The organism is Streptomyces sp. A0958, assembly GCF_004795035.1.
Classification (GTDB): Bacteria; Actinomycetota; Actinomycetes; order Streptomycetales; family Streptomycetaceae; genus Streptomyces.
In genome coordinates, this window is the sequence record NZ_SSBK01000040.1 from 1 (window position 1) to 56,656 (window position 56,656).

Sequence of the window (56,656 nt, forward strand, 5' to 3'; positions counted from 1 at the left end):
CTGATCCACCTCGGCCTCACCCGAACCGACAACACCTGGCACCTCATCCCCGCCACCGCATAGCGAAAAGGGGCCGTCCGGCCTGCGGCCGGACAGCCCCCCAACAAGATTTTCAGCGGCCTTCTAGGTGCCCGTCAGGCCTCTCGGGAGCCTGCGTACATCTCCTCGATCAGGTGCTTGTAGGTGCGCTCGACCACGGGCCGCTTCAGCTTGAGGCTGGGCGTCACCTCGCCGTGCTCGATGTCGAGGTCGCGCGGGAGCAGCCGGAACTTCTTGATGGTCTGCCAGCGCTGAAGGCCCTCGTTGAGGCGCTTGACGTAGCCGTCGATGAGCTCGACGGTCTTCGGGGAGGCCACGACGTCCGCGTACGGCTTGCCCTCCATGCCGTTCTCGGCGGCCCAGCCGAGGATGGTGGGCTCGTCCAGGGCGATCAGCGCGGTGCAGAAGTTACGGTCCGCGCCGTGCACCAGGATGTTGGAGACGAACGGGCAGACCGCCTTGAACTGGCCCTCGACCTCGGCGGGCGCGATGTACTTGCCGCCCGACGTCTTGATCAGGTCCTTCTTGCGGTCGGTGATCCGCAGGTAGCCGTCCACGGACAGTTCGCCGATGTCGCCGGTGTGGAACCAGCCGTCGGCCTCCAGTACCTCGGCGGTCTTGTCCGGCAGCCCCTGGTAGCCCTGCATGATGCCGGGGCCGCGCAGCAGGATCTCGCCGTCGTCGGCGATCCGGACCTCGGTGCCGGGCAGCGGTTTGCCGACCGTGCCGGTGCGGTAGCTCTCGCCCGGGTTGACGAAGGAGGCGGCGCTCGACTCGGTGAGGCCGTAGCCCTCCAGGATGTGGATGCCGGCGCCGGAGAAGAAGAGGCCGATGTCGGGGGCGAGGGCGGCGGACCCGGAGACGCAGGCGCGGAGCCGGCCGCCGAAGGCCTCGCGGATCTTGGCGAACACGAGGGTGTCGGCGACCTTGTGCTTGGCGCCGAGCGCGAAGGGTACGGAGGCCTGGCCGGTGCGCCGGAAGTTGTCCTGCGAGACCTTGGCGTACTCGCGGGCGACGCCGGCCGCCCACTGGAAGATCTTGTACTTGGCCCCGCCGCCCGCGCGCGCCTTGGCCGCGACGCCGTTGTAGACCTTCTCGAAGATGCGCGGGACCGCGGCCATGTACGTCGGCTGGACGACCGGCAGGTTCTCGATGATCTTGTCTACGCGGCCGTCGACGGCGGTGACGTGGCCGACCTCGATCTGCCCGGAGGTGAGGACCTTGCCGAAGACGTGGGCGAGCGGCAGCCAGAGGTACTGGACGTCGTCCTTGGCGATCAGGCCGGTGGCGACGGTGGCCTTGGCCATGTACGACCAGTTGTCGTGCGGCAGCCGTACGCCCTTGGGGCGGCCGGTGGTGCCCGAGGTGTAGATGAGGGTCGCCAGCTGCTCGGAGGTGATGGCGTCGACGCGCTCGCGGACCGCTTCCGGGTTCTTCGCCAGGTGCTCGGCGCCCAGGGCCTCCAGGTCGGCCAGGGTGAGCACCCAGCCCTCGGGGTCGCCCTCGGCCTCTCCGGCGCCCTCCGCGTCGATGACGACGACATGGGCGAGGTCCGGCAGCTCGGCGCGGCGCTCGCGGGCCTTGGCCAGCTGGGCCGCGTCCTCGGCGATCAGGACCCGGCTCTCGGAGTCGGAGAGGATGAACGCCGACTCCTCGGCGTTGGTCGAGGGATAGATCGTGGTGGTCGCGGCGCCCGCGCACATCACACCGAGGTCGACGAGAATCCACTCGACCCGGGTGGAGGCGGCGAGCGCGACGCGCTCCTCGGGCCGCACGCCCAGCGCGATCAGCCCGGCGGCCACGGCGTACACCCGCTCGGAGGCCTGCGCCCAGCTGAGCGACTTCCACTCGTCGGGCCCCTGGCCGTCGGCCGCGGGGACGGGGTAGCGGTAGGCCTCCCCGTCCGGGGTGGCCGCCACCCGGTCGATGAAGAGGGTCGCCACGGAGGGCGGACGGTTCTCGATCATGGTCTGTGTGTCGCTCACGACATCCTCCGGGCCTGCGGCAGTACTTCACGACCGGCTGCTGGTTGCGGTGCGCTCTCCGCCTGGGTGCTTGCTGCTGCTTGCTCTGCGTACTGAAATCCTGCTTGCTTAACTGGCGAGTAACTAAGAAGCCGTGATCAGCGTAGAACGCCCGCGCGCCCCGCGTAAGAGGCAATCGGACCCCGCTTGATAACGAACGGGCCCCCGCTCCGCAGCGTTCCTGCGATGCGGGGGCCCGCGTGCCTACCTACCGGTAGGGCTCCTCGTACTACTCGTGCCCTACTTCTTGCCCTTGCTCTCCCCGGCGGACTCGTCGGTCGACAGCACGGAGATGAACGCGTCCTGCGGCACCTCCACGTTGCCGACCATCTTCATCCGCTTCTTGCCCTCCTTCTGCTTCTCCAGCAGCTTGCGCTTACGGGAGATGTCGCCGCCGTAGCACTTGGCGAGGACGTCCTTGCGGATGGCGCGGACGGTCTCACGGGCGATGACCCGGGAGCCGATGGCCGCCTGGATCGGCACCTCGAAGTTCTGCCGGGGGATGAGCTTCTGCAGCTTGGCGACGAGCCGCACCCCGTAGGCGTACGCCTTGTCCTTGTGCGTGACCGCCGAGAACGCGTCGACCTTGTCGCCGTGCAGCAGGATGTCGACCTTGACGAGCTGCGCGGACTGCTCGCCGGTGGGCTCGTAGTCGAGGGAGGCGTATCCCCGGGTCTTGGACTTCAGCTGGTCAAAGAAGTCGAAGACGATCTCGGCGAGCGGCAGGGTGTAGCGGATCTCGACCCGGTCCTCGGAGAGGTAGTCCATGCCGAGGAGCGTGCCGCGGCGCTGCTGGCACAGCTCCATGATCGCGCCGATGAACTCGCTGGGCGCCAGGACCGTGGCCCGGACGACCGGCTCGTGCACCTTGTCGATCTTGCCCTCGGGGAATTCACTGGGGTTGGTGACGGTGTGCTCGGTGCCGTCCTCCATCTCGACCCGGTAGACCACGTTGGGGGCGGTGGCGATGAGGTCGAGGCCGAACTCGCGCTCCAGCCGCTCGCGGACCACGTCGAGGTGGAGCAGGCCGAGGAAGCCGACGCGGAAACCGAAGCCGAGCGCCGCGGAGGTCTCCGGCTCGTACACCAGCGCGGCGTCGTTGAGCTGGAGCTTGTCCAGGGCCTCGCGCAGGTCCGGGTAGTCCGAGCCGTCCAGCGGGTAGAGCCCGGAGAACACCATCGGCTTGGGGTCCTTGTAACCGCCGAGCGGCTCGGTCGCCCCGCCGCTCAGCGAGGTGATCGTGTCACCGACCTTGGACTGCCGCACATCCTTCACGCCGGTGATGATGTAGCCCACCTCGCCGACGCCGATCCCGTCGGACGGGGTCATCTCCGGCGAGGAGACACCGATCTCCAGCAGCTCGTGGGTGGCGCCGGTCGACATCATCCGGATGCGCTCGCGCTTGTTCAGCGAGCCGTCGACGACACGGACGTACGTGACGACACCGCGGTACGAGTCGTAGACCGAGTCGAAGATCATCGCGCGGGCGGGCGCGTCGGCCACGCCGACGGGCGCCGGGACGTCCCGCACCACGCGGTCGAGCAGCGCGTCCACGCCGATGCCGGTCTTCGCGGAGACCTTGAGCACATCCTCCGGCTGGCAGCCGATGAGGTTGGCCAGTTCCTCGGAGAACTTCTCGGGCTGGGCGGCCGGCAGGTCGATCTTGTTGAGCACCGGGACGATGGTGAGGTCGTTCTCCATCGCCAGGTAGAGGTTGGCCAGGGTCTGGGCCTCGATGCCCTGTGCGGCGTCGACCAGCAGGATCGTGCCCTCGCAGGCGGCGAGCGACCGGGAGACCTCGTAGGTGAAGTCGACGTGTCCGGGCGTGTCGATCATGTTGAGGACGTGGGTGCTGCCCTGGCCCTCACCGGTGGTCGGCGCCCAGGGCAGCCGGACCGCCTGGGACTTGATGGTGATGCCGCGCTCGCGCTCGATGTCCATCCGGTCGAGGTACTGAGCGCGCATCTGCCGCTGGTCGACCACCCCGGTCAGCTGGAGCATCCGGTCGGCGAGGGTCGACTTGCCGTGGTCGATGTGCGCGATGATGCAGAAGTTGCGGATCAGCGCCGGGTCGGTACGGCTCGGCTCGGGCACGTGGAGAGGAGTCGCGGGCACGCAGGGTCCTGATTCTTGAGACGCCGAACGCCGTGTCTCGGGTCGATGTCGGGTCGGGGCGGATCGGGGGCGGATCTGTACGTAGCTTCCATCGTCCCACGCCTGCGGGACAGCGACCGGTTTGGGCCGGTCGGACCGCTCCTGCTACCGTGGACAGCTGTGCCTCGTGGCTTCCGGGCCCCGCGGACACACCCAGAAGATCCAACGAACCTGAAAAGGCTCTTTCGTGGCGAACATCAAGTCCCAGATCAAGCGGAACAAGACGAACGAGAAGGCGCGCCTGCGCAACAAGGCCGTCAAGTCGTCGCTCAAGACCGCGATCCGCAAGGCCCGTGAGGCCGTTGTCGCGGGCGACGTCGAGAAGGCCACCGTGGCCGTTCGCGACGCTTCGCGCGCCCTCGACAAGGCCGTCTCGAAGGGTGTCATCCACAAGAACTCCGCCGCCAACAAGAAGTCGGCGCTGGCCGCCAAGGCTGCCACCCTTCAGGGCTGAGCTTTCTGATGTAACCGCCGGAACGGACCAAGCGGGCCCTCTCTCCCGCTCCTGCCCGGCACCCGCGCCGCACACCGAACCTGCGTTCGCCACGCGGGTGCGACGCACCCATTCTCATCCCGAGGCCTCGCCCGGCCCCTTCCCCAGGGACCGGCCGGGGCCTTCGGCATACGCGGGCACGCGAGGCACGGGCACGCAGAGCGCGCACTTCACCGGCGTTGAGACTCCGCCGGTGCCCGCAACGCAAAGCCGAACCCGTCCACACCAAGCCCGGCCACACCCGGCCCGACCACCCCCAGCCCGTCCGGCGCTTGAGGACACCTGAACGGCCAGTTCAAGCCCGTCCGGCGCTTGAGGACACCTGAACGGCCAGTTCAAGCCCGTCCGGCGCTTGAGGACACCTGAACGGCCAGTTCAAGCCCGTCCGGCGCTTGAGGACACCGTGGCCGACCGGCTACCGCGCGCTCCGCGCGCCACGCGCGGCGGCCGCCACCGCGACCACCGCCTTCTCCAACGCGTACTCCGGGTCGTCCCCGCCCCCCTTGACCCCCGCATCCGCGTCCGCGACCGCCCGCAGCGCCACCGCGACCCCGTCGGGCGTCCAGCCCCGCATCTGCTGGCGCACCCGGTCGATCTTCCACGGAGGCATGCCCAGCTCACGTGCGAGATCCGCCGGCCGCCCCCCTCGCGCCGACGAGAGCTTGCCGATCGCCCGTACGCCCTGCGCGAGCGCGCTGGTGATCAGGACGGGGGCCACGCCCGTCGACAGCGACCAGCGCAGGGCCTCCAGGGCCTCCGCCGCCCGCCCCTCGACCGCCCGGTCGGCGACCGTGAAGCTCGACGCCTCCGCGCGCCCCGTGTAGTAGCGCCCGACGACCGCCTCGTCGATCGTGCCCTCGACATCCGCGACCAGCTGCGACACCGCGCTCGCCAGCTCCCGCAGATCGCTGCCGATGGAGTCGACCAGCGCCTGGCACGCCTCGGGCGTCGCGGAGCGCCCCAGCGCGCGGAACTCACCGCGTACGAAGGAAAGCCGCTCGGCCGGCTTGGTCGTCTTCGGGCACGCGACCTCCCGGGCCCCCGCCTTGCGGGCCGCGTCGAGCAGCCCCTTGCCCTTGGCACCGCCCGCGTGCAGCAGGACGAGGGTGATCTCCTCGACCGGGTCGTCGAGATACTTCTTGACGTCCTTGACCGTGTCGGCGGGGAGATCATGCGCGTTGCGCACGATCACGACCTTGCGCTCGGCGAAGAGCGACGGGCTCGTCAACTCGGCCAGGGTGCCCGGCTGGAGCTGGTCGGGGGTGAGGTCCCGGACGTCCGTATCGGCGTCGGAGGCGCGCGCGGCCGCCACCACCTGCCGCACGGCGCGGTCCAGGAGCAGGTCCTCCTGCCCCACGGCGAGCGTGAGCGGGGCGAGCGGGTCGTCGGTGGAATTCCTTCTGGTGGCCATCGCCGTCCAGCATCCCACGGGCCACTGACAGCCCGGTCGCGGCCGGGTCCGCCGCACTCTTCCCCGTAGCCGAGAATGGGCGGGTGAGCGATGAGAGACACGTGCTGGTGCTGCCCGACCGCGACGCCGCCCAGGAGGTGGCGGACGAGCTCGCCGACCGCTTCGGGGTCACCGAGGAACCGCAGCTCGTGCGCGACGCGCTGGCCGGCGAGGACGACGCCGAGGACGCCCAGTGGCTGGTGGTCGTGGAGGACCCGGACCGCCGGCTGGACTCCGCGGCGCTCGACGCGTTCGCCGCGGAGTACGAGGGGTGGCTGGAGACGCCTTAGCCCGGCCGTCCCGGGGTCAGCCCTTCGGGACGATCTGGATGTCCATGTCGATGGAGATGCTGGGGCCGACCACCGCGATGCCACGGGCCAGCATCGTCTGCCAGGTCAGCGTGAAGTCCTCGCGGTGCAGCTGAGTGGTGGCGCGGCAGGCCGCCCTGGTCTCACCCTCCAGCCCGTTGCCGAGGCCGAGGTACTGGGTGTCCAGCGTCACCGTACGGCTCACCCCGTGCAGGGTCAGCGCCCCGCTCACCCCCCAGCGGGTCCCGCCCCGGTGCACGAAGCGGTCGCTGTAGAACTCCAGCGTCGGATAGCGGCCGACGTCGAGGAAGTCGCTGGAACGCAGGTGGTCGTCGCGCATCTGGACGTTCGTGTCGATCGACGCGGCGTCGATGACCACGTGCATCGCCGAGTCCTCCATGCGGTCGGCGATCCGCACCGCGCCCGCGAAGTTGTTGAACCGGCCGTGGATGCGGGCCATCCCGATGTGCCGGGCCGTGAAACCGATCTGCGAGTGCGTCGGCTCGATCTCCCAGTCGCCCGGCTCGGGCAGCTGCGGCGGTGCGGAGACCTGGAGGGTCACATCTCCCAGGCTCGCGTGACCGCCCTCGGTGACCGTGGCCGAGCCGTGGAAGGGGGTGAACCCCTCCGCCGTGACGGCGAGCCGATACTCGCCTGCCGGAACCGTGGCGAGCACACTGCCGTACGGGTCCGTCTCGCCTCCGATCACCTTGCGTCCCGCCCGGTCCGTCAGCACGAACTCGGCCTGCGGCACCGCCTCGTTGACCGGGTCGAGCACTCGGCAGCTGAGAACACCCGCCGACTCCGGTACCACGAGTCCGGCGAGGGCATTGCCGCGCGCGGCACCCGCCGCAGTTTTGTTTCCGAACCAACGGCCGAACATCTCCACACTCCCGGGGGCGCTTTCACCTCGGGCCGGAGGGCAGACGTCGTTGTCGGAGCAGCGGCCCGCCGACGAATAGGCATTCGACCACCCTTGGAGCGTTCGAGGCAAACAGAGCATCTCGCAGAGGCTTGGGCGCAGGTGTTACCGAAGGTCCGCTTTGACGGGCAGCCGGTTCAGGTGCACCCCGAAGTGCTCGCGATAGGCGGCCAGCACCTCTTCGTCGCTCTCCAGCGGCGTCTCGTGCCGCTCGGTGCCCGCCGTGATGAGCAGCTTGCGGCCGGTGAGCGTGATCCGGCCGTCGTCCGTGCAGCGCGAGCAGACCGGGGCCCGGGTGAAGTGGGAGTCGGGTGAGGTGCGGTGGTACCAGGCCCCGGCCCGGAAGTCGGCCAGCCCCCGGGGCCGCGGTTCCAGGCGGAACCGGGGCCTGCCGTCGCACAGCACGTCGAGGTCCCCGAAGTCCTCGCCTTCCCCGGCCGCAACCGGCGCGATCCGGAAGACGCCGCCCGGGTCCTCCTGGTCCGTACGGTCGTCGAGCGCGAGGGGGTGCCGGGCGTGCTCGCCGAAGCCGACATCGGCGAGCCAAGGCCCGGTCCCGTCGTCCGTCTCCACGCGCAGCGCCATGTGGTCGTACGGGATGCCTAGCCGGCCGCCGTCCCCGTGGACCCGCGCCTGGAGCAGGGCGACGCGGAAACCGAGCGCCCGCAGCAGTACGGCGAAGGCCCCGTTGAGTTCGTAGCAGAAGCCGCCGCGCCGGCCGGCCACGATCTTGTCCAGGAGCGGTTCCTCCGCCAGCACGATGTCCTCACCGAGGTGGATCGAGAGGTTCTCGAAGGGCACGGTGAGCAGGTGGCGCAGTTGCAGTGCGCGCAGTGCCGGGGCGTCGGGGCGGGCGGGTCTGGCCGCGCCGATGCGTTCCAGGTAGGCGTCGACGGTCTGCGGCAGGTGCGGGTTCATGGGCCCGGTCTGTTCCGGCGCCGGGGCGTCACCATTCACCATGGCGTGTCCTGCGCCGCGCGCTGGATGGTCTCGCGTGCCGCCCGGACGAGGGCGGCGTTGCTCGGTGCGGGGCTGCCGTCGGGGAGGCGGAGCGTGTCCTCAAGACCGATTCGGGTGTCCAGGCGGCGGGAGGCCGCGAGCCGGAGGACGGGCCAGGCGGCGGCGTCCTCGCCGTGCAGGAGGATCGGCGTGGCAGCCGATTCGAGGTCGTCGAGCAGGCCGGCCGCGGCGTGGACCGCGTCCTGCGGGGTGGTCCCGGTGATCTCGGCCAGGACGCGCAGGACTCTGCGGGATTCGGGCCAGGCGAGGAACCGCTGTGCCGCGGGCGTACCCGAGTAGATGCCGGCTTCGATGCCGACCCCCCGGTCCAGCAGTGCGGCGGCGACCTGGGCGGCGCCGTCCTCGTGCCAGTTGACGGAGGCGTGGTCGGGCAGCAGGGTCCAGGCCCGGATCTGCGCGGCACGGGCCTGAGGGTCGGCCGTGGCCCAGGCCCCGGTGGTGACCCCAACGGGGATGCCCGGGACGGCGTCCCGTACCGCGTGGACGGCGGCAGCCACGGCGACGCCGTCCAGCGTGTCCTGGCTGTGGCGGTCCTTGGGGTGCAGGTGGATGTCGTCGGCGCCGGCGGCGACGGCCTCCCGGGCCGCAGCCGCGAGTTCGTCCGGGGTGACCGGCAGACGGGAACACTCGGCACGGCTTCGGGCACCGTTGAGACAGACCTGCAGCATGACGCCATCCTCGCAGGTCGCACCTGCGGCCTCTCCCGGCAGACAACCGGATTCGCGGCAACCACTCCGCGGTCGGGGGCCAACAGGTTCAATCGCCGCTGAGCCCAGGATTCTGTGTCTGCCGGCCCGTGGTGAGGAGGGTGTGCAGGACGGCTTGGGCCGTGGGGAGCCGGTTCGCCGCCTGACGCCACACCAGGGACCGCGGCCCGTCCAGTACCTCGGAGGTGATCTCCGCACCCCGCTCGGCAGGCAGGCAATGCAGGGCGACGGCATTCGGTCCGGCCCGGTCGAGCAGTGCGGTGTCGACGCGATAGCCGGCGAACCGGCGTCGGCGCTCGGCCTCTTCTCCGACGCGGTGATCCCGGCCCGCCGGTGGGCGAGGCTCTGATGCGCGCCGCTTACTGGCGCTCCGCCCGCGACGGCTGGTCCGGCTCCGGCATCAGCCCCGGTGACGGGCGGCTGGTGCCCACCCGTCAGATGGTCCGGGAACTGCTGGCCTTCGCCGCCCCGGCACTGGCCGAGTTCGGCGAACTCCGACCGGCCGTCGCGGTGTTGCGACGGATGGCGGCCCACGGAGGCGGGGCCGGCCGACAGCGGGCAGCCCACCGCCACCGCACTGATCTGCGGGACGTGGTGACCTGCTTGGCCGAGCACACCACACACCCGGCCGGCAGACCGGTGACGCAGCGGTGGGCGGCGAGCATGACGTGATCTCCCCCACTGGCCATCTCGCCGGCCGGCCACGAACCGATGAGCGGCGGCTGCTGGACGCTGACCGGTGACCGGTGACCGGTGACCGGTGACCGGTGACCGACGGTCGCTGGCCGGGCTGGGACCGGGGCCCTGGCGGTCCGAGCGGGGCCCAACGGCTCCCGCGGCCGGAGTGAACGCGCGGCCGTGCGGCCACGGCCCGGACCCGGGGCTCCAGTGGCTGGAGCGCGTACGCCGTCATGACCGCCCCACCGCCCGCAGCCGGCTCCCCGTGCCCGTCACCGCGATCGCCCCGTCTCTGTCGGTGCGCAGCACCACCGCCCCCTGCGCCGTGAGCGCGTCGACCGTCCGGGCTGCCGGATGCCCGTACGGGTTGTCCCGGCCGACGCTCATCAGCGCGAACCTGGGCCGGGCGGCGCGCAGCAGGGCGCTGTCCTGGTGCGCGGAGCCATGGTGGGCGACCTTGAGGACGTCCACCCTCGGCAGCTCCGGATGGCTGCGCAACAACGCCTGCTGGGCGGGGGGCTCCAGGTCGCCGGGCAGCAGCAGGGTGAGCCCGCCGGCCCGCACGAACAGGGTGACACTCGCATCGTTCGGGTCCTGCGGTACGGGGCCGGCCGCCGGGCCCGTAACCGCCTCGCCCGGCGGCCACAGCACCTGCCAGTCGAGCGCCCCGATCCGCCGCCGTTCACCGGGGGCGGCCCGCATCACCGGGATACGCGCCTGGGCAGCCGTTCTCCGTACGAACGCGGCCTGCTCCGGCGGTTCGTCCAGGCTCGTCGTCTGGATCGCGCCCACCGCTCTGCCCCGCAGCACGCCGGGCAGGCCCCGCACATGGTCGGCGTGGAAGTGGGTGAGCAGGAGCAACGGGATGCGGCTGACGCCCAGTTCGCGCAGGCACCGGTCGGCGAGCCGGGGATCGGGGCCGGCATCGACGACCACACCCGCGCCCCGACCGGCGGCGAGCACCAACGCGTCGCCCTGGCCGACGTCGCACATCGCGAACGCCCAGCCGGGCGGCGGCCACCCGGTCAGCACCCGTGTCAGCGGCACCGGGCGGAGCACGGCGAGCACCAGCAGCAGCGCGGCGGCCGCACAGACCCAGGGGCGGCGCCCCACCCACCGGGCGGCCAACACCAGCACCAGGGTCAGCACGGCCAGCAGTACGGCGCCGGACGGGCCGTCGGGCCAGCCGGTCTCCGCACCGGGAAAGGCCGCTCCGGTCCTGGCCACCGAGGCGATCCACCCGGCCGGCCACCCCGCCACCCGGGCGAGCAGCACCGCCACAGGCATCGCCACCGGAGCCAGGGCCAGCGCGGCGAACCCGAGCACCGTGGCCGGTGCCACCGCGAACTCGGCCAGCAGGTTGCACGGGATCGCCACCAGGCTCACCCGGGAGGCCAGCAGCACCACGACGGGCGAGCACACCGCCTGCGCGGCAGCCGCGGCGGCCAGCGCCTCCGCCAGGCGCGGCGGCACCCCGCGCCGTTGCAGCGCCTCGCTCCACCGCGGAGCGAGGGTCAGAAGGGCGCCGGTGGCCAGCACCGACAGGACGAAGCCGTAACTGCGCGCCAGCCACGGGTCGTAGAGCACCAGCAGCAGAACGGCGGCGCACAGCGCGGGGATCAGGGTCCGGCGTCGTCCGGTGCCGATGGCGAGCAGTGTGATCAGCCCGCACGCGGCGGCCCTGAGCACACTCGGTTCGGGCCGGCAGACCAGGACGAAGGCGAGCGTCAGTCCGCCGCCGAGCAGGGCGGTCATCCGCAGGGAGATCCCGAGCCTGGGCGCCAGTCCCCCGCGTTCGGCCCGCAGCGCCCTGCCGGGCGGCCCGATGAGCAGGACGAGCAGGATCGCCAGGTTCGCACCGGATACGGCCATCAGGTGGGTGAGGTCCGTCGCCCGGAAGGCCTCGTGCAGTTCCGGAGTGATCCGCGTGGTGTCGCCGACGACCAGTCCGGGCAGCAACGCCCGCGCGTCGGGGCCGAGTCCGTCGGTCGCCTGGCGCAGTCCGGCGCGCAGCCGTCCCGCCGTGCGCTGGAGGAGGCTGGGCGGTCCCGTCACGCGCGGCGGGCCCTTGCCCTCGGGCCGCAGCACGGCGGCGGCCCGCTCGCCCTTGTGCAGCGGTGGCGCCAGCCGCCCGGCGATCCGCAGACGGGTGGAGGGGAGCAAGTGCTGCCATTCCGCCGTCGCGCCGCCGGGCGGGACGATGACCAGCACCGGCGTGCGCAACCGCACGGCCGTCCCGTCCGCCCGCGTGAGCAGGGTGACCTCCGCGTCCAGGAGCAGGGACACGGGCGTGCTGTGGTCGCCGCGCACCCGGGGGTACGTCCGCCGGGCATCGGAGGTGAGGGTGATCTCCGCCTCGACCCGCGCGAACTGCCGGGCCAGTCCGGGAACCGGGCCCCGGCGCGCATCGGCACTGTGCAGCCCGGCGGAGGCCGCCCCGGCCGCCGCACAGAGCAGCACCGCCGCGGCGGCCGTGGCGTGCATCCGCCGACGCCCACGGGCCGCCACGCCCCCGCCGGCAGCGACGTCCTCCCCGCCTTCGCCGCCCGCGCCGGCCGTGATGCCTTCGCCGACCGTGACACCCCCGCCGGCCGTGATGCCTTCGCCGACCGTGACACCCTCGCCGTCCCGTCCCCCGGTATCGCCCCGCCGCCGTTCTCCGGCTCGGGGCCGGAGGAGGCCCGGCGCCGCGAGGAGGACCATGGCCGCCCCCAGGCAGAGCACCACCCCCATCGCCGTCCACTGCCCGGGGGCGCCCACCGCGAGCGCGGCACCGGCCCAGGCCGCCGCTGCCGGGGCGAGCAGCCGCAGGTCGACCGGACCCTCCTGCCTCGGATCGGAGACGCCCAGCCGCAGGCCCGACGCCGCGTGGACGTCCTGCGCGCTCACGGCTGCACCAGGGGGCGCAGATCCGCGAACCGTCGGTCGCCGATCCCGTTGACCTCGCGGAGTTCGTCGACGGACCGGAACCCGCCGTGCTGGGTGCGGTAGTCGACGATGTGCTGGGCGAGGACGGGGCCGACGCCCGGCAGGCCATCCAACTGGTCGGCCGTAGCGGTGTTCAGGCTCACCAGCCCTGCGCCGCCCACGGCCCCGCCCCCGGCCGCCGCCGAACCGCCCGTGCCCGCGACCGCGACCGGGGCCGGCGGGGCGCCCACCACGATCTGCTCGCCGTCCATGAGCACCCGGGCCCGGTTGAGGCCCGCCAGGTCAGTCCCGGGACGCGCCCCGCCCGCCGCCTGCAACGCATCGTCCACCCGCGACCCGGGCGGCAGCCGGCGCAGCCCCGGGCTGCGCACCTTGCCGCTCACGTCCACCACGATCTGACCGCCCGCCCCGGCGACGGCCGCCGGCCCGGGAGACGGCTCGGGCCGGCCGGCCGCACCCGTGTCCGCACCCGTGTCCGCACCCGTGTCCGCACCCGGGCCGGGCGCGTGCACCGCCTCACCGACGACGTCCGGAGCCCGTACGCCCTCGGGGCTGGCGGACCAGAAGTGCATCCCGGCGAACACGGCGGCCGCGACCAGGACCACGGCGAGCGCGGCGAGGGTCTTCGGCTCAAGGCCGCATCTGAGCTGCACCCACATCGGCAACCGCTCCCGCACCGCGAGAACCCCCGCCGCCCACCGCCCCACCGACGCCGGAGCCGAGGCCGAGACCGAGACCGGAGCCGAGGCCGAGACCGCCGGAGCCGGGGCAGCCGGCGCCGAGGCAGCGGGAGCCGGGGCAGCGGGAGCCGGGACCGAGACCGCCGAAACCGAGTCCCCTGAAGCCGGAGCCACCCCCACTGAAGCAGCCCCCTCGGGCGCCTCCACCCCAGGCATCCCCGGACGCACATCGCCCTCCCCCGCCCCCTCCGCGCCCACCCCCCACCGCGCGACGCGTCCCCCGTACCCGCCCGCCATGAGCGCGTCGGCCCTGCTGCGGGCCGCCGCGGCCGACGCGGCGGCTTCGATGCGGCCGGTGGTCCGGCGCCGGCGGCCGGGTTCGGGGCCCGCCGCTCGCCGGAGGCGCCCGTCGGAAGCCGGGTCGCGTCCGGGCCCACTGCCGGGTCCGGCACCCGGTCCGCCGGGTCCGCTGGTTGCACGATGTGATCGGGAAGCCATGCCTCACGACGCTAGGCAGTCACACCGGAACCCGCTGAGCACCCGCGATTTCAGTGGAAAACCGGCCCGTTGTGCATAACTCGACCACTCCGGAGAGTGACGTCAGCGCGGCGAGACCACCGCGCCCAGCAGCCCCGGACCGGTGTGCGCGCCGATCACCGCGCCCACCTCGCTGACATGCAGATCCACCAGCCCGGGCACCCGCTCCCGCAGCCGCTCGGCCAGCCGCTCGGCGCGCTCCGGAGCCGCCAGGTGGTGCACCGCGATGTCCACCCGCCCGCTGCCCGCGCGTTCGGCGACGATCTCCTCCAGCCTGGCGATGGCCTTGGAGGCCGTCCGCACCTTCTCCAGCAGTTCGATCCGGCCGCCGTCCAGTTGGAGTAGGGGTTTCACGGCGAGGGCGGAGCCGAGCAGCGCCTGCGCGGCGCCGATCCGGCCGCCTCGGCGCATGTAGTCCAGGGTGTCGACGTAGAAATAGGCGGAGGTGCCCGACGCGCGCTTCTCCGCCGCCGCCACCGCCTCGTCCAGGCCGCCGCCCGCCTCGGCCGTCTCGGCCGCCGACAGGGCGCAGAACCCGAGGGCCATCGCGACCATCCCCGTGTCCACCACCCGCACCGGCACCGGAGCGTCCTTCGCCGCCAGCAGCGCCGCGTCGTACGTGCCGGAGAACTCCGCGGACAGATGGAGCGAGACGATGCCGCCCGCACCGGCGTCGGCTGCCGCCCGGTACGTGGCGGCGAAGACCTCGGGGCTGGGGCGCGAGGTCGTCACGGAGCGGCGTTTCTGGAGAGCCAGGGCGAGGGAACGGGCCGAGATCTCGGTGCCCTCTTCCAGGGCCTGGTCGCCCAGGACCACGGTCAGCGGCACCGCGGTGATGCCGTGCCGCTCCATCGCGTCGGGCGGCAGGTAGGCCGTGGAATCGGTGACGATCGCGACATGGCGGGACATGAGCGGGAGGTTACCCGCAGGGGCGGGGAGTCGGCAGTCCGACCCCGCGCGAATGATCAGTCGCGGTCGCTTCGCATCGCATCCTGCCACCCTCGGTCACGCCACGCTCGGTCACCGGTGGTCCCGGCGTACCTCCGTCGCAGCCGGCTCACCCGGGGCCGGGCCGAAGCGCCGACTCACCCGGGGCCGGGCCGAAGCCGCCGACTCACCGCGGCAGAGCCGCAGCGCCGACTCACCCGGGGCCCCGGCCCGAAGCGGGAGCCGCGACCGTGACCGCACAGTTCCCGACGCGCTCAGTTCGTGGTCTCGGGCCGGGCCGTCTTCTGCCACGGGTAGGCGGTGCGCTGCCGGGGGTCCCGGGCCGTGATGGCCTCCGGCGGTGTCCGGTCACCGCCCGGCGCGTCCGGCTCCCCGCCCCGGTCCGCCGGCCGTCCGGGCTGTGCCGCCGGCTCCTCCGTCGTCCAGTGCCGCAGCGCCCCCGCCTCCACGTCGATCTGCGCGTTCAGCATCGACAGGTCGTCGTCGGCGAACTGACGGGCCCGGTCCCGGGCGGCCCAGCGCAGCGCATCGGCGGAACCGGTGATCCGGGCGGTGCGCTCCTTCAGGCCCGGCAGCCGCGAGGCGACCGTCGCCTTGTCGGGCTCGCGCTCCAGCGCCTTCAGCTCCTCGTCCAGCTCCCGGCCGTGCACCCCGAGCCGTTCGAACAGGCCCAGGGACTCCGAGAGCGAGGCGTCCTCCGCCACACCCGCCCGCAGCGCGTCCTGCGTGGCGCGCATCGACGTACGCAGCGAGAGGCGCAGCTGCGCCAGCTCGGCGCCGGCGCCCAGCTGCCCGTAGGTCTTCGCCCGCAGGGTGGTGTCCTCGACGGTGCGGCGGGCCTGCGTGATCGTCCGGTCCACGCCGCGCTTGGCCGCCCCGACGACCTTGACGGTCGCGTAGACGCCCAGGGCCATGAAGACGACGACGAGCAGCCCCAGGATCAGGAACACGGTTTCCATGAGCGCCCCTCGGATGGTGTGACGGCCGCCGGCACGCGTTCACCGGTCCCCTCCACCGTAAACGGAACGGGCAGGTTGGGGGTCCTGTTGGAACCCCCAACCTGCCCGTAGGGGAAAGCCCTCACGCCTTCCCCACCGCAGCCGTGGCTATGCGGGGACGATGTTCACCAGCTTCGGCGCCCGGACGATCACCTTGCGGATGCCCGCCCCGCCCAGCGCGGCGACGACGGCCGGGTCGGCCAGGGCCAGGGCCTCCAGCTCCGCGTCCGTGATCGACGGGGAGATCTGCAGGCGCGCCTTGACCTTGCCCTTGACCTGCACCACACAGGTCACGGTCTCGTCCACGACGTACGCCGGGTCGGCCACCGGGAAGTCCTGGTGCACGACGGACTCGGTGTGGCCCAGCCGGTGCCACAGTTCCTCGGCGATGTGCGGGGCCAGCGGCGCCACCAGCAGCACCAGGGCCTCGGCGACGGAGCGGGGCAGCGGCCCGCCCGCCTTGGTCAGGTGGTTGTTCAGCTCGGTGACCTTGGCGATGGCCGTGTTGAAACGCATGCCGGTCATGTCGCCGCCGACGCCGTCGATCGCCTTGTGCAGCGCGCGCAGCGTGTCCTCGCCGGGCTCGGTGTCCACGACGGTGACCTCGCCGGTCTCCTCGTCGACGATGTTGCGCCACAGGCGCTGCAGCAGCCGGTACTGGCCGACGACCGCACGCGTGTCCCAGGGCCGCGACACGTCCAGGGGGCCCATCGCCATCTCGTACAGGCGCAGCGTGTCCGCGCCGTACTCGCCGCAGATCTCGTCGGGCGTGACGGCGTTCTTCAGGGACTTGCCCATCTTGCCCAGGACGCGGGAGACCTTCTCGCCCTGGTAGTAGTAGGCCCCGTCGCGCTCCTCGACCTCGGCCGCCGGGACCGCGATGCCGCGGCTGTCCCGGTAGACGAACGCCTGGATCATGCCCTGGTTGTACAGCTTGTGGAACGGCTCGGTGGAGGAGACGTGGCCCAGGTCGTGCAGCACCTTGGACCAGAAGCGGGCGTACAGCAGGTGCAGGACGGCGTGCTCAGCGCCGCCCACGTACAGGTCGACGCCCCCGGTCGGCTGCCCCTCGCGCGGGCCCATCCAGTACTCCTCGATCGCCGGGTCGACCAGCTTCTCGGAGTTGTTCGGGTCCAGGTAGCGCAGCTCGTACCAGCAGGAACCGGCCCAGTTGGGCATGGTGTTCGTCTCGCGGCGGTACTTCTTCGGGCCGGCGCCGTCGCCCAGGTCCAGCGTGACGTTGACCCAGTCCGCGCTGCGTGACAGCGGGGTCTCGGGCTGGGTGTCGGCGTCGTCCGGGTCGAAGGTCCGCGGCGAGTAGTCGTCGACCTCGGGCAGCTCCAGCGGCAGCATCGACTCGGGCAGCGGGTGGGCGATCCCCTCCTCGTCGTACACGATCGGGAACGGCTCGCCCCAGTAGCGCTGGCGGCTGAACAGCCAGTCCCGCAGCCGGAAGTTGACGGTGCCCTCGCCGACGCCGTGCTCCTTCAGCCACTCGGTGATCCGGGCCTTGGCGTCCGCGACGCCCAGACCGTTCAGGGAGACCTCGTCGTTGGCGGAGTTGACCAGCTTCGCGTCGTACGAGGCGAAGGCGTCCTCCCACGTCGAGGCGTCCGTGCCGCGGTCGTCGGACGGCTCGACCACACAGCGCATCGGCAGCTCGAAGGCGCGCGCGAAGGCGAAGTCGCGGGCGTCGTGCGCCGGTACGGCCATGATCGCGCCGGTGCCGTAGCCCATCAGGACGTAGTCGGCGATGAAGACGGGGATCTTCTCGCCGCTGACGGGGTTGGTGGCGTACGCGCCGGTGAAGACGCCGGTCTTGTCCTTGGCCTCGGCCTGCCGCTCGACGTCGGACTTGGCCGCGGCCTGCTTGCGGTACGCGGTGACCGCCTCGGCCGGGGAGGCGTGGCCGCCCGTCCAGACCGGGTGGGTGCCCTCGGGCCAGGCGGCGGGGATGATCCGCTCGACCAGCTCGTGCTCCGGCGCCAGCACCATGTACGTGGCGCCGAACAGGGTGTCCTGGCGGGTGGTGAAGACGGTGACGCTGCCCGCGCCGTCGACCGGGAAGTCGACGCGCGCGCCCTCGGAGCGGCCGATCCAGTTGCGCTGCTGCAGCTTGATGGCCTCGGGCCAGTCCAGCCCGTCCAGGTCGTTCAGCAGCCGGTCGGCATAGGCCGTGATGCGCATGTTCCACTGGCGCAGCTTGGCCTTGAAGACGGGGAAGTTGCCGCGCTCGGAGCGGCCGTCGGCGGTGACCTCCTCGTTGGCCAGGACGGTGCCCAGGCCGGGCGACCAGTTGACCGGGGCGTCGGAGGCGTAGGCCAGCCGGTACTCACCCAGCAGGTCGGCGCGCTCGGCGGTGCTCAGCGCACTCCAGTCGCGGCCGTCGGGGGTGGCGCGCTCGCCGCTCTCGAACTGGGCGACCAGCTCGGCGATCGGCCGGGCCCGGTCCGCCTCGGTGTCGTACCAGGAGTTGAAGATCTGCAGGAAGATCCACTGGGTCCACTTGTAGTACTCGGACTCGATCGTGGCGAACGAGCGGCGCTTGTCGTGGCCCAGGCCCAGCCGGCGCAGCTGCGCCGTCATGTTCTCGATGTTGGCCTCGGTGGAGATCCGCGGGTGGGTGCCGGTCTGTACGGCGTACTGCTCCGCGGGCAGGCCGAAGGCGTCGAAGCCCAGGGTGTGCAGGACGTTGTGGCCGGTCATCCGCTGGTGGCGGGCGAAGACGTCGGTGGCGATGTAGCCCAGCGGGTGGCCGACGTGCAGGCCCGCACCCGAGGGGTACGGGAACATGTCCATGATGAACTTCTTCGGCTTGGCGGCCAGCTCCGGGTCGCCCGCCAGGTCACCGGTCGGGTTGGGCGCCTCGTACGTGCCCTCGGCGTCCCAGAAGTCCTGCCAGCGTGCCTCGATGTCGGCGGCCATCGCTGCCGTATAGCGGTGCGTCGCAGCGACGTCGGCTGCGGAATTCGTCTCGCTCATGATCCTCAAAGCTCCATCGATCGTCATCTGCCGGCGCCCACGTTCACGGACACGCGTCCACGGAAACGAAAAATCCCCTCGCACAGGAGGGGACGCCGCGCCGATGCCGACCAGGCATTCTCACCGGTCGGGACTGATCAGCGCGGCTCGCTAAGCAGAAGGCGTACGGCACGCATGGCGTCAGGGTACCGCACGGACCCGGCCCGCCTCCGGGCGGTTACCCGCGATGGACCCCGCACCCACGAAGCAGCGCTTACGACAACCGTGCATACGAAACAGCGGGCCATCCGATCCGGACGACCCGCTGTTCCTTCTTCACTGTGGAGCTAAGGAGAATTGAACTCCTGACCTCTTGCATGCCATGCAAGCGCTCTACCAACTGAGCTATAGCCCCTCGTTGCGCCGCCCGGTCTCCCTGGCGACATCGAGAACAGTACCGGTCACCCCGGCCGTCCACCAAATCGATTCCGGTCCGTCCGTTCCCGCCGGCCGGAAGGGGGGCGGTCAGGCCGTGGCGAAGGAGTAGAAGCGCTTGAGCGTGCAGTGCTCCTCCAGGAGGCGGCCGTAGATCGGCTCCCCCTCCAGCTCCCGGTACGTCTCGATAGGGTCGCCTTTTATGATCAGCGCCCGCGCGCACTCCTCGCACCAGTACTGGTAGTCCGCGTTGACGGGGTCCATGTCCCTGACGATGGGCGTACCACCGCCGCACCAGTCGCACTTCCGCCTGTGTGCACCCATGGATCAGCTCCGGCTCCGGCGGAAGAGAGGCGGCTTCGGGACCTCGTGGCGGCTCCCAGGCATCGCGCACACCCTCCCGTTCGGTCCGTCGCCCCCTCCGGCGGTCCGATTCTGCCATGACCCCGCAAGGGGGTCAGCCAGCCGGAGTTCCCGCCCGCCGCCGTCGCCGTACGAACCCCGCCGCGGCCCCCGCGCACGCGGCCGCCGCCAGCGCCGGCTCGCAGGCCCACAGCGCCTCCCCCGACCCCTGCGGACCGGGCGCCGCAAGGCGGTTGAGGTAGAGCGTGCCGACCGTCGCGACACCGATGACCTGCCCCAACTGCGTCACGGTCACCAGGAGACCACTGGCGTCGGCGGCGTCCTGCGGCCGTACGTTCGCCAGGGCACCCGCGAGATTGGGGCTGAAGCCGAGCGCCATACCCGCCCCCATGAGCACGAAACCCGCGTACAGGCCGCCTCCCCCGTCGCCGCCGCCCCGCAGCGCCAGGCCGATCAGCAGCGCACCGGCCGCCACCAGCACGAAGCCGCCGGGGACCAGGGCCCCCTGGAGCCGGGCGGGCCACCGCCGCCAGGTCAGCCCGGCCGCGCCGAAGACCAGCGCGGTCGGCGCGAACATGAGCCCCGCGCGCAGCGGTGAGTACCCCAGTCCGCCCTGGAGGTGCAGGGTCATCGTGAAGAAGAAGCCCCCGTTGGTGGCCATCACCAGCAGGATGCGCAGGGCCGCCAGAGCGATCCCGGGCAACCGGAGCACGCGGGGCGCGATCAGGGGCGCACCGCCACGCGCGGCGAGCCTCGTCTCGTACAGCACGAAACCGGTGAGGACCGCCACGCAGGCGAGCAGGCTGATCCAGGTCCAGTCCGGCCAGCCCAGCTCCTGGCCGAGCACCAGCGGGACGGTCAGCAGGGTGACACCCACGGCGAGCATGACGAGCCCCACCGGGTCGAACCCCCGCGCCCGCGCCTCCCGCCGGGCCTGCCCGGTACGCGGTTCGCCCGGCAGCACCCGGACGCCGAGCCACAACAGGGCCAGCCCGATCGGCACGTTGACCAGGAAGACCGGCCGCCAGCCCGCCCCGAACAGGTCGGCGCTCACCAGAACCCCGCCTGCCACCTGCCCCGCCGCGGCCCCGACGGCCAGGACGGCGCTGTAGGCACCGATCGCCCGGACCCTCGCCGCCCCGGTGAAGTGCTGCTGGATCAGGCTGAGCACCTGCGGGATCATCACCGCCGCGCCCGCGCCCTGGATCACCCGGAAGGCGATCAACTGCTCCTCCCCCGCCGCCAGTCCGCAGGCGAGCGAGGCCGCGGTGAAGACCGTGAGTCCGGCCAGATGCGCGCGGCCGTGCCCGAACACGCCGCCGAGCCGGGCACCGGCGACGAGGAGGACGGCGTACGAGACGGTGTAGCCGGCCACCACCAGCTGCAATCCGGCTCCGGATGCGCCGAGGTCGGCGCGGATGGTCGGGGCGGCGACATTCACGATGAAGATGTCGAGCATCGCCATGAACTGGGCCGTCAGCACGACGGCGAGCAGCCGGGCAGGTCCCTTGTCAGTGGTGGGGTCTTTACTGGTGACGGAACGTGAGGCCGTCGTCTCGGATGTCGCGGTCATGGCCTCAAGGCTGGTGCCGGGCTCATACGGGTAACGAGAGCCCGCTGATGCTGGTACTGGCAGCACCTGGCAACACCCGGGCGAAGCACCGACGATGGGGGCGTGACGACGGTGACGGCACAACAGCAGCGGACGGCACACACGCAACGGGCCGCCCGGGGCGAGCCGCCCCCCGGGCCGGACGGACGGGGCCAGGACAGGCGCGGACCCACCCCCGGCACGGACGGCCGCGACCAGGGCAGGCGCCGGGCGGCGCCCGGCCGGCGGCCCGAGCTCGCCGCCTTTCTGCGCAGCCGCCGGGCGCGGGTGACCCCGGCCGACGTGGGCATGGCCCCGGGGCTGCGGCGCCGCACGCCGGGCCTGCGCCGCGAGGAGGTCGCCCAGCTCTCCGGCGTCGGCGTCACCTGGTACACCTGGCTGGAACAGGGCCGTCCGATCAACGCGTCCCCCCAGGTCCTGGACGCGGTGGCACGGACGCTGCGGCTGGACCCGCCGGAGCGCGAGCACCTCTACCAGCTGGCCGGGGTCGCCTTCATACCGGGCAGGGAGTCCGACACGCTGGAGGTCGGCGAGGAGATCCAGGGCATCATCGACGCGCTCGACCCGCACCCCGCGGTCGTCTACAACGCGCGCTACGACGTCCTGGCGACCAATCCCGCCTACCTCGACCTCTTCGGCGTCCCCGTCATGGGCGAGTCCCGGGTGCGGAACGTGCTGTGGGCGCTGTTCACGATGTCGGAGCGGGCCTGCCCGGTCGTCCACCGCTCCCAGGAGCTGCCCCTGATGGTGGCGACCCTGCGCAGCGGCTACGGACGCCATGCGGGCGAGCCGGCCTGGGAGTCGTTCATCGAGGCGCTGTCGGCGGCCAGCCCGTACTTCACGAAGCTGTGGCGCAGCGGGGACGTCGCCCCGCCGGGGCGGCGCGTGAAGACCTTCCGGCACTGGGCGGTGGCCGGCGACATACGGCTGACGTCGGTCTCGCTGACCGTCAACGGACTGCCGGAGTGCCGGATCGTCGCGTACACACCGGCCGACGAGGCGAGCGTGGGGCGGCTGGCGGAGTTGCGCGCGCACCGTCGGGGGCCGTGCGAGGCGGGGGCCGAAGGGGGCGCGGCAAGCAGAAATCCCGCCCCCTGACCGGGGACGGGATTTCGATTGTGGAGCTAAGGAGAATTGAACTCCTGACCTCTTGCATGCCATGCAAGCGCTCTACCAACTGAGCTATAGCCCCGCTGTCCGCTGTGTTTCTCTGCGTTTCCGCGCTGCGAACAAGAAGAACTCTAGCCTGTGACCAGCCGGAAAGTGAAATCCGGCCGCCGCCGCCCCGAGGGCGGCTCGGGGTGGACCGGTCAGGCGTCGTCGCCGAGCACCGGTTCCGGCAGGGTGCCGGCGTTGTGCTCCAGCAGGCGCCAGCCGCGGGCGCCCTCGCCCAGCACGGACCAGCAACAGTTGGAGAGCCCGCCGAGCCCTTCCCAGTGGTGCGCCTCCAGGCCCAGCAGCCGGCCGATGGTGGTCCGGATGGTGCCGCCGTGGCTGACGACGACGAGCGTGCCGTCGTCGGGCAGCTTCTCGGCCTGTCCGAGCACCACGGGGGCGGCCCGGTCGGCGACCTCGGTCTCCAGCTCGCCGCCGCCGCGCCGCACCGGCTCGCCGCGCTTCCAGGCGGCGTACTGCTCGCCGTAGCGCTCCACGATCTCCTCGTGGGTCAGGCCCTGCCAGGCGCCCGCGTAGGTCTCGCGCAGGGCCGGGTCGTAGGCGACGTCGAGCCCGGTGACCGCGGCCAGCTCGGCGGCCGTGGCCGCGGCCCGCCGCAGGTCGGAGGCCACGATCGCGTCCGGCTTCAGCGAGGCGAGCAGCCGGGCGGCCCGGCGGGCCTGCGCGACGCCGGACTCGGTCAGCTCGATGTCCGTGGAGCCCTGGAAGCGGCGCTCCAGGTTCCAGGCGGTCTGGCCGTGCCGCCAGAGGACGATCCTGCGGCCCCTGCCGCTTCTGCTGCCGTTCAGTTCTGCTCCCCCTCCATGCCGCCGTTGAGCTCCGCGTGCTCAGCGGCCTTGCCGCGGGTCTTGACGGCGTCCTCGGGCAGAGCGATCTCGGGGCAGTCCTTCCAGAGCCGCTCCAGCGCGTAGAAGACGCGCTCCTCGCTGTGCTGGACGTGGATGACGATGTCGACGTAGTCGAGGAGAATCCACCGGGCGTCGCGGTCGCCCTCGCGGCGGACCGGCTTGGCGCCGAGCTCCTTCTGAAGCCGCTCCTCGATCTCGTCGACGATCGACTTGACCTGGCGGTCGTTGGGGGCCGAGGCCAGCAGGAAGGCGTCGGTGATCGACAGCACGTCGCTGACGTCGTACGCGATGATGTCGTGAGCGAGCCGGTCGGCGGCCGCCTGAGCGGCGGCGTTGATGAGCTCGATGGAGCGGTCCGTGGCGGTCACAAGCAGGCTTTCGTCGTCGGTCGGATAGACCCCTAGGGTCTCACGGGGAACCGACAGTCCACGCAGTCGTATTCCGACAGCCGCCCAGGAGTCGCCCCGGTACCTCTCGGGAGGAGGGCCGGAGCCGCCCGGCCCCGGCCCTCCCGCCCCCTGCTACTCGACCTTGTAGTCCTGGCCGAGGAGGACGGAGACATCCGCGTTCCCGGCCGGCTTGCCCTTCTGCACCGCGCTCGTCGGCAGTCCGAGGGTCTTGGCGACCTGGCTCGCCTTCTCCTTGTCCGCCGCCTCCGCGTAGACGACCTGCGAGGACGCCACGGCGTCGGCCTTCCCGCTGTTGACGAAGGCGAAGCCGCCGTTGACCAGCTTGCCCCGGGCTGACTCCGTACCGCCGGTGTCACCGGTGGCGTTCTTGATGCCGACCCGGATCACCCCGTCCGCGGACGGGGCCTTGACCGCACCGCCCAGGACGTCCTTGACGACGCTCTCCGTGGCCGCGTCGGTGAGGGTGCCGTCGTCCTGGACCGGCAGCAGCGCCGTCTTGTAGGCGCCGATCTTGGCGTGTTCGGCGAGCTTCGCCAGCGAGGCCCCGAGGTCCTTCTCGGGCAGCGACGGGTCCAGGATCTGGGCCAGCGTCTGCACGGTGACGGTCGCGGCCTTCGGGTCGTCGGACATCTTGCGCAGCACCCCGCGCATGACCTGCCCGAACCGCATCAACTGCTTGGCCTCGGGCTCGCCGGGACCGCGGTACGTGGCGTACGCGACGGCCATCGGGCCGCTGAGGGTCTGCCCCTCGCCCTTCTTCACCAGGTCGTCCGCACCCTTCTTGGCGCCCGGAACATCGGTGTCGGTGTCGACCTCGATGTTGCCGACCAGGTCGACGAGGTTCTCCAGGTACGGGGTGTCGAGCCGCCAGGTCCCGCTGATGTCGGTGCCGAGCAGGGTGTCGAGGGATTCCCGGGTCCCGGACGTGCCGTCGTCGTCCACCGACTTGCCGAGCGTGGTGGTGCCCCCGTCCTCGTCGGAGACGGCGAGGGAGTTGGGAAGCAGGACGGTGGTCCCCTGCTTGGTGGTGACGTTGTCCACGAGCAGGGCGGTGGACGTACCGCCGCCCTTGGTGTTGTGGAGGTGGACCACGATGACGTCCCGCCGCTGCGGACCGGTCGTCGCGGTGTTCTCCTTCTCCCCGCCGGACATGCCGGGGAGCTTGCCCGCCGACCACAGGTAGCCGACACCGCCGACGACGGCCAGGACCGCCACGACGATCAGCGCGACGATCCGGTTGCGGCCCCGGCGGCGCGCCTCCTCGCGGCGCTCGCTGCGGCTCTCGGTGAACTTGAGCCAGTCGATGACGTCTTCGGAGTCCTCGTCGGGCTCCTCGATGAAGGAGAACTGCTCGGTGCGGTAGTCCTGCCCGCCGCGCCGCTGACCGGGGACGGCCGCCTCGGGCGCCGGCTGCGGCTCGGGCTCCGCGGGGGCGGCCGGAGCCGCGGGAGCGGGTGCGGGTGCGGGAGCAGGAGCGGGGGCCTGCTGCGGGATGCTCCACTGCTGGGTCGTGTCGACCGCGGCGGGCTGCTGCCCGGTGTCGTAGCCGTACGCGTCGTAGCCGTAGCCCTGCTGCGGGGCCTGGTGCTGCTGGGGCGCGTAGGGGTCGTACTGCTGCGGCGGCGGGGCGGGGGGCTGCTGCTGGGCGTACGGGTCGTAGCCGTACCCCTGGTCGCCGCCCTGCGGAGCCTGCTGCGGGGGCTGCTGGTGCTGCTGATCCTGATGCTGTTGCTGCTGCTGCTGCGCGTACGGGTCGTACTGCTGCTGACCCGGCTGCTGGTACACCGGCTGCCCGTACTCGTCGTAGCCGATGATCTGCGGCTGCTGGTAGTACGGGTCGTACGGGTTCTGTCGGTCGTTCACCGGTGCCCCTTTCCGTGGCTCACTCGCCGCGGTACAGCTGGCGCTTGTCGATGTAGCGGACCACACCGTCCGGCACGAGATACCAGACCGGCTCCCCCTCGGCGACCCTGGCGCGGCAGTCCGTCGAGGAGATCGCCAGCGCGGGCACCTCCACCAGGGAGACGCCCCCCTTCGGCAGCCCGTCGTCCGTGAGCACATGGCCCGGCCGGGTCACACCGATGAAGTGGGACAGCGAGAACAGTTCGTCGGCGTCGCGCCAGGTGAGGATCTGGGCGAGCGCGTCGGCGCCGGTGATGAAGAAGAGGTCCGCTTCGCCGTGGACCGCGCGCAGGTCCCGCAGGGTGTCGATCGTGTACGTGGGGCCCTTGCGGTCGATGTCGCTCCGGCTGACCGAGAACTGGGGGTTGGACGCCGTCGCGATGACCGTCATCAGATAGCGGTCCTCCGCCGGGGAGACGTGCTTGTGGCTCTTCTGCCACGGCTGCCCGGTCGGTACGAAGATCACCTCGTCGAGGTGGAACTGGGCGGCCACTTCACTGGCCGCCACCAGGTGTCCATGATGGATCGGGTCAAACGTCCCGCCCATCACGCCGAGTCGGCGTTTGCCGTGGCCGGTAGGCACTTCCTGCTCTCCCATGCGTGCAGAGCCTACTGGCACAGCTGTACGCCTCGGCCTCAGCGGTCGCGGTTGAAGCGCGTGGTGATCCAGAGAAGGAGGAGAAGCACGACAAAGGCACCGCCACCGGTGAGGTAGGGGCTCAGGCTTTCGTGGTTGCCACCGTGCTCGCCCTCGGCGGCGACGGTGACCAGCTGGTGTGCGGTGCTCGTGAGGCTCATCTTCGGCAGGACCTATCGATCGGGAGTCGGGGGAAGACGTCGCGGACATCGTATGCGGGTGCCCCGGGCACGCTCACGCCGACTCAGTCGTTGTTGTCGTCGTTGCGGTATCCGCGCAGCAGGAACCAGGCCAGCAGGGCGGCTCCCAGGAGGGAGACGATCAACACGATGCGGATCGTGTTGCCCGGCCCCTGGTCCCCGGAAGCGGCGGCGAGCAGAGCAACGGTATGCGGCATGTCGGGCGTCTCCTCAGTTGTCCACAGCCCCCCGCACACCGTAGCTCCAGCACCTAGGCTGGGCGGAGTCAGGGGGCGAGCGACGTCTCGTACGAACACAGGGGGCCCATCTATGACCGACAGCAGCCACCAGAACCACGACAGCGTGCCGAGCAGGCAGCGCAAGCGTTTCCCGGGAATCTCCTCCCGGGCCTACGAGCACCCCGCGGACCGTTCGGCCCTGGTCGCCCTGCGCAGGCTGAGCGGCTTCGACACCGTCTTCAAGGCGCTGAGCGGACTGCTGCCGGAGCGCAGCCTGCGACTTCTCTTCCTGTCGGACTCCGTCCGGGTGAGTGACGCCCAGTTCACGCATCTCAACGACATGCTGCGCGACGCCTGTTACATCCTGGACCTGGAGCAGGTCCCGCCGATGTACGTCAACCAGGACCCGCGGCCCAACGCCATGTGCATCGGGCTCGACGAGCCGATCATCGTGGTGACCACGGGTCTGGTGGAGCTGCTCGACGAGGAGGAGATGCGGGCGGTCATCGGCCACGAGGTCGGACACGCCCTCTCCGGCCACGCCGTGTACCGCACGATCCTGCTCTTCCTCACCAACCTGGCGCTCAAGGTCGCGTGGATTCCGCTGGGCAACGTCGCGATCATGGCGATCGTGACCGCGCTGCGCGAGTGGTTCCGCAAGTCGGAGCTGTCGGCGGACCGGGCCGGGCTGCTGGTCGGCCAGGACTCGCAGGCGTCGATGCGCGGCCTGATGAAGATCGCCGGCGGCAATCACCTCCACGAGATGAATGTGGACGCCTTCCTCGCCCAGGCCGACGAGTACGAGAAGGCCGGCGACCTCCGCGACTCCGTCCTCAAGATCCTCAACGTGCTCCCGCGCTCGCACCCGTTCACCACGGTCCGCGCGGCCGAGCTGAAGAAGTGGTCCGAGAGCCGTGACTACCAGCGGATCACGGAGGGCCACTACCCGCGGCGCGACGAGGACAAGGACACCTCGGTGACGGACTCGTTCAAGGAGTCCGCCTCTCATTACGCCGATTCGGTGCGCAACAGCAAGGACCCGCTGATGAAGCTGGTCGGCGACATAGCAGGGGGCGCCGGGGACCTGGGCGGGAAGCTCCGGGACAAGTTCACCGGCGGGGGCGGTACCAAGGGCGGTGCTACGGGCGGCTCCGCACCGTCGTCGGGGACGCAGGGCCCTGAGGATTCGCAGGAGCCCGGGACGGCGGGGAGCTGACCTCCAGCGTTCCGCAGAGCGCGGCGACGGGCCGGCCCGTGGCGTACGGGTCGGTGCCGGCCGGGCCCCGGGACACCGCCCGTTCGCCCGCCAGCAGGGGGCGCAGCACGGCCGAGGCGTCGGCCGGGCAGGACTGCGGTCCCGCCTGGAGATAGCTGGTCAGCACCTCCAGGCGGTGCAGCCGCAGATCCTCCCGGTCGAACCGGAAGCGCATCTCCCGCCGCACGGTGAACAGCGAGGCGCCGCCTTCCTGCCGGGGTCCGGAGACGGCGGGGCGCAGCGCGTAGGTGAAGGTGTGGTCCGAGACCACTTCCAGGGCGTCGGACCCCGTCTGGACGTATCGCAGGGTGCCCCGGACGCGGATCTCGGGGTCCGGGGTGACCCTGGCCGGGTCGAAGCGGACGAGCCACCCGGTCGCGGCGTGCTGCCCGTCGTCATAGGGCTCGGAGACGCTGCGGTCGAACTGCTCCATCTGGTCGGGGTCGAGCAGTGATTCCACGGGGCGCACCGCGTTCCCGCTGAGCACGTCGGGGTCGAGCGAGGAGGCGACCAGGTAGTCCTTGACGGTGGCCAGGGCGGCGGTCACCTGGCTCTCGGAGAAGTCGGTCGTGCCCCGGGCGGCCGGGGGGTTGATGCCGTCCCTGCCCTTCGGGTGGTCGGCGGCGGGGCTGCTCGCGAAGAGGGCGGCCGGGGTGCCCGCGGGGACGGTGCCGCGCGGGGCGAGGGGGACGAGGGTCATCCGCAGCGGCTCGGCCCGTCGGCCGGCCGGGCTCTCGTAGGGGTGGCGCAGGCCCATGAAGACGGCGGTGCCGAAGGCCATGGCGATCAGGACCATCAGGGCGAGCGCGATCCGGGAGCCGTGGCGAAAGGCCCGCCCGTGCAGGGTGCGGACGGCGCGGGCGTGCTCGCCCATGCGTTCCTGGGCGGAGAATTCCTGCAGCCTGGCGGCCCGCACGAAGGACTCGTCGAAGACGAGTGAGCCGTATTCGTCGTCCTGACCGCTCGCGCCGTTCTCCGCCGGGCCGTCGGGTGGGTCTCCGCGGTGTGCCATGACTTCTCCCGACTCCGTGAGAAGTCCCCTCGTCGAGCGCGTGAGGGGTCATACATTCAGGGTGGGTCGATCACGACGACCGTAAACGCGGTGACGGCCGGCAACCACCGGAGAGTTCCGCCGGGGCGCCGGGGATCAGGGGGTGCGCGGGACGGCGGAGACCATCGGGCGAGAGTAGCTGTCCGCGTCGGACGGGGCGGAGGTGGGGCCCGGGGCGCTGTCCACGCCGGTGGTGGCCGGTGGCGGGACCTGGTCCTGCCGGCTGCCCGAGGTGTTGCGGTATACGGCGCTGAAGGCCAGGGCGACCATGCCGATGCCCATCAGGACGGCCAGCAGCCAGGCGACCGGCCGGTGCCAGCGGGCGGCGCCCCGGTAGGGGCGCAGGGAGCCGCCGTGGCGCCCGTAGGGCCCGCTGTCGTAGAGGCCGTCCTCGTCCGCGTCCGCGTCGAGCCGGTCGTCGTAGCCGTGCGGGCCGCCGTAGCCGCCCGGCCCGTAGCCGTCGTCGTACAGCTCGTCGTCCCGGGGGCCGCCGCGGGCGCCGGCGCGGCGGGCATCGGCTTCGGCGCGCGCCTCGGCCGCCGCCAACAACCGCTCGACGGCGGTCGGTTCGTGGAACTCGGCGGCCCGTACGAAGTCCTCGTCGAACACCACGGAGGCGAAGTCCTCGTCCGCGCCCCCGCGGTCGTCGTCGGGCTCCCAGCCGTTCGGAAACGGCCTGCCCCCCACGTCGTCCGGCACGACTTCAGACTAGCCCCGGCGGCCCGCTTTGGGCAGGGAGACGGCGGATTCCCGCCTCACGAGCTCACCGGACGTGGCCGTCGCCGGTCACGATGTACTTGGTGGAGGTCAGCTCCGGCAGCCCCATCGGGCCCCTGGCGTGCAGTTTCTGCGTGGAGATGCCGATCTCGGCGCCGAAACCGAACTGGCCTCCGTCGGTGAACCGCGTCGAGGCGTTGACGGCCACCGTGGTCGAATCCACCAACTGGGTGAAGCGGCGGGCCGCGGCCTGCGAGGTGGTCACGATCGCCTCGGTGTGCCCGGAGGACCAGAGCCGGATGTGCGCCACGGCCGCGTCCAGCGACTCCACGACGGCCGCCGCGATGTCGTACGAGAGGTACTCGGTCTCCCAGTCCTCCGGCGTCGCCGCCACCACGGTGGCCTTGGAGCCCTCGGCGTACTCCAGCACCCGTTCGTCGCCGTGCACGGTCACACCGGCCTCGGCCAGGGCGTCCAGGGCGCGCGGCAGGAAGGCGTCGGCGACGTCCTTGTGGACGAGGAGGGTCTCGGCGGCGTTGCAGACGCTGGGGCGCTGGGCCTTGGAGTTGACCAGGATCTCGACGGCCATGTCGAGGTCGGTCCGCGCGTCCACGTACACGTGGCAGTTGCCGGTGCCGGTCTCGATGACGGGGACGGTGGACTCCTCGACCACCGTGCGGATCAGCGAGGCCCCGCCGCGCGGGATGAGCACGTCGACCAGTCCGCGGGCGCGCATGAGCTCCCGCACCGAGTCGCGGCTCTCGCCCGGCACCAGCTGCACCGCGTCGGCCGGGAGCCCGGAGCCGCCCACCGCGTCCCGCAGCACCCGCACCAGGGCGGTGTTCGAGGCCAAGGCGGAGGACGAGCCGCGCAGCAGGACGGCGTTGCCCGACTTCAGGCAGAGGGCCGCGGCGTCCACCGTCACGTTGGGCCGGGCCTCGTAGATGATCCCGACCACGCCGAGCGGCACCCGGACCTGGCGCAGGTCGATCCCGTTGGGCAGGGTCGAGCCGCGCACGACCTCGCCGACCGGGTCGGGGAGCGCGGCGACGTCCCGCACGTCGGCGGCGATGGCGCGGATGCGCTCGGGGGTGAGGGTCAGCCGGTCGACGACCGATTCGCTGGTCCCCGCCTCACGGGCGCGCGCCACGTCCTCGGCGTTGGCTTCGAGGATGTCGCTCGTCCGTACTTCGAGCGCGTCCGCGATCGCCAGCAGCGCGTCGTCCTTCGCCGCGCGCGGAAGTGGCGCGATGTCGGCGGCTGCGGAGCGGGCCCGGTAGGCGGCCTGGGCCACCGGAGACATGTTGTCGTACGGCGAAAGCGTGGTCATGCCCGCAGAGTAGTGCGCACACTGCGGGCATTCCCCACGTATCCCGTGATGCGAGACGGCCGTTTCGCCGGGGCCCGCCGGTCAGTACGGATGGACGCCGACCGGGGCGGCCGGGGGTGGCCCGTAGCCCTCGGCGACGCGCTGGTGGTAGGTCTCGCGGTCGATGACTTCGAGGCCGACGATCACCCAGGGCGGCAGACCGGCGCTGGAGCGGTGCTCGCCCCACAGCCGCAGGGCCACCGCCGCCGCGTCGTGCAGGTCGCGGGCCTCCTCCCAGTAGCGGATCTCCGCGTGGTCGTTGGCATAGCGGCTGGTCAGCAGGAACGGGTGGTCGTGCGCGAGCTGTTCGAGGCCGCGTCTGACCTCCTTCAGCGGGAACTCGGTCCCGGAGACGCAGAGCGTGACGTGCCACAGCTTCGACTGGGTGTGCTCCTGGCCGGCCGGTGTCGGCTCCGGCCGGGCGGCGCCCTCGTCCCTCCGGTCCGCGGGCCCGCTCCCGTCGAAACCGGACCCCGCTCCCACGCTGGTCAGGGTGCGGCCACCCGATCCTCGGGGCGACGCCCCCGGGCGCGCTCGTCTCACCGGCGGCCTCCTGTGATGTGTTGCTTTGCTGTACCCCGCAGTTTCCCTGCTACAAAGTGGACCAGTCCGCGGCCCGGTGTGGGGCGGTTTTCGTGAAGGTCTCTGTCCGATGGCTGGACTTTCAGCCGTTTCAGGCGTCCGTCAGGCGTGCAGGACGACGAGATCGTCCCTGTGTACGACCTCGCGCTCGTAGGCGGGGCCGAGGTCCCGGGCGAGGTCGCGGGTGGAGCGGCCGAGGAGCTGCGGGATCTCCTTGGCGTCGAAGTTGACGAGTCCGCGGGCCACCGGCCGGCCCCGCAGGTCCCGCAGCTCCACCGGTTCGCCCGCGGTGAACTCGCCCTCGACCGCCGCGATCCCGGCCGGCAGCAGCGAGCTGTGGCGCTCCACGACCGCCTCCACGGCGCCGTCGTCCAGGGTCAGCGAGCCCTGCGGGGTGGAGGCGTGCGCGAGCCACAGCAGCCGGCCGGCCGAGCGGCGGCCGGTGCGGTGGAAGTAGGTGCCGGTGTCGCGGCCGGCGAGGGCGTCGGCGGCGTGGCTCGCGGAGGTGAGGACGACCGGGATGCCTGCGGCCGTGGCGATCCGGGCGGCCTCCACCTTGGTGACCATGCCGCCGGTGCCGACGCCCGCCTTGCCGGCGCTGCCGATGCTGACGCCGGCCAGGTCGGCGGCGCCGGTGACCTGGGCGATGCGGGTGGTGCCGGGGATGCTCGGGTCGCCGTCGTAGAGGCCGTCCACGTCGGAGAGCAGGACCAGCAGGTCGGCGCGGACGAGGTGGGCGACGAGCGCGGCGAGCCGGTCGTTGTCGCCGAACCGGATCTCGTCGGTGGCGACGGTGTCGTTCTCGTTGACGACGGGCAGCGCGCCCATGACCAGGAGTTGGTCCAGGGTGCGGTAGGCGTTGCGGTAGTGGGCGCGGCGGCTGGTGTCGTTGCTGGTGAGCAGGACCTGGCCGACGCGGACGCCGTAGCGGGCGAAGGAGGCGGTGTAGCGGGCGACGAGCAGTCCCTGGCCGACGCTGGCGGCGGCCTGCTGCCGGGCCAGGTCCTTGGGCCTGCGGTGCAGTCCGAGCGGGGCGAGCCCGGCGGCGATGGCGCCGCTGGAGACGAGGACGACCTCGCGTTCGCCGCCGTCGCGGACCTTGGCGAGTACGTCGACGAGCGCGTCGACCCGGTCGGCGTCGAGGCCGCCGGCGGCGGTGGTGAGGGAGGAGGAACCGACCTTGACCACGATCCTGCGGGCTTCCGTGACGCCCTGCCTTGCCCCTGACACCCGCATCCCCCAAGGTTCGCTCGCTGGAGCCCGCAATCTACGCGAGAGCGGAGAACGACGCCTTCGCATTCCGTACCGTGGACCCCGCTTCGCTCCGCTTTGCCCTGTTCCGTGTCTGTTCGACCCTGCGGCTCGTTGCAGATGAGGTACCGGTGCCGTCCGGCGGCCCCGGCGGATTGGGAAGAGGATGTGATCGCATGCGCCGGCTCTCCGTTCCCGGGGCCTGGGTGCACGAGCCCGAGGTCATCCCGGACGGCCGCGGCAGCTTCCACGAGTGGTTCAGGGCGGCGGATCTCGGTGCGGCGGCCGGGCACGGGCTGGGGCTCGCGCAGGCCAACTTCTCCCGTTCCCGCCGGGGCACGCTGCGCGGGGTCCACTTCGCGGACGTGCCGCCGGGCCAGGCGAAGTACGTGAAGTGCGTGCGGGGCGCGGTGCTGGACGTGATCGTGGACGTGCGGACCGGCTCGCCCACGTACAAGCGGTGGGAGGGCGTGCGGCTCGACGACACCGACCACCGGGCGGTCTACCTCGCCGAGGGGCTGGGCCACGCCTTCCTGGCGCTGACGGACGACGCGTGCGTCCTCTACCTCTGCTCCGAGGGCTACGCGCCCGAGCGCGAGCACGGCGTCGACCCGCTCGACCCGGACCTGGGCATCGAGTGGCCCGTGGACATCGTGCCGCTGCTGTCCCCGAAGGACGCCTCGGCCCCGTCGCTCGCCGAGGCCGAGGAGCGGGGGCTGCTTCCCTCGTACGCCGCCTGCGAGGCGTACTACGCGCGGCTGCGGGCGGGCGGTGCGGCGGTGCCCGGGGTCCGGACCGGTGAACCGTCGCTCAGTACCTCCGGGCGCTGAGCGGGGCGTTCGGCGGCGAGCAGTGCGGGGAAGGCCTCGCCGAGGGCCGTACGCCAGTCGCGGATGGGGGCGATCTTGGCGGCCGTGAACCGGTCGTGCGCGAGCACGCCGAAGGCCGGCCGGGGCGCGGGGCGGGCGAAGGCGGCGCTGCTGGTGGGGCGGACCCGGTCCGGGTCGGCGCCCAGCAGCCGGAAGACCTCCCGGGCCAGGCCGTACCAGGTCGTCCCGCCGCCGCTGGTGCCGTGGTAGACGCCCGCCGGTGCGGTGCCGTCGAGCGCGGCCCGGCCGAGCCGGACCAGCTGGGCGGCGAGGTCGACGGTCCAGGTCGGCTGTCCGCGCTGGTCGTCCACCACGTCGAGGGTGTCCTTGACGCCCTCCAGCCTGATCATCGTACGGACGAAGTTGGCGCCCCCGGCGCCGTACAGCCAGGCGGTGCGCACGACGTGGCCCGTGTCGGGCAGGGTCTCCAGGACGGCGCGTTCGCCGGCCAGTTTGGTGCGGCCGTATGCGCTGCGCGGGGCGGTCGGGGCGTCCTCCGCGTACGGCAGGACGGCGTCGCCGGCGAACACGTAGTCGGTGGAGACGTGCAGCAGGACGCTGCCGTGCTCGCGGCAGGCCTCGGCGAGGACGGCGGGTCCGGTGCCGTTGACCCGCAGCGCGGCCTCCTCCCGGCTCTCGGCGTCGTCGACGGCGGTCCAGGCGGCGCAGTTGACGACGACGGCGGGCCGGTGGACGGCGAACGCCTCGCGGACGCGGGCCGGGTCGGCGATGTCCAGGGCCGCGCGGTCCGCGGCGACGGCGGTGGCGTCCTCGTGGGCGAGCGCGGCCGTCAGGTCCCGGCCGAGCATGCCGCCGGCCCCGGTGACCAGCCAGCGCGGGCTCACAGGGCGGCCCTCTCCTTCAGCGGCTCCCACCAGGACCGGTTCTCGCGGTACCACTGGACGGTCTCGGCGAGGCCGGTGCGGAAGTCCTTGCGGGGCGCGTAGCCCAGCTCCTCGCGGATCTTGGTGCAGTCGACGGAGTAGCGCCGGTCGTGGCCCTTGCGGTCCTCGACGTGGGTGACGTCGGTGTCCCAGTCGGCGTCGCACGCCTCCAGGAGCAGCCGGGTGAGCTCCTTGTTGGAGAGTTCGGTGCCGCCGCCGATGTTGTAGACCTCGCCGGGGCGGCCCTTGGTGCGGACGAGTTCGATGCCCTGGACGTGGTCGTCGATGTGGAGCCAGTCGCGGACGTGGGCGCCGTCGCCGTAGAGCGGGACGGGCCGGCCCTCCAGCAGGTTGGTGACGAAGAGCGGGATGACCTTTTCGGGGAAGTGGTGGTGGCCGTAGTTGTTGGAGCAGCGGGTGACCCGCACGTCGAGGCCGTGAGTGCGGTGGTGGGCCAGGGCGATGAGGTCGCTGGACGCCTTGGAGGCTGAGTACGGGGAGTTGGGCGCGAGGGGTTCGGTCTCGGTCCAGGAGCCCTCGTCGATGGAGCCGTAGACCTCGTCGGTCGAGACGTGGACGAAGGTGCCGACGCCCGCCTCGTGCGCGGCGTGGACCAGGGTGTGGGTGCCGAGGACGTTCGTACGGACGAAGGCCGCGCCGCCGTCGATGGAGCGGTCGACGTGGGACTCGGCGGCGAAGTGCACCACCTGGTCGTGCCGGGCCATGAGGCGCGCGGCCAGGCCGGCGTCGCAGATGTCACCGTGCACGAAGCCGAAGCCGGGGTGGTCCCGGACCTCGTCCAGGTTGGCCGGATTGCCCGCGTAGGTGAGTTCGTCGAGGACGGTGACGCCGACGTCGCCGGGGCCGTCCGGGCCCAGCAGCGTACGGACGTAGTGGGAGCCGATGAAGCCGGCGCCGCCGGTGACCAGGATGCGCGTGTCGGTCATGAGGAGATCTGCACCTTGCTGTGGTCGCCGAGGACGAGGCGGTGGGCGGACGGGCTGCGGGGCGCGGGCGTCACCTCGACGTCATGGCCGATCAGCGAGGCCTCCACGCGCCGCACCCCGTCGATCGAGGCGCCCCGCAGCACGATGGAGTACTCGATCTCGCTGTCCTCGATCCGGCAGTTCTGGGAGATCGAGGTGAACGGGCCGACATAGGCGTCGCTGATCACCGAACCGGTCCCGATGATGGCGGGCCCGACGATCCGGCTGCGGGTGACCCGGGCCCCCGGTTCGATCAGCACCCGGCCGATGATCTCGCTCTCGCCGTCGACGTGGGCGCCCTCGGTGCACGGCTCGACGCTCTCCAGCACGGTCCGGTTGACCTCCAGCATGTCGGTGACGTTGCCGGTGTCCTTCCAGTAGCCCCGGATCGTGGTGGAGCGCACGTCGCACTGCTGGTCGATGAGCCACTGGATGGCGTGGGTGATCTCCAGCTCGCCGCGCCAGGACGGCCGGATCGAGCGGACGGCCTCGTGGACGGCCCGGGTGAAGAGGTAGACGCCGACGAGCGCGAGGTCGCTCTTGGGGTACTCGGGCTTCTCCTCCAGGGCCACCACCCTGCCGTCCCCGTCCAGCTCCGCGACGCCGAACGAGGTCGGGTCGGGCACCCGGGTCAGCAGGATCTGGGCGTCGGGCCGGTCCGCGCGGAACTCCTCGACCAGGCCGGCGATCCCGCCGACGATGAAGTTGTCGCCCAGGTACATGACGAAGTCGTCGTCGCCCAGGAAGCGATGGGCGACCAGGACCGCGTGGGCGAGGCCGAGGGGTTCGGACTGCGGGATGTAGGTGACGTCGATGCCGAAGCGTGAGCCGTCGCCGACCGCCGCGCGGATCTCCTCCTCGGTGTCGCCCACGATGATGCCGACCTCGGTGATACCGGCTTCCGCGATGGCCTCCAGGCCGTAGAACAGCACCGGCTTGTTCGCCACCGGGACCAGCTGCTTGGCCGAGGTGTGGGTGATGGGACGCAGCCGGGTGCCCGCCCCACCGGAAAGTACGAGAGCCTTCACAGTTTCTGCCCCCACGCTGAGATGTGGCCGATGAGGCGGCGGTCCTGTCGCCGCTGCGACCTGTCGGCCGACTTTACTGAGATTTACCGCCCCATCAGTGACAAAACAGCCCCGACCCTCCCATTGCCGACACATCCGGAGGAAAAGCGGCAGCTCCCCGTAACCGGTCGGCTATTTTCGCACCCCCCCGCGCACCCCTCGCGCCTCCCTCGGCTACGGCCGCGTGCAGGCATGGACATGGCAGGTGGCTGCGCGCCGGTGCCCGTTTCTCACGCAGCTCTCACGCCCGTCTCATCATCGGATCGGCTGGTTTCCAGACGGTGACTTCCGAACCCCCGCCCGTCCGGGCACCCCGGCCGGAAGCCGCCGCCCCCACGGCGCACACACAAGAGCCTGAGCTCTTTGGAGTCCCACCCGTGCCACCACTTCCCCCTCTCCTGTGCTCCGCCGCCAAGGCCCTCCCCCTCGGCCTGGCGGCGGTCGCCTTCACCTTCCAGGCAGCGGCGGCCGTCGTACCCCACCTCACCCTGCTGATCGTGGCGACCGCGGCCGTCCTGTGCGCCGAAGCCGCCCTGCACCGGTGGCTGCCCGGCCAGGTCGCGCTGCTCGCCAAGGTGTGCGCGGACACCATGACCCGCCGCCTGACCTGCGATTTCCTGCTGCTCTTCGGGATGGTCAGGCTGCCGGGCCACCAGCGCGAGGCGGTCTACCTGCCGCTGGTCCTCGGCCTCCTCCTCTTCTACGCGCTGCACTTCGCCACCCACGCGGCGGCGATCCGGGTGCGCCAGTCACGCACCCTGCCCCTGCTCACCCGCAACATCGACGCCTCCGCGCTGTGCATCACCCCGGCTCCCCCGGCGCTGCTGACCCGCCGCCACGGCCCCCGCCTCCTGCTCTTCGGCCTGCCCGCCACCGCGGGGCTGCTGGTGACCGCCGCCAACGACCGGCCGCAGTACGCCGCGGCGGGCATCGCGGTCTCGGTCGGCCTCGCCGCGCTGTCGCTCGGCGAGCTGGTGCGGCGCCTGGTACGCCACCGGCCGGCCACGGCGGACGAGGTGCAGGAGTGGTTCGACGCCTGGCTCGCCGAGTACCGGCCCACCGTCGGCATGTACTTCTCCGGAGGAGCCTCGTCCGCCTACCAGGCCAACATGTGGCTGGACGCGCTGGCCTCGCTCGACGGCCGGCCGGTGATCGTGCTGCGCGAGCGCTTCATGATGCAGCGCATCGGCGCCACCGACCTCCCCGTCGTCTGCCTCCCGAAGGTCGCCCAGCTGCTGCGCCTGGAGCACTCCGGCCTCAAGGTGCTGATCCACCCGGCGAACTCCGGCAGGACCTCGCAGGTCCTGCGCATCCCGACGATCAAGCACGCCTTCGTCAACCACGGCGAGAGCGACAAGCTCTCCAGCTGCAACCCGTACGCGAAGGCCTACGACGAGGTGTGGGTCGCCGGACCCGCCGCGCGCGAGCGCTACGCCCTGGCCGACGTCGGCGTCCAGGACGGTGACGTGGTGGAGATCGGCCGCCCCCAGCTGGCCCCGATCGCCCCGTACGCCGGCCCGCCCACGGGCCCGTACACGACCGTGCTCTACGCCCCCACCTGGGAGGGCTGGGACGGCAACCCCGGCAACACCTCCATCGTCCTGGCCGGCGAGAACATCGTCCGGGAACTGCTCGCCGACCCCGGGGTCCGGCTCCTGTACAAGCCGCACCCCATGACGGGCTCGGTCGACCCACGGGCGGGCGCGGCCGACGCACGCGTCCAGGAGCTGATCCGCGAGGCCAACCGCACCCGCCCCGGCCCGCGTCCCACCCCCGGGGCCGCCGCCGAACTCGCCCGGCGCACCGCGGAGCCGGCCGCCCTCACCGCCTCCTCCTTCCGCCCCGACGCGGACGACGCCGAACGGATGCTGGCCCAGGGCGCGCCCCCGGCCGGGCGGGCGGCCGCGGTCGACGCGGCGACGGCGGCCTGGGAGGCGGCCCACTGGGCGTCCCTGTCCGCCGGGGAGCACCAGGTCGTCACGGCGGCCGGGCCCGCGCTGTACGCCTGCTTCAACGCGGCGGACCTGCTGATCAGCGATGTGTCGAGCGTGGTCAGCGACTACCTGGCCGGCGAGAAGCCGTACGCCGTGGCGAACACCAGCGGCCTGTCCGACGCGGAGTTCCGGCAGACCTTCCCGACGGTCTCGGCGGCGACGGTCCTCACCCCGGACGCGTCGGGCGTCCCCGCCCTCCTCGCGTCGGTGCGCGACCCCGGCGGCGACGGGCCGGTCCCGGCCAGGGCGGCCCTGAAGCTCCGGCTCCTCGGCCCGTCCGACCCGCCCTCCGCGGTCCGCTTCGGCGACGCGGTGCGCCGCCTGTGCGGAGCCGCGGACACGCACCGGCTACGGATGGCGGACCGGCTGCTCCCCGGCATCCCGGCCCAGCGCCAGGCCCTCACCGAGATGCGGGAGACCAGGGACCTGGAGGGCTGAGCGGCACGCGCGAAGGGCCCGGCGCCGCTCGGGGAGCGGTGCCGGGCCCCACGTACGACCGTGCTTACGGGTGGCGCAGGCGCCAGCCCCGCCAGGCGGACTCGATCATCTCGTCCACGCCGTACCGGGCCGACCAGCCCAGCTCCTCGCGGATGCGGTCGGCGCCCGCGACCACCCGGGCCGGGTCGCCGGGGCGGCGGGCGGTCACCTCGGCGGCGACTGCGCCGTTGTCCGTGACCTTGAGGATGCGGTCGACCATCTCGCGCACCGAGCTGCCCTCGCCGCGGCCGATGTTCAGCGTGAGGTCCGTGCCGGGCTCGGCGTCCTCCAGCCGGCGGGCGGCCGCGAGGTGGGCGGAGGCGATGTCCTCGACGTGGATGTAGTCGCGGATGCAGGTGCCGTCGGGGGTCGCGTAGTCGTCGCCGAAGATGCGCGGGGCCTCGCCCGCCTCCAGGCGCTCGAAGACCATCGGGATCAGGTTGAAGACCCCGGCGTCGGCCAGCTCCGGCGATGCGGCGCCCGCCACGTTGAAGTAGCGGAGCGAGGCGCAGCGCAGCCCGTGGGCCCTGGCGGCGGCGTGGATCAGCCACTCGCCGACGAGCTTGGTCTCCCCGTACGGGCTCATCGGCGCGCACGGCGTCCGCTCGGTGACGAGGTCGACGTCGGGCATGCCGTAGACGGCGGCCGACGAGGAGAACACCAGCCGGCCGACGCCCGCGGCGACCATGCTCTCCAGCAGGACCTCCAGACCGGTGACGTTCTCCTTGTAGTAGTACAGGGGACGCTCGACGGACTCGCCGACCTGCTTCTTGCCGGCGATGTGCACCACCCCGGTCACCCCGTGGTCCCGGATCGCCGCGTCGAGGGCGTCGCGATCGAGAACGCTGCCGGTCACCAGGGGAACCCCCGCGGGGACCTTGTCGGCGCTCCCGGTCGACAGGTCGTCGAACACGACCACCTGCTGACCACCCGCGAGCATCGCGCGCACCACGTGCGCACCGATGTACCCCGCCCCGCCCGTAACCATCCAGGTCATGTCGTGCGTCTCCCTGTCAGATGCTGTACCCGTCAGCGCTCAACCCTACGTGGGCGCCCGGAGGCACCCTCCGAGGGCGGCCGGGACGATCAATTACGCTGTCCGGGTGCCGGACGCGCCCCACTGTTCCACGGTGCCGACCGCACCCCTCGCACAGACCCTGCGGAAGCTCTCTGGAACTGGTGGACGATGCCTCGACTGACCCTCATCGTGCCTGCGTACAACGTGCAGGGGTACATCGGGGAGTGTCTGGACTCCGTTCTCGGGCAGGACTTCACCGACTTCGAAGTCATCGGCGTCGACGACTGCTCCCCCGACGGTTCCGGCGCGATCCTCGACTCCTACGCGGCCCGGGACGCCCGGATTCGTGTGCTGCACCTCACCGAGAACGTGGGGCTGGGGCGCGCGCGCAACGCGGGTCTCGACCTGGCCACCGGCGACTACGTCCTCTTCCTCGACAGCGACGACACGCTGGCGCCCGGCTCCCTGGCGGCCATCACGGCGCGGCTCGACGCGACGGACGACCCGGACATCCTGATCTATGACTACACCCGCACCTACTGGGACGGGCAACTGCTGCGCAACAAGCGCTCCGACCTGATGGCCGAGGGCGACCCGGCGGTCTTCTCCCTCGCGGAGCGGCCGCAGCTGCTGGACCTTTTGCAGATCGTCTGGAACAAGGCCTACCGGCGCGATTTCGTCACCCGCCACGGATTCCGCTTCCCGCCCGGTTACTACGAGGACGCGCCCTGGACGTACACCTCGCTGATCGCGGCGGAGCGCATCGCGGTGCTCGACCGTTCCTGTGTGCTGTACCGGCAGCGGCGTGAGGGCGGGAACATTCTCCGTACGGTCAGCCGGAAGCATTTCGACGTCTTCGACCAGTACGACCGGGTGTTCGCCTACCTGGACGAGCGGCCCGACCTCGATTCCTGGCGTACGGCGCTCTTCCGGAAGATGGTCGACCACTTCCTGACCGTTCTGGAGAAGCCGGGCCGGCTCCCGCGCAACGCGCGCGCCGAGTTCTTCCACCGGGCGGCCAAGGACTACCGCAGCCGCCTCCCGGAGGGCTTCGAGCGGCCGCCGGGCGGGCGCGGTTACAAGTACGCGCTGCTCGGGGTCGACTCGTACTCCGCGTTCTTCGGCGTGACCCGCGCCAACAACGTGCGCCACCGTGCCCGGCTGGGCGGGCAGGCCCGTATCGGCCGGGCCAAGCGGGCCGCCCTGGGCATGTTCTACCGGTCGCAGCTGCGGATGCCGCTGGACGAGAACCTGGCGGTGTTCTCCGCGTACTGGGGGCGCGGCTACTCCTGCAACCCGGCGGCCATCGAGGCCGAGCTGGGCCGACTCGCGCCGGGCGTGCGCCGGGTCTGGGCCGTGCGCTCCGAGCACCGCGACCGGGTGCCCGCGGGCGTCGAGAAGGTGATCGTCGGCTCGCGCGAGTACTGGGCGGTCATGGCCCGCGCCAAGTACCTGACGAACAACGTGAACTTCGGCGACACCATCGTCAAGCGCGAGGGGCAGATCCACCTCCAGACCCATCACGGCACCCCGCTGAAGACGATGGGGCTCGACCAGGCCCGGTACCCCGCGTCCACCAACATGGACATGGAGAAGCTGCTGCGCCGGTGCGACCGCTGGGACTACAGCCTGTCCGCCAACCGGTTCTCCACCACCGTCTGGGAGCGGGTCTACCCCTGCCGGTACACCACGCTGGAGACCGGCTACCCGCGCAACGACGTGCTGCTCGGCTCCACCGCCGCGGACGTCGTGAAGGCCCGGCACGACCTGGGCCTCGCGGACGGCTCGACCGCGTTCCTGTACATGCCGACGCACCGCGAGTACGAGAAGTCCTTCGCCCCCCGGCTCGACCTGCCGAAGCTGGCCGAGGCGCTGGGCCCGGACGTGACCCTGCTGGTGCGCGGGCACTACTTCTACAAGCCCACCGGCCGGCTCGCCGAGCTCCAGGCCAGCGGCCGGGTCGTCGACGTCTCCGCCCACGCCAACGTCGAGCAGCTCTACCTCGCGGCCGACGCCCTGGTCACCGACTACTCCTCGGCGATGTTCGACTACGCCAACCTGGACCGGCCGATCGTCGTCTACGCGGACGACTGGGACACCTACCGGGTCGTGCGCGGCACCTACTTCGACCTCATGGCCGAGCCGCCGGGCACCGTCGCGACCACCCAGGAGCAGCTGACCGCCGTCCTTTGCTCGGACGCGTGGCGCGACGAGAAGGCGGCCGGGCTGCGCGCCGCGTTCCGGGAGCGCTACTGCGACTACGACGACGGACACGCCGCCGAGCGCGTGGTGCGCAGGGTGTTCCTGGGCGAGGAGGCCCTGCCCCCGGTCGTCCCGCTCGCCGAGCGCACCCCGGCCCCCTCCCCCGCCGAGGCGCTGGCCCTGGTGCTCGAGCAGGCCGCCGGAAAGGCCTGAGCACGCGAAACGGTCCCGGCTCCCCCGAGGGGGCCGGGACCGTCGTCGTTCCGGGGCCGTCGCCGTCAGCGGCTCACGCGAACGGGTCGAACTCCTGGTACTCCTTGATCGTCTCGTCGCGCTCCACCTCGCGGTCGCGGCGGCGCTGGGCGGCCGGACGCTGCTCCTCCAGCCGGTGGTCCTCGCCCCGGCGGCCGAGCATCTCCGCACCGGCCGACACGGTCGGCTCCCAGTCGAAGACGACCGCGTTGTCCTCGGCGCCGATCGCCACGCCGTCGCCCGCCCGGGCCCCGGCCTTGCGCAGCGCGTCCTCGACGCCCAGCCGGTTCAGCCGGTCTGCGAGGTAGCCGACGGCCTCGTCGTTGTTGAAGTCGGTCTGGCGCACCCAGCGCTCCGGCTTCTCACCGCGCACCCGGTAGATACCGTCGTCCTCCAGGACCACGGTGAACCCGGCGTCGTCCACGGCCTTGGGCCGGATGACGATACGGGTGGCCTCCTCCACCGGCTTGGCGGCACGCGCCTCGGCGATGATGCCGGCCAGGGCGAAGGACAGCTCCTTGAGCCCGGTCCTGGCGACGGCGGACACCTCGAAGACGCGGTAGCCGCGGGCCTCCAGGTCGGGACGGATCATGTCCGCGAGGTCCTGGCCGTCCGGGATGTCGATCTTGTTGAGGACGACGATCCGGGGCCGGTCCTCCAGACCCCCGTACAGCTTCAGCTCCTCCTCGATCATGTCGAGGTCGGAGACCGGGTCGCGGTCGGACTCCAGCGTCGCCGTGTCCAGGACGTGGACGAGCACCGAGCAGCGCTCGACGTGGCGCAGGAACTCCAGGCCGAGGCCCTTGCCCTGGCTGGCGCCCGGGATCAGGCCCGGGACGTCGGCGATGGTGTAGACGGTGCTGCCCGCGGTGACCACGCCCAGGTTCGGGACGAGGGTGGTGAACGGGTAGTCGGCGATCTTCGGCTTCGCGGCCGACAGCACGGAGATCAGCGAGGACTTGCCGGCGCTCGGGTAGCCCACCAGAGCGACGTCGGCGACGGTCTTGAGCTCCAGGACGATGTCCCGCGCCTCGCCGGGCTCGCCGAGCAGCGCGAAGCCGGGGGCCTTGCGCCGGGCGGAGGCCAGCGCGGCGTTCCCGAGGCCGCCCCGGCCGCCCTGGCCGGCGACGAACGCGGTGCCCTGGCCGACGAGGTCGGCGAGCACATTGCCGTCGCGGTCGAGGACGACGGTGCCGTCCGGCACGGGCAGGACCAGGTCCTGGCCCTCCTTGCCGGTGCGGTTGTCGCCCGCGCCGGGCTGGCCGTTGGTGGCCTTGCGGTGGGGGTGGTGGTGGTAGTCGAGGAGCGTGGTGACCGCCTGGTCGACGACCAGGGTCACATCGCCGCCGCGGCCGCCGTTGCCGCCGTCCGGGCCGCCGAGCGGCTTGAACTTCTCACGGTGAACGGAGGCACAGCCGTGGCCTCCGTTACCCGCGGCGACATGCAGTTCGACGCGGTCCACGAAGGTGGTCATGGATGGAACCTCCAGTTGCATACCTGCAGAAATGTCTCGCTCGTGCGCCCCTGTAAGGGCAACACGCGAAAGGCGGACCCACTTCCCCTAACAGGAAGTGAGGTCCGCCTCCACGTCATACCGCTCGACGAGCGCCGGGAATTCAGCCGGCGATCGGAACGATGTTCACCACGTTACGGCCACGGTGCGTGCCGAACTGGACCGCACCGGCGGCCAGGGCGAACAGCGTGTCGTCGCCACCACGGCCGACGCCCGTGCCCGGGTGGAAGTGGGTGCCGCGCTGGCGGACCAGGATCTCACCGGCGTTGACGGCCTGACCGCCGAAGCGCTTCACGCCGAGCCGCTGAGCATTGGAATCGCGCCCGTTCCGGGTGGACGATGCGCCCTTCTTGTGTGCCATGTCTCCTCAGTCCCTTACTTCGCAGCCGCGGGAATACCGGTGACCTTGATCGCCGTGTACTGCTGGCGGTGACCCTGGCGACGGCGGTAGCCGGTCTTGTTCTTGTAGCGAAGGATGTCGATCTTCGCGCCCTTGTGGTGGTCCACGATCTCGGCCTGGACCTTGATGCCGTCCAGGACCCACGGGTCGCTGGTCACGGCGTCGCCGTCGACAACGAGCAGGGTAGAGAGCTCTACCGTGTCGCCAACCTTGGCGGTGGGAATCTTGTCAACCTCAACGATGTCGCCGACAGCAACCTTGTGCTGGCGACCACCGCTGCGCACGATGGCGTACACGCGGATCTCACTCTCACTCGAAGCGGAAACCCCTGATGCCAGCCGCTCACACGGGTCCGGGAACCCGTGACGATCCGGATTGGACGAGCGGCCTCTCCCGAACGAGCGGGAGGTCAGTGCTCAGAGGTGTGGCGAACAAACGCCGACGGTCAAGGCTACGGGGCCCCGGACAGCCGGTCAAACCGGGTCCGGTCCGGCCCCGCCCCGCTCAGACCGCGGCGGTCCTGACGTACTCGGCGTAGGCGTCCCTGATCCCGTCCTCGGGCAGGTTCAGGTGTTCCAGGATCGTGTACCGGCCCGGTCTGGTCCGGGGCGCGAACTCGACCACCGAGACGAACTCGTCCACGCCGAAGCCCATGTCCTCGGCGGTCACCGGCAGCCCGTGGCGCCGCAGCACCTCGGTCATCCGTACGGACTCCTGCACGGCGCCGCGCAGGTGCATCGCGAACGCCGCGCCGAGCCCGCACTGCTCGCCGTGGCTGGCGGCCCGCTGCGGGAAGAGCAGGTCGAAGGCGTGGTTGATCTCGTGGCAGGCGCCCGAGGCCGGCCGGCTGTCTCCGGCCACCGACATCGAGATCCCGGTGAGCACCAGGCCCTCCGCCAGTACCTGGAGGAACGCGTCGTCGTCCAGGCTCCCGGGGTGGCGCAGCACGGCCTCACCGGCCTGCCGGGCCATCGCGGCGGCCAGCCCGTCCATGTCCTCGCCGTTGACCCGGTGGGCCAGCTCCCAGTCCGCCACGGCGGAGATGTTCGACAGCGCGTCCCCGATCCCGGACCGCACGAAGCGGGCCGGGGCCTCCCGGATGACGTCGAGGTCGATGACGACGGCGATCGGGTTCGGCACCCCGTACGAGCCGCGGCCCGCGTCGTTGTCCAGCGTCGCCACCGGGGAGCACAGGCCGTCGTGGGACAGGTTCGTCGCCACGGCGACCAGCGGCAGCCCGACGCGCGCCGCGGCGAACTTCGCACAGTCGATGATCTTGCCGCCGCCGAGGCCGACCACGGCGTCGTACCGCCCGGTCTTCATGGCCTCGGCGAGCTTGACGGCGTCGTTCAGCGTGCCGCCGCCCACCTCGAACCAGGAGGCGCCCGGCAGGCTGCCCGAGAGCCGCTCCCGCAGCGCCCGGCCGCTGCCCCCGCTGATCGCCACCGCCAGCTTGCCGGAGCCGGAGATCCGCTGATCGGCGAGGACGCTCGCCAGATCCGCCAGAGCACCGGCCCGGATGTCGACGACGACCGGTGCGGGGATCAGCCGGGTCAGTACTGGCACGCGATCTTCCTGCCCTTGGCCAGGTCCTCGTGGTTGTCGATCTCGACCCACTTCACGTCACCGATCGGCGCCACGTCGACCGTGAAGCCGCGGTTGACGAGCTCCTGGTAGCCGTCCTCGTAGTACAGGTCCGGGTCGCGCTCGAAGGTGGCCTTCAGGGCGTCGGCCAGCTCGTCGGCCGCGTCGCCCTCGATCAGGGTGACGCCGATGTACTCGCCGGTCGCCTCGGCCGGGTCCATCAGCTTGGTGATCCGGCGGACGCCCTTGCCGTCCTCGACGACGACCTTCATCTCCTCGTCGGCGAGCTGCTTCACCGTGTCGAGGGCCAGGATGATGCGCTTGCCGTCGCCGCGGGCGGCCAGCAGCGTCTTCTCGACGGAGACCGGGTGCACGGTGTCGCCGTTGGCGAGGATGACGCCGTTCTTGAGGGCGTCCCGGCCGCACCACAGGGAGTAGGCGTTGTTCCACTCCTCGGCCTTGTCGTTGTCGATCAGCGTGATGGTGACGCCGTACTTGGCCTCCAGCGCCGCCCTGCGCTCGTACAGGGCCTCCTTGCGGTAGCCCACGATGATCGCGACCTCGGTCAGGCCGATCTCGGCGAAGTTGCCGAGCGTCAGGTCGACGACGGTCAGGCTCTCCTCGTCGCCCTCGGGGCCGACCGGCACCAGGGCCTTGGGAAGCGTGTCGGTGTAGGGGCGCAGACGGCGACCGGCGCCGGCCGCCAGAATCATGCCGATCATGGGGTTCTCCTTGGTCCTTGGTGCGGTGTTACGGATGTCTCGGGTGGGAGTGCGTGCGCCCGGCGGGCGGGTCATAGCTCGGCCGCCACGTAGGCGCGCAGCCAGGTGCGGAAGCCCGGGCCCAGGTCCTCGCGCTCGCAGGCGAGGCGGACGATGGCCCGCAGGTAGTCGCCGCGGTCGCCGGTGTCGTAACGGCGGCCCCGGAAGACGACGCCGTGCACCGGGCCGCCGAGCTTCTCGTCGGCTGCCAGCTGCTGGAGCGCGTCGGTCAGCTGGATCTCGCCGCCCCGGCCCGGCCCGGTCTCGCGCAGCACCGCGAAGACGGCGGGGTCCAGGACATAGCGGCCGATGACCGCGAGATTGCTGGGCGCGTCACCCGGCTCCGGCTTCTCGACCAGGCCGGTCACCCGGACGATGTCGCTGTCCGGCGTGGCCTCCACCGCCGCGCACCCGTACAGGTGGCTCTGCTCGGGCGCCACCTCCATGAGCGCGACGACGCTGCCGCCCTCGCGCTCCTGGACCTCGGTCATCCGGGCCAGCAGCGGGTCGCGCGGGTCGATCAGGTCGTCGCCGAGCAGCACCGCGAAGGGTTCGTCCCCCACGTGGGGTTCCGCGCACAGCACGGCGTGGCCGAGGCCGCGCGGGTCGCCCTGGCGCACGTAGTGCATGGTCGCGAGGTCGCTCGACTCCTGGACCCGCACCAGCCGTTCGGCGTCGCCCTTGCGGGTCAGCGCCGACTCCAGCTCGTAGTTCCGGTCGAAGTGGTCCTCAAGCGCCCGCTTGTTGCGCCCGGTGATCATCAGTACGTCGCTCAGCCCCGCGGCGGCCGCCTCCTCCACGACGTACTGGATCGCCGGCTTGTCGACGACGGGCAGCATCTCCTTGGGAGTGGCCTTCGTCGCCGGCAGGAACCGGGTACCGAGCCCGGCGGCCGGTATGACGGCCTTCTGGATCTTGCGCATTGTGGGGGCTTTCGTGTCGGGGGGCGGGAGCGGCCCGGGGCCTCAACGCAGCCGGCCGGTCCCGCGAGGGACCGGCCCGACTGCGTCGCGCGCGGTGCGAGGCGGTCAGGCCTCGTCGGCCGCGGCCGTGACGGGCGAGGCGGTCTGCTGCTCCGCCGCCACCGTCTTCTTCGCCGCCGCCTTCTTGGCCGTCGTCTTCTTCGCGGCGGTCTTCTTGGCCGCGGTCTTCTTGACGGCCGCCTTCTTGGCCGTGGCCTTCTTGGCGGTCTTGCGGGCCGCCTTCTTGGCCGGTGCCGCCTCGGTCCCGGTCTCGGTTCCGGTCTCGGCCTCGGTCCCGGCCTCGGTCCCGGCCTGCGCCTCGGGGGCCTCGACCACGACGACCGCGGCCTCCTCGGCCCCCGCGGGGGAACCGGCGGGCGCGCTGACCTTGCGGGTGGCGCGGCGCCGGACACGCGGCGGCGCGGCCGACTCCTCGGCCGGGGCCTCGGCGTGCGAGGCCTCGACCACCGGGTCCTCGGCGGCGACCGGGTCGGGCCCGGACACCGGCTCCTCGGCGGCCGGGGCGGGCTCGGCGGGCTCCGCCATGACCGGCTCGGACACGACCGCATCGGCCGGGGCCGGCGAGCCCGCGGGAGCGGTCGCCTTACGGGTCGCCCGGCGGCGCGTACGGCCCTGGGGCGCCTCGGCAGGGGCCTCGGCGGGCGTCTCGGCCACCGGCTCCGGGGCCGCCACGGGCTCCGGCTCCGCGACCGGCTCGGCCACGATCTCCTCGGCCGGGGCGGACGCGGACCTCGGAGCGCCGGCCGGGGCCGACGCCTTGCGCGACGCCCGGCGGCGGCCACGGCCGCGCGCGGCGGCCTCGGCCTCGGCGGGGCTGCTGTACAGCTCCTCGTCCGCGACGAACTCCGGCTCGGGCAGCGCCACCGGGGCGGCGACCTCCGCCGCCACCTCGGCCTCGGTCTCGACCTCGGGTTCGGCGTCGGAGACGTGCTCGTGGCCGTGGTCGTGCTCGTGGTCCTGGCCGGAACCGCCGCGGCGCTTCTTGGAGCGCTTGCCGCCGCCACCGCCGCCCACCGAGGAGGGCTGCTCCATGTGGACGATCACACCGCGCCCGTTGCAGTGGACGCAGGTCTCGGAGAAGGACTCCAGCAGGCCCTGGCCGACCCGCTTGCGGGTCATCTGGACCAGGCCCAGCGAGGTGACCTCGGCGACCTGGTGCTTCGTACGGTCGCGGCCCAGGCACTCCAGCAGGCGCCGCAGCACCAGGTCCCGGTTGGACTCCAGCACCATGTCGATGAAGTCCACGACGACGATGCCGCCGAGGTCGCGCAGCCGCAGCTGGCGCACGATCTCCTCGGCCGCCTCCAGGTTGTTCTTGGTGACGGTCTCTTCCAGGTTGCCGCCCTGGCCGGTGAACTTGCCGGTGTTGACGTCGACCACGACCATCGCCTCGGTCTTGTCGATCACCAGCGAGCCGCCGCTCGGCAGGTAGACCTTGCGGTCCAGCGCCTTCATGAGCTGCTCGTCGATCCGGTACGTCGCGAAGACGTCGACCTCGGAGGTCCACCGCGACAGCCGGTCCGTCAGGTCGGGCGCCACGTGCGAGACGTAGCCGTGGATGGTCTCCCACGCGTCGTCGCCGCTGACGATGACCTTGGAGAAGTCCTCGTTGAAGATGTCGCGGACGACCCGGACGGTCATGTCCGGCTCGCCGTACAGGAGCGTCGGCGCGTTGGAGCTGCCGGTGCTCTTGGACTTCTTGCGGATGTCCTCCCACTGCTGCTGCAGCCGCTCGACGTCACGGCGCAGTTCGTCCTCGCTCGCGCCCTCGGCGGCGGTGCGCACGATGACGCCCGCGTCCTCGGGGACGATCTTCTTGAGGATGGTCTTGAGCCGGGCGCGCTCGGTGTCGGGCAGCTTGCGGCTGATCCCGGTCATCGAGCCCTCGGGCACGTAGACCAGGTAGCGGCCGGGCAGCGAGACCTGGCTGGTCAGACGGGCACCCTTGTGGCCGATCGGGTCCTTCGTCACCTGGACGAGCACGGACTGGCCGGACTTGAGCGCGGTTTCGATGCGGCGCGGCCCGTGGGCCATGCCGAGCGCCTCGAAGTTGACCTCACCGGCGTACAGGACGGCGTTGCGGCCCTTGCCGATGTCCACGAAGGCGGCCTCCATGGACGGCAGCACGTTCTGGACCTTGCCCAGGTAGACGTTGCCGACGTAGCTGGTGGCCTGCTCCTTGTTGACGTAGTGCTCCACCAGCACGTTGTCCTCGAGGACGCCGATCTGGGTGCGCTCGCCGCTCTGGCGGACGACCATGACGCGTTCGACGGCCTCGCGACGGGCCAGGAACTCCGCCTCGGTGATGATCGGCACCCGGCGACGGCCCTGCTCGCGGCCCTCGCGGCGGCGCTGCTTCTTGGCCTCCATGCGGGTCGAGCCCTTGATGGACTGGACCTCGTCGAAGCCGGTGCCGAGCTCCCGCTCCTCCTTCTTGCGGGGCTCGCGGACCTTGACGACCGTGCGCTCCGGGTCGTCCGTTCCGTTCTCGGCCTCGGGCGCGGCGTCACCGCTGCGACGGCGGCGGCGCCGGCGACGGCGGCTGCTGCTCGACCCGGAGGCGGCGGACTCGTGGTCGTCCTGCTCGTCGTCGCCCTCGTCGTCCTCGGGCTCCTGGGCGGCCTCGGGCTCGTCCTCGGCGTGCTCGGCGGCGTCGTCCTCGGCGGACTCGCCGCGGCGGCGGCGACGGCCACCCCGGCGGCGGCGGCGCGACGGGCGGTCGCCGTACTCGTCGGTGTCCTCGCCGTCGTGCTCGGTGTCGCTCTCGTTGTCCGGCTCGTGCTCGTCCTCGGCGGCCTGCTCCTGGACCGGCGCGGCGGTCACCGGCTCGGCGGCGGGCTCGGCCTCGGCGGCCTCACCGCGGCGGCGGCGCCGGCGGCGCGATCCGCCCTGCGGCGCGGCCTCGGCGGGAGCGGTGCGCTCCGGGGCCGTGGTGATCTCCTCCTCGGGCTCCTCCTCCTGCGAGGCGGGCCCGGCGGCGGCAGCGGCGGCGGCAGCGGTCTCCGGGGTCTGGAACATCGGCTCGGCGAAGACCGGCGCCTGGAAGACGGCGACGGCGGGGCGCGTCGCCCGGCGGCTGCGGCGCGCGGGCTCCTCCGTCTTGGCGGTGAACTCGGGGCGGCCTGCCGCGGAGGTGGCCCGGCGGCGCTGACGGCCGCGCGGGGCGGCCTCCTCGACCTCGACGGGCTCGGCGGCCAGCTCCTCGACGGCGGCCTCGGGCAGGCTCTCGCCGGCCTGGACCTCGACACGCTCCTCCGCGGGCTCCTCGGCGGGCTGCGGGGCACCGGCCGGGGACGACGCCTTACGGACCGCGCGACGGCGGCCACGCGGCGCCTCGACGGGCTCGGCGACCTCGGCCGCCTGGGCGGTCTCGGCCGGCTCGGTGACCTCCTCGGCGGCCTCGTCGGCGGGCTTCGCGGCAACCTGCGGGGCGCCGGCCGGGGCGGAGGCCCGGCGGCGGGCTCGGGGCTCTCCACGGCCGCCGGCGCATCCGCCACGATCTCGACGGGCTCGGCGGCCTTGGGCGCACCGGCCGGGGACGTGGCCTTGCGGACGGCACGGCGGCGGCCGCGCGGCGCCTCGGCGGCGACGGGCTCTGCTGCGGGCTCGGGGCTCTCCACCACGGGGGCCTCCTCGACGGTCTCGGCCGGCTCGGCGGCCTCGGGCTCGGCGGCCTTGGGCGCACCGGCGGGGGACGTGGCCTTGCGGACGGCGCGGCGGCGGGTGCGCGGCGCCTCGGCGGCGGGCTCCTCGGCGGCCTCGGCGGGCTCCACGGTCTCGGCCGGCTCAGCGGTCCTGGGCTCGGCGGCCTTGGGCGCACCGGCGGGGGACGTGGCCTTGCGGACGGCGCGGCGGCGGGTGCGCGGCGCCTCGGCGGCGGGCTCCTCGGCTGCGGGCTCCTCGGCAGCCGCGACCGGCTCCACGATCTCGGCGGCTTCGGCGGCCTTGGGCGCGCCCGCCGGGGAGGTCGCCTTGCGGACCGCGCGGCGGCGGGGGCGGGCCGGGGCGGCGGTCTCGGCCTCGGCGGTGTTCTCGCTGCTGGTCTCGGACACTGCGGCGTCAACGGCCGGTATGGCCGGCGCTTCGGCGGCGGCCCGGTCGCCCGCCGACGGCGGGCCTGCGGGGCGGGAGGCGGCGCGGCGCCTGCGGCGCGGCGGCAGCTTGTCCCCGGGGGTGTTGTTCTCTTCTGCGTTCCCGGTGGAGCCGGGTTCGTTCGGCTGGGGCATGCGGGCGTTTCTCCCGTCGCGCTCCCGGGCGCCGCACCTGGTTCCGGTCCGGCTCGGTCCGCATGGTGGTCGCGGCACCGCCGTCCGGGGCGCGGGCGCCGCACGGGAGCTGAATGTCTGGCTCGCCGGTTCCGTACGCGGTGTGCGGACGGCCTGGCGAAAGTCTTATGGGTCAGCGCGCGGCCCGGCCCAGGTGGCTCCCGAGCGCGAGGGCTGCGCTACAACGACCGCCTTACGCGGAACCTGCGCCTTCCGGCGCCGTCGCGACGGCGGTCCCGGCGGCCGTGGTTGATGCGGCCGGGGCTGCCTCGCGGTCGGGCGCGAGCGGGTCGGTCACCGTGCCGGACTCCTCGTCGAAGAGCCCCTGCGCCAGCCTGGTCACCGCTGCGGCGACGGTTCCCCAAGTTCTCGACTGCGCTCGAACAGGGGAGGCCCCACCCGCCAGGTCGGCGACAACGCGGAGACCGGACAGGACGTCGTCAGGCCGTACGGCAGGTGTCACGTGCCGAACAACCAGCCGCAGTATCGCACAGGCCCTGCCACCGGACCTATCAGGCGGAAGATCGACCGTCCGGAGGTCGACCACCGCGGCGCGGGCGTCGAAGGTCCGCATGCCGTTCTTCGTGCGGCGCTCGACCTCGACGGTCTCGGCCGCGTTGAAGGCGGCCACGGCCCTCTCGGCGTCCTGCGGGCCGACCCCGTCCAGGCGCATCTCCCAGACGGAGGCGGTCAGCCGGTCGGCGAGGCCCGAGGTGCGGGCCTCGACGGCGTCCGTGATGTCCAGGCCGTCCGGCATCGAGTCGTTGAGCAGCTCGCGCAGGACGTCCGGGTCACGGGACTCGGTGAGGGCGATCTCCAGGAACTCGGCCTCGCTGCCCGTGCCGGTGGGTGCGGCATTGGCGTACGAGACCTTGGGGTGCGGGGTGAAGCCCGCCGAGTAGGCCATGGGCACCTGGGAGCGGCGCAGCGCCCGCTCGAAGGCACGCTGGAAGTCGCGGTGGCTGGTGAACCGGAGGCGGCCGCGCTTGGTGTAGCGCAGTCGGATGCGCTGCACCGCCGGTGCGGGCGGCGGGCCTTCGGGCTGTCGCTTGCCCAGTGGTTCTTCTCCTCGGTGCGGGGCGGACGCGGTGGCACGCCGCCCTCGAAATGCGGGTGGCCCGGGGGTCCGGACCGGCTCACCCCTGCCGCACGGATTTCTCCGGGAGCAGGAAGATCTCTGGTTCGGGCGCCGCGCTGGGCACAGTCGTTGCACTACCCAGAGTACGCGCAAGGGGGCTTCCGAGTTCCCCGGGCTCGGGTACCGCCGGCCCGCAGGCCAACGCGCGCCACGCGTCGCGCCCGGCCTGCCGGTTCGTTTCGCGGGCCGCGCGCAGGGCCCGGCGGGCCGTGAGGTACGCCGAGCGCCCGGCCCAAGGCGCCCCCGGAACACGGCCTCGACGCCCCGGATCAGCAGACCGAGGCCTCAGACGATGCCCTGGCCCATCGGAGTGAGCACGTGCCGGTACTCGCACACCCGTGAGACAGCTGTCGCCGCCCTCCTGGCGCGGGCGGCTGGTGCTTCCCGTACCCCGTGCGCGCGGGTGTCCGGTGCTTTTCCTGGTCCACGCACCCCATGACGCGACGGCCCGGTCCGGGGTTTCCCCGGGCCGGGCCTTCGTCACCGAGCTGTCACGCGCCGGAGCGCTACTTCACGACCGTCAGCGGCAGGAGCTTCTTGCCGGTCGGGCCGATCTGAATGCTGGTGTCCATCTGCGGGCAGATAGACACATGACTAAATCCATAGCTACTCTCCGAGCCATGAAGACGTACGACATCGAAGCCGAGTGGACCGCTGCGGACCTGGCTCTGCTCAAGGAGCTGAAGAAGGCGGAGGCGCTGCTTCCTGCGGACGCCCCACGCGCTCTGCTCTCCATCCGCCTGTCCGTACTTACGGAGGACACCACCTCGCCGGTCCGGCAGGAACTCGACCTTCGCCTACTGGCCAGGGACAAGGGGTACCGCGTCGTCGGCGTCGCTTCCGATCTCAACGTCTCGGCGACGAAGGTTCCACCGTGGAAGCGCAAGGAACTCGGCGAGTGGCTGAACAACCGATTTCCCGAGTTCGATGCTCTGCTCTTCTGGAAGCTCGACAGATTTATCCGCCGCATGTCGGATCTCTCCACGATGATCGAGTGGTGCCAGCGGTACGGAAAGAACCTGGCATCGAAGAACGACTCGATCGACCTTGAATCCACTGTCGGCCGGATGATGGTCACGCTCATCGGGGGCATCGCCGAGATCGAAGCGGCGAACACATCGACCCGCGTGGCGTCCCTCTGGGACTACACGCGGACTCAGGACGCCTGGTTCGTCGGGAAGCCTGCCTATGGCTACGTGACGACGAAGGCGAACGGAAGGCCGAGCCTTGCCATCGAGCCGAACGCATACAAGGCGCTGCACTGGGCTCGCCGCATGGCGCTGCGGGGAGTGTCAGCCCGGCGCATGTCTCTTTGTCTCGTCCGCGCCGACCTCATGTCCGAGGGACTCACCACGACGACTCTCCTCCGACGCCTCCGCAACCCGGCACTCATGGGTTACCGAGTGGAGGAGAACAAGAACAAGGGAGTACGCCGCTCCAAGCTGATCCTCGGACACGACGGCAAGCCGATCAGGGTGACCGAACCGATCTTCACCGAGACCGAATACGACGACCTCCAGGAGGCCATCGATCGGCGCGGCAAGAACCAGCCCCAGCGCCAGACGCACGGCGCGACGCAGTTCCTCGGCGTACTGGTCTGCGCCGACTGCACGTCGAACATGACGGTGCACGTCACGTCTAACAAGTTCGGCCAGTACCGATACCTCCGGTGCCAGAAGTGCAAGAGCGGGGGGCTCGGCGCACCGGACCCACAGGGTGTGTACGACGTACTGGTTGGCGATGTGCTGCGGGTGCTCGGCGACTTCCCCGTACAAGTCCGCGAGTACGCCCAGGGCGCTGAGGCTCGGGCAGAGGTGAAGCGACTCGAAGAGGCCATCGCCTACTACATGAAGGGGCTTGAGCCTGGAGGCCGCTACACGAAGACGCGGTTCACTCAGGAGCAGGCAGAGAAGACGCTCGACAAGCTCACGGACGAACTGAGTGCGATCGATCCCGAGACCACACAGGACCGATGGACTCTCATCCACAACGGGAAGACGTTCCGTGAAGCATGGGAGTCCGGAGGGATGGAGGTCATGGCTGAGGACCTCCGCCGCGTGGGCATCACGTGCGAGGTCACACGCACCAAGGTCAAGGGCGTGCGTGCGCCCTCCGTACATCTGCGTCTGAAGATTCCCCGTGACGTACGCGAACGGCTCGTCATCAAGAGCGACGACTTCGCAGCGAAGCTCTGACAGCAAGGACAGGGAGGGGCTCGGCTTGACAGCCGAGCAACCCACCACATAGGAATACCTCCCCACTCTTTGACGGAGCGGGGACCGTAGCTCCCACCGTTCAGCGGTGGTAGAGCTGGCCACTCCGCGAGAGGCCGCGATCCCGAGGGGCTCGCAGGGACGTCGAGGGACTCCCAAAGCGCAGGACGCAACTGCGCGACTTCCAACCGCCGAGCCGTGGCTACGTGCTGCGCTCCACCGACAGGAGTCGCGAACCCTTGAACATCACGAGCGAAATCGTCTGGACCTGTGAGGCGTGCACATCGCCCCTCATCGACGGACACGCCCACACCTGCGGCCCCAACGACGGGAGCCGCGACCAGCGACTATCAGCTTCGGTCATGACCGCCCGTGGGGCGGGGTCTCTCAGCACGAGTACCGGCGCATGGCACAGGACCACGGGCACCCGCTCGCGTACCGGGTCCACTTCGCCGCCATCGGATGGGCCGACCGCCACGGACACGCCGCGTTCGAGCCGGGCAGACTGGCCGCGCTGCTCGGCAAGGACGGCAAGGACGGCAAGGACGGCAAGCGACTGTCCGACCAGAGCACCCGCAACGCGGTAGCACGCGCCAAGGATCTCCACCTCGTCTCGCCCCGTTCCGGCGCGGCCTGCCTGGTGCTTCCGCCTCACCTGTTCTAAAAAGCCAAGGGTGCGCCGGTGCCCTGCCGCGTCCACCAAGAAAGGTGACCGCACACCACACGTGTAGTCAGAGCACGTCTGGCGTGCGCTCATACAGCGCCTGACCTGCACGAACGTTTACGCCCTCTCTTATCTATTTGGCTCCCGGTGCGGCCCCCTCCGGGGCCGACAGTGCGTAGCCCCTTGGCTCGACGGCGAACGGCAGCAGGGCGCGGCAGCGCCCCAACGAAGTAAGGCAACGGCGAAGAAGTAGGCGGCAGGGGGCGGCTCCGCAGCCACTACGACAGTGCGGCCCGTAGGGCCGACAGCAGGAAGTCCCAGGAAGAAGAAGCCCGGTGGGGCGCTGCCGCGCCCCCATAGAGCTAGCACGCAAGCAGTAGGGACCTTGTCGGCGACGGGTGAATCGTGACCCTCTGACGGCGGATCAAAACTGACCCACCTCGTGGTCTACCGACCATCCTGATCTTGATCGAAGGTCAGGAGAAGAGGGTGATTTCCGTGGAGGACTGGGCA

The 56,656-nt window shown here is 71.9% G+C and carries 48 protein-coding genes and 2 tRNA genes; 11 read left to right on the forward strand and 39 right to left on the reverse strand.

From position 1 onward, the window contains the following. Positions 1-134: 134 nt before the first annotated feature. Positions 135-2,024, reverse strand: a complete 1,890-nt coding sequence (locus tag E6P78_RS27930; RefSeq protein WP_136206429.1) for a long-chain fatty acid--CoA ligase — start codon at positions 2,022-2,024, stop codon at positions 135-137. Between the two features lie 279 nt (positions 2,025-2,303). Beyond that, positions 2,304-4,178, reverse strand: a complete 1,875-nt coding sequence (gene lepA, locus E6P78_RS27935) for a translation elongation factor 4 (protein WP_136206430.1) — start codon at positions 4,176-4,178, stop codon at positions 2,304-2,306. Positions 4,179-4,404: 226 nt separating this feature from the next. On the opposite strand from lepA, the gene rpsT reads away from it, so the two are divergent. Then, positions 4,405-4,671, forward strand: coding sequence for a 30S ribosomal protein S20 (gene rpsT, locus E6P78_RS27940; RefSeq protein WP_018551637.1), 267 nt, complete (start codon positions 4,405-4,407; stop codon positions 4,669-4,671). Positions 4,672-5,125: 454 nt separating this feature from the next. On the opposite strand, the gene holA is transcribed toward rpsT, so the two are convergent. Beyond that, positions 5,126-6,121, reverse strand: coding sequence for a DNA polymerase III subunit delta (holA, locus tag E6P78_RS27945; protein WP_136206431.1), 996 nt, complete (start codon positions 6,119-6,121; stop codon positions 5,126-5,128). Positions 6,122-6,204: 83 nt separating this feature from the next. Between holA and E6P78_RS27950 the strand changes: the two genes are divergently transcribed. Then, entirely contained in the window at positions 6,205-6,450 is a 246-nt protein-coding gene (locus E6P78_RS27950) for a hypothetical protein (protein ID WP_206307934.1), read from the forward strand. Between the two features lie 16 nt (positions 6,451-6,466). On the opposite strand, the gene E6P78_RS27955 is transcribed toward E6P78_RS27950, so the two are convergent. The 4 genes from E6P78_RS27955 to E6P78_RS27970 all read right to left on the reverse strand — a co-directional run bounded on the left by E6P78_RS27955 (position 6,467) and on the right by E6P78_RS27970 (position 9,373). Next, positions 6,467-7,351 carry a YceI family protein gene (locus E6P78_RS27955; protein WP_136206462.1) on the reverse strand — a complete coding sequence of 295 codons (885 nt, stop codon included), beginning with the start codon at positions 7,349-7,351 and terminating at the stop codon, positions 6,467-6,469. 144 nt (positions 7,352-7,495) lie between these two features. After that, complete coding sequence (locus E6P78_RS27960) at positions 7,496-8,308, reverse strand: arylamine N-acetyltransferase (protein ID WP_136206464.1); 813 nt, start codon at positions 8,306-8,308, stop codon at positions 7,496-7,498. A 35-nt stretch (positions 8,309-8,343) separates the two neighbouring features. Continuing rightward, complete coding sequence (locus E6P78_RS27965) at positions 8,344-9,078, reverse strand: 3-keto-5-aminohexanoate cleavage protein (RefSeq protein ID WP_136206432.1); 735 nt, start codon at positions 9,076-9,078, stop codon at positions 8,344-8,346. Between the two features lie 88 nt (positions 9,079-9,166). Further along, positions 9,167-9,373 (reverse strand): hypothetical protein, encoded by a 207-nt coding sequence (locus tag E6P78_RS27970; RefSeq protein ID WP_240799395.1) that lies wholly within the window; start codon positions 9,371-9,373, stop codon positions 9,167-9,169. Here E6P78_RS27970 and E6P78_RS33920 point away from each other — a divergent pair. Together E6P78_RS33920 and E6P78_RS27975 are read left to right on the forward strand one after the other, a co-directional pair. Next, positions 9,335-9,466 (forward strand): hypothetical protein, encoded by a 132-nt coding sequence (locus E6P78_RS33920; RefSeq protein WP_276607233.1) that lies wholly within the window; start codon positions 9,335-9,337, stop codon positions 9,464-9,466. The two genes, E6P78_RS27970 and E6P78_RS33920, sit on opposite strands and share 39 nt — an antisense overlap. After that, on the forward strand, positions 9,466-9,789 hold the full coding sequence (locus E6P78_RS27975) for a hypothetical protein (RefSeq protein WP_136206433.1): 324 nt from the start codon (positions 9,466-9,468) through the stop codon (positions 9,787-9,789). Before E6P78_RS33920 ends, E6P78_RS27975 begins: the two co-directional genes overlap by 1 nt. 237 nt (positions 9,790-10,026) lie before the next feature. Here E6P78_RS27975 and E6P78_RS27980 read toward each other — a convergent pair whose 3' ends face one another. From E6P78_RS27980 to E6P78_RS28020, 8 genes are all read right to left on the reverse strand, one after another. After that, complete coding sequence (locus E6P78_RS27980) at positions 10,027-12,684, reverse strand: ComEC/Rec2 family competence protein (RefSeq protein ID WP_168712721.1); 2,658 nt, start codon at positions 12,682-12,684, stop codon at positions 10,027-10,029. Continuing rightward, complete coding sequence (locus tag E6P78_RS34040; RefSeq protein WP_136206434.1) at positions 12,681-13,382, reverse strand: ComEA family DNA-binding protein; 702 nt, start codon at positions 13,380-13,382, stop codon at positions 12,681-12,683. Before E6P78_RS34040 ends, E6P78_RS27980 begins: the two co-directional genes overlap by 4 nt. Positions 13,383-14,003: 621 nt before the next feature. Beyond that, positions 14,004-14,849 carry a DegV family protein gene (locus E6P78_RS27990; protein WP_136206435.1) on the reverse strand — a complete coding sequence of 282 codons (846 nt, stop codon included), beginning with the start codon at positions 14,847-14,849 and terminating at the stop codon, positions 14,004-14,006. 293 nt (positions 14,850-15,142) lie between these two features. After that, positions 15,143-15,847, reverse strand: coding sequence for a hypothetical protein (locus E6P78_RS27995; RefSeq protein WP_136206436.1), 705 nt, complete (start codon positions 15,845-15,847; stop codon positions 15,143-15,145). Positions 15,848-15,994: 147 nt separating this feature from the next. After that, positions 15,995-18,868 carry a leucine--tRNA ligase gene (gene leuS, locus E6P78_RS28000; protein WP_136206437.1) on the reverse strand — a complete coding sequence of 958 codons (2,874 nt, stop codon included), beginning with the start codon at positions 18,866-18,868 and terminating at the stop codon, positions 15,995-15,997. A gap of 321 nt (positions 18,869-19,189) precedes the next feature. Further along, positions 19,190-19,262 (reverse strand) — tRNA-Ala (locus E6P78_RS28010). A 110-nt stretch (positions 19,263-19,372) separates the two neighbouring features. After that, a complete protein-coding gene (locus tag E6P78_RS28015; protein ID WP_136206438.1) occupies positions 19,373-19,606 on the reverse strand; it encodes a hypothetical protein in 234 nt (77 codons plus the stop codon). Between the two features lie 133 nt (positions 19,607-19,739). Then, a complete protein-coding gene (locus E6P78_RS28020) occupies positions 19,740-21,218 on the reverse strand; it encodes an MFS transporter (RefSeq protein WP_240799393.1) in 1,479 nt (492 codons plus the stop codon). A gap of 285 nt (positions 21,219-21,503) precedes the next feature. Between E6P78_RS28020 and E6P78_RS28025 the strand changes: the two genes are divergently transcribed. Then, positions 21,504-22,355: a helix-turn-helix transcriptional regulator gene (locus E6P78_RS28025; protein ID WP_136206466.1), complete on the forward strand. Its 852-nt coding sequence runs from the start codon at positions 21,504-21,506 to the stop codon at positions 22,353-22,355. Positions 22,356-22,376: 21 nt separating this feature from the next. On the opposite strand, the gene E6P78_RS28030 is transcribed toward E6P78_RS28025, so the two are convergent. The 7 genes from E6P78_RS28030 to E6P78_RS32925 form a co-directional block, all read right to left on the reverse strand. Next, positions 22,377-22,449: transfer RNA gene (locus tag E6P78_RS28030), tRNA-Ala, on the reverse strand. 118 nt (positions 22,450-22,567) lie between these two features. Further along, positions 22,568-23,221, reverse strand: coding sequence for a histidine phosphatase family protein (locus E6P78_RS28035; RefSeq protein ID WP_136206440.1), 654 nt, complete (start codon positions 23,219-23,221; stop codon positions 22,568-22,570). After that, positions 23,218-23,649 (reverse strand): ribosome silencing factor, encoded by a 432-nt coding sequence (gene rsfS, locus E6P78_RS28040; RefSeq protein WP_136206441.1) that lies wholly within the window; start codon positions 23,647-23,649, stop codon positions 23,218-23,220. The genes E6P78_RS28035 and rsfS overlap by 4 nt, the downstream gene beginning before the upstream one ends. Positions 23,650-23,802: 153 nt before the next feature. Continuing rightward, on the reverse strand, positions 23,803-25,554 hold the full coding sequence (locus E6P78_RS28045; RefSeq protein ID WP_136206442.1) for an LCP family protein: 1,752 nt from the start codon (positions 25,552-25,554) through the stop codon (positions 23,803-23,805). A 19-nt stretch (positions 25,555-25,573) separates the two neighbouring features. Further along, positions 25,574-26,191, reverse strand: a complete 618-nt coding sequence (gene nadD / locus E6P78_RS28050; RefSeq protein ID WP_136206443.1) for a nicotinate-nucleotide adenylyltransferase — start codon at positions 26,189-26,191, stop codon at positions 25,574-25,576. 38 nt (positions 26,192-26,229) lie between these two features. Continuing rightward, the gene (locus E6P78_RS32920; protein WP_018518201.1) at positions 26,230-26,391 is read right to left on the reverse strand and encodes a hypothetical protein; all 162 of its coding nucleotides are present in this window, start codon (positions 26,389-26,391) and stop codon (positions 26,230-26,232) included. An 83-nt stretch (positions 26,392-26,474) separates the two neighbouring features. After that, positions 26,475-26,627: a hypothetical protein gene (locus E6P78_RS32925; RefSeq protein ID WP_168712722.1), complete on the reverse strand. Its 153-nt coding sequence runs from the start codon at positions 26,625-26,627 to the stop codon at positions 26,475-26,477. Between the two features lie 112 nt (positions 26,628-26,739). Here E6P78_RS32925 and E6P78_RS28055 point away from each other — a divergent pair, with 112 nt between their 5' ends. Next, positions 26,740-27,864, forward strand: coding sequence for a M48 family metallopeptidase (locus E6P78_RS28055; RefSeq protein WP_136206444.1), 1,125 nt, complete (start codon positions 26,740-26,742; stop codon positions 27,862-27,864). Here the strand turns inward: E6P78_RS28055 and E6P78_RS28060 are convergent. The 5 genes from E6P78_RS28060 to proB all read right to left on the reverse strand — a co-directional run bounded on the left by E6P78_RS28060 (position 27,788) and on the right by proB (position 32,810). Beyond that, a complete protein-coding gene (locus E6P78_RS28060; protein ID WP_136206445.1) occupies positions 27,788-28,915 on the reverse strand; it encodes a hypothetical protein in 1,128 nt (375 codons plus the stop codon). The genes E6P78_RS28055 and E6P78_RS28060 overlap by 77 nt on opposite strands. Positions 28,916-29,050: 135 nt before the next feature. Beyond that, on the reverse strand, positions 29,051-29,653 hold the full coding sequence (locus tag E6P78_RS28065; protein ID WP_136206446.1) for a hypothetical protein: 603 nt from the start codon (positions 29,651-29,653) through the stop codon (positions 29,051-29,053). Between the two features lie 64 nt (positions 29,654-29,717). Continuing rightward, positions 29,718-31,001, reverse strand: a complete 1,284-nt coding sequence (locus E6P78_RS28070) for a glutamate-5-semialdehyde dehydrogenase (protein WP_136206447.1) — start codon at positions 30,999-31,001, stop codon at positions 29,718-29,720. 81 nt (positions 31,002-31,082) lie between these two features. Then, on the reverse strand, positions 31,083-31,583 hold the full coding sequence (locus tag E6P78_RS28075; protein ID WP_136206448.1) for a hypothetical protein: 501 nt from the start codon (positions 31,581-31,583) through the stop codon (positions 31,083-31,085). Between the two features lie 141 nt (positions 31,584-31,724). Beyond that, positions 31,725-32,810 carry a glutamate 5-kinase gene (proB, locus tag E6P78_RS28080; protein WP_240799396.1) on the reverse strand — a complete coding sequence of 362 codons (1,086 nt, stop codon included), beginning with the start codon at positions 32,808-32,810 and terminating at the stop codon, positions 31,725-31,727. Positions 32,811-33,049: 239 nt separating this feature from the next. Between proB and rfbC the strand changes: the two genes are divergently transcribed. Then, positions 33,050-33,703: a dTDP-4-dehydrorhamnose 3,5-epimerase gene (gene rfbC, locus E6P78_RS28085; RefSeq protein WP_136206450.1), complete on the forward strand. Its 654-nt coding sequence runs from the start codon at positions 33,050-33,052 to the stop codon at positions 33,701-33,703. On the opposite strand, the gene rfbD is transcribed toward rfbC, so the two are convergent. From rfbD to E6P78_RS28100, 3 genes are read right to left on the reverse strand one after another with little or no spacing between them, the layout of a single operon-like run. Then, the gene (gene rfbD, locus E6P78_RS28090) at positions 33,622-34,587 is read right to left on the reverse strand and encodes a dTDP-4-dehydrorhamnose reductase (RefSeq protein WP_136206451.1); all 966 of its coding nucleotides are present in this window, start codon (positions 34,585-34,587) and stop codon (positions 33,622-33,624) included. The two genes, rfbC and rfbD, sit on opposite strands and share 82 nt — an antisense overlap. After that, entirely contained in the window at positions 34,584-35,573 is a 990-nt protein-coding gene (gene rfbB, locus E6P78_RS28095) for a dTDP-glucose 4,6-dehydratase (protein ID WP_136206452.1), read from the reverse strand. The genes rfbD and rfbB overlap by 4 nt, the downstream gene beginning before the upstream one ends. Beyond that, positions 35,570-36,640: a glucose-1-phosphate thymidylyltransferase gene (locus E6P78_RS28100; RefSeq protein ID WP_136206467.1), complete on the reverse strand. Its 1,071-nt coding sequence runs from the start codon at positions 36,638-36,640 to the stop codon at positions 35,570-35,572. The genes rfbB and E6P78_RS28100 overlap by 4 nt, the downstream gene beginning before the upstream one ends. A gap of 416 nt (positions 36,641-37,056) precedes the next feature. Between E6P78_RS28100 and E6P78_RS28105 the strand changes: the two genes are divergently transcribed. Then, the gene (locus E6P78_RS28105; RefSeq protein WP_136206453.1) at positions 37,057-39,111 is read left to right on the forward strand and encodes a hypothetical protein; all 2,055 of its coding nucleotides are present in this window, start codon (positions 37,057-37,059) and stop codon (positions 39,109-39,111) included. Between the two features lie 64 nt (positions 39,112-39,175). On the opposite strand, the gene galE is transcribed toward E6P78_RS28105, so the two are convergent. After that, positions 39,176-40,147, reverse strand: a complete 972-nt coding sequence (galE, locus tag E6P78_RS28110; RefSeq protein ID WP_136206454.1) for a UDP-glucose 4-epimerase GalE — start codon at positions 40,145-40,147, stop codon at positions 39,176-39,178. A gap of 189 nt (positions 40,148-40,336) precedes the next feature. Between galE and E6P78_RS28115 the strand changes: the two genes are divergently transcribed. Then, complete coding sequence (locus tag E6P78_RS28115) at positions 40,337-42,583, forward strand: bifunctional glycosyltransferase/CDP-glycerol:glycerophosphate glycerophosphotransferase (protein WP_136206455.1); 2,247 nt, start codon at positions 40,337-40,339, stop codon at positions 42,581-42,583. Between the two features lie 73 nt (positions 42,584-42,656). Here the strand turns inward: E6P78_RS28115 and obgE are convergent, their stop codons facing one another. From obgE to E6P78_RS28155, 8 genes are all read right to left on the reverse strand, one after another. Continuing rightward, complete coding sequence (gene obgE, locus E6P78_RS28120) at positions 42,657-44,096, reverse strand: GTPase ObgE (protein ID WP_136206456.1); 1,440 nt, start codon at positions 44,094-44,096, stop codon at positions 42,657-42,659. Between the two features lie 142 nt (positions 44,097-44,238). Next, on the reverse strand, positions 44,239-44,496 hold the full coding sequence (rpmA, locus tag E6P78_RS28125; protein WP_018551605.1) for a 50S ribosomal protein L27: 258 nt from the start codon (positions 44,494-44,496) through the stop codon (positions 44,239-44,241). Between the two features lie 14 nt (positions 44,497-44,510). Then, positions 44,511-44,831 carry a 50S ribosomal protein L21 gene (gene rplU, locus E6P78_RS28130; RefSeq protein ID WP_018551604.1) on the reverse strand — a complete coding sequence of 107 codons (321 nt, stop codon included), beginning with the start codon at positions 44,829-44,831 and terminating at the stop codon, positions 44,511-44,513. A gap of 208 nt (positions 44,832-45,039) precedes the next feature. After that, positions 45,040-46,101, reverse strand: coding sequence for an iron-containing alcohol dehydrogenase family protein (locus E6P78_RS28135; RefSeq protein ID WP_136206457.1), 1,062 nt, complete (start codon positions 46,099-46,101; stop codon positions 45,040-45,042). Continuing rightward, positions 46,089-46,841, reverse strand: a complete 753-nt coding sequence (locus E6P78_RS28140; protein WP_136206458.1) for a phosphocholine cytidylyltransferase family protein — start codon at positions 46,839-46,841, stop codon at positions 46,089-46,091. The genes E6P78_RS28135 and E6P78_RS28140 overlap by 13 nt, the downstream gene beginning before the upstream one ends. Positions 46,842-46,912: 71 nt before the next feature. Then, a complete protein-coding gene (gene galU, locus E6P78_RS28145) occupies positions 46,913-47,803 on the reverse strand; it encodes a UTP--glucose-1-phosphate uridylyltransferase GalU (RefSeq protein WP_136206459.1) in 891 nt (296 codons plus the stop codon). Between the two features lie 105 nt (positions 47,804-47,908). Next, entirely contained in the window at positions 47,909-50,881 is a 2,973-nt protein-coding gene (locus tag E6P78_RS28150; protein WP_346765632.1) for an Rne/Rng family ribonuclease, read from the reverse strand. Between the two features lie 1,440 nt (positions 50,882-52,321). Continuing rightward, the gene (locus tag E6P78_RS28155) at positions 52,322-53,143 is read right to left on the reverse strand and encodes a TIGR03936 family radical SAM-associated protein (RefSeq protein WP_136206460.1); all 822 of its coding nucleotides are present in this window, start codon (positions 53,141-53,143) and stop codon (positions 52,322-52,324) included. Positions 53,144-53,886: 743 nt separating this feature from the next. Here E6P78_RS28155 and E6P78_RS28165 point away from each other — a divergent pair. Beyond that, complete coding sequence (locus tag E6P78_RS28165) at positions 53,887-55,461, forward strand: recombinase family protein (protein ID WP_136206461.1); 1,575 nt, start codon at positions 53,887-53,889, stop codon at positions 55,459-55,461. A 424-nt stretch (positions 55,462-55,885) separates the two neighbouring features. After that, a complete protein-coding gene (locus tag E6P78_RS33660) occupies positions 55,886-56,143 on the forward strand; it encodes a hypothetical protein (protein ID WP_240799394.1) in 258 nt (85 codons plus the stop codon). Positions 56,144-56,656 lie beyond the last annotated feature (513 nt).

Excerpts from the sequence above, each read along its gene's own strand:
- holA (WP_136206431.1), bottom strand. The coding sequence starts at position 6,121 with ATGGCCACCAGAAGGAATTCCACCGACGACCCGCTCGCCCCGCTCACG.
- E6P78_RS27955 (WP_136206462.1), bottom strand. The coding sequence starts at position 7,351 with ATGTTCGGCCGTTGGTTCGGAAACAAAACTGCGGCGGGTGCCGCGCGC.
- E6P78_RS27960 (WP_136206464.1), bottom strand. The coding sequence starts at position 8,308 with ATGAACCCGCACCTGCCGCAGACCGTCGACGCCTACCTGGAACGCATC.
- E6P78_RS27965 (WP_136206432.1), bottom strand. The coding sequence starts at position 9,078 with ATGCTGCAGGTCTGTCTCAACGGTGCCCGAAGCCGTGCCGAGTGTTCC.
- E6P78_RS33920 (WP_276607233.1), top strand. The coding sequence starts at position 9,335 with ATGCAGGGCGACGGCATTCGGTCCGGCCCGGTCGAGCAGTGCGGTGTC.
- E6P78_RS27975 (WP_136206433.1), top strand. The coding sequence starts at position 9,466 with ATGCGCGCCGCTTACTGGCGCTCCGCCCGCGACGGCTGGTCCGGCTCC.
- E6P78_RS34040 (WP_136206434.1), bottom strand. The coding sequence starts at position 13,382 with ATGTGGGTGCAGCTCAGATGCGGCCTTGAGCCGAAGACCCTCGCCGCG.
- E6P78_RS27990 (WP_136206435.1), bottom strand. The coding sequence starts at position 14,849 with ATGTCCCGCCATGTCGCGATCGTCACCGATTCCACGGCCTACCTGCCG.
- E6P78_RS27995 (WP_136206436.1), bottom strand. The coding sequence starts at position 15,847 with ATGGAAACCGTGTTCCTGATCCTGGGGCTGCTCGTCGTCGTCTTCATG.
- leuS (WP_136206437.1), bottom strand. The coding sequence starts at position 18,868 with ATGAGCGAGACGAATTCCGCAGCCGACGTCGCTGCGACGCACCGCTAT.
- E6P78_RS28015 (WP_136206438.1), bottom strand. The coding sequence starts at position 19,606 with ATGGGTGCACACAGGCGGAAGTGCGACTGGTGCGGCGGTGGTACGCCC.
- E6P78_RS28020 (WP_240799393.1), bottom strand. The coding sequence starts at position 21,218 with ATGACCGCGACATCCGAGACGACGGCCTCACGTTCCGTCACCAGTAAA.
- nadD (WP_136206443.1), bottom strand. The coding sequence starts at position 26,191 with ATGGGAGAGCAGGAAGTGCCTACCGGCCACGGCAAACGCCGACTCGGC.
- E6P78_RS32920 (WP_018518201.1), bottom strand. The coding sequence starts at position 26,391 with ATGAGCCTCACGAGCACCGCACACCAGCTGGTCACCGTCGCCGCCGAG.
- E6P78_RS32925 (WP_168712722.1), bottom strand. The coding sequence starts at position 26,627 with ATGCCGCATACCGTTGCTCTGCTCGCCGCCGCTTCCGGGGACCAGGGG.
- E6P78_RS28055 (WP_136206444.1), top strand. The coding sequence starts at position 26,740 with ATGACCGACAGCAGCCACCAGAACCACGACAGCGTGCCGAGCAGGCAG.
- E6P78_RS28060 (WP_136206445.1), bottom strand. The coding sequence starts at position 28,915 with ATGGCACACCGCGGAGACCCACCCGACGGCCCGGCGGAGAACGGCGCG.
- E6P78_RS28070 (WP_136206447.1), bottom strand. The coding sequence starts at position 31,001 with ATGACCACGCTTTCGCCGTACGACAACATGTCTCCGGTGGCCCAGGCC.
- rfbC (WP_136206450.1), top strand. The coding sequence starts at position 33,050 with ATGCGCCGGCTCTCCGTTCCCGGGGCCTGGGTGCACGAGCCCGAGGTC.
- rfbB (WP_136206452.1), bottom strand. The coding sequence starts at position 35,573 with ATGACCGACACGCGCATCCTGGTCACCGGCGGCGCCGGCTTCATCGGC.
- galE (WP_136206454.1), bottom strand. The coding sequence starts at position 40,147 with ATGACCTGGATGGTTACGGGCGGGGCGGGGTACATCGGTGCGCACGTG.
- E6P78_RS28115 (WP_136206455.1), top strand. The coding sequence starts at position 40,337 with ATGCCTCGACTGACCCTCATCGTGCCTGCGTACAACGTGCAGGGGTAC.
- obgE (WP_136206456.1), bottom strand. The coding sequence starts at position 44,096 with ATGACCACCTTCGTGGACCGCGTCGAACTGCATGTCGCCGCGGGTAAC.
- rpmA (WP_018551605.1), bottom strand. The coding sequence starts at position 44,496 with ATGGCACACAAGAAGGGCGCATCGTCCACCCGGAACGGGCGCGATTCC.
- E6P78_RS28140 (WP_136206458.1), bottom strand. The coding sequence starts at position 46,841 with ATGATCGGCATGATTCTGGCGGCCGGCGCCGGTCGCCGTCTGCGCCCC.
- galU (WP_136206459.1), bottom strand. The coding sequence starts at position 47,803 with ATGCGCAAGATCCAGAAGGCCGTCATACCGGCCGCCGGGCTCGGTACC.
- E6P78_RS28150 (WP_346765632.1), bottom strand. The coding sequence starts at position 50,881 with ATGTTCCAGACCCCGGAGACCGCTGCCGCCGCCGCTGCCGCCGCCGGG.
- E6P78_RS28165 (WP_136206461.1), top strand. The coding sequence starts at position 53,887 with ATGAAGACGTACGACATCGAAGCCGAGTGGACCGCTGCGGACCTGGCT.
- E6P78_RS33660 (WP_240799394.1), top strand. The coding sequence starts at position 55,886 with ATGGCACAGGACCACGGGCACCCGCTCGCGTACCGGGTCCACTTCGCC.